A 44,297-nucleotide genomic window follows, 5' to 3' on the forward strand; every position below is an offset into this window, starting at 1 on the left:
TCGCGGTCCTGCGCGACGGCCGGCTCGTCACCGACGAGCCCGTGACCGTCCCCCACCCCCGGGACCCCGGCGACCCCGAGGTCGTCGCCCTGCGCCGCAGGCTCCTCGCGGACCTCGGCGTCCATGCCACCACACCCGCCGGCGCACCGACCCCCGCGCCCTCCACCACCCGCGCCCCGCAGAAGGAGTTCTCCGCATGACCGTCACCCTCGGCGTCCACCGCAGCAACCCGACCCTCTTCCACCTCTCCCGCCTCGGCTACGCGGAGGAGGAGCTCGCCGCCCTCGGCGAGACCGCGCGCTGGCACGCGTACACCGACGGCGTGCGCACCGGCGCCCTCCTCGCCGACGGCACCATCGACTTCGGCGGCACCGGCTCCACCCCGCCCGTCACCGCCCAGGCGGCCGGCCACGACATCGTCTACACGGCGATCTCGGCACCCCGCCCCGACCACGGCGCCCTCCTCGTCCCCGAGGACAGCCCGGTGCGCACCGTCGCCGACCTCAAGGGCGGCACCGTCCACCTCGCCATCGGCTCCTGGCAGACCCACCTCGTCGCCCAGGCCTTGGACGACGCGGGCCTCTCCTACGCCACCGACATCACCCCCGTGCGCGGCGGCGCCGACAGCGAGGCGAAGCTCCGCTCCGGTGAGATCACCGCCTGGGTCGCCCAGGGTGCCGAACTCGCCGCGGCCCGCCGCACGGGCGGGCTGCGCACCCTGGTCCGCACCGGGGACGTGATCTCCGACCGGTCCGTCTTCTTCACCCGCCGGGACCTGGCCGAGCAGCGGCCCGAGCTCGTCGAGGCGCTGGTCCGCGCGCTCCGCCGGGCCGACGCGTGGGCCGCCGAACACCCCGGGGAGGCCGCCGCCCTCGCCGCCGCCGACCAGGGCGGCGCCGCCGAGGACTGGGAGACGGCACTGCGTGCCCTGCCGTGGACGATCGAAGAGGTCACCGAGGAGTTCGTCGCCGAGCAGCAGCGGGCGGCCGACGTCTTCCACCGCACCGGATTCATCGACCGCGCGGTCACCGTCGCGGACGCGCTCCCCCGGAAGGTCTGATCCCGTGACGACCCCGGCACCGGAAGTCCTCTGGTACATCATCCCGCGCGAAGGCGCCTACCCCTGGGAGCCGGAGGGCCGCAGGCCCGTCGACCTCGGCTACCTCCAGCACCTGGCCGGCACCGTCGAACGCCTCGGCTACACGGGCGCGCTGCTCGCCACGGACCTCTACGACGTCTGGCCGCTGGGCTCGGCGCTCGCGGCCGCCACCAGCACCCGCTTCAAGCCGCTGCTCGCGGTCCACCCCGGCCTGATCTCGCCGACCCTGCTCGCCAAGACGGCGCTCACCTTCGACAACCTCTTCGGCGGCCGGCTCCGCTTCAACGTCGTCAACGGCTCGACCGCCTCCCTCCGTGAGTACGGACTGCACGTCGACCACGACGAGCGGTACGAACTGAGCGCCGAGTACTGGTCGATCGTGAAGCGGCTCACCGCGGGCGAGGTCTTCGACCACAAGGGGAAGTTCTACGACCTCAAGAACGCGGGTGCCTCCTTCCGGGACCTGCGCCCGGTCCAGGCACCGCACGTGCCGCTCTGGTTCGGCGGTTCCTCCGCCCCCGGCATCGAGATGGCCGCCGAACACGTCGACGTCTACCTGACCTGGGGCGAGCCGCCGCACCTGCTGAAGGAGAAGCTCGACCACGTACGGGCCAGGGCGGCCGCCCACGGCCGCACCCTCCGCATCGGCCTGCGGCTCCACCTCATCGTCCGCGACACGGAGGACGAGGCGTGGGCCGCCGCCGACCGGCTCCTCGACGTGACCAGCGAGGCGACGTACGCCCGTCAGCTCGGCGAACGGTCCGGGGAGGAGGGCGTCGGCTGGCAGCGCCAGTTCCGCCAGCACGGCGGCCGGGTGCCGGCCCGCGCGCGGGAGCTGGAGACGTACCCCAACCTGTGGCCGGGGATGAGCCTCTTCCGGCCCGGGCCGGGTACGGCGCTCGTGGGCTCCACGGCGCAGGTGGTGGACCGGCTCCAGGAGTTCCGGGACCTGGGCGTGGACACCTTCATCCTGTCCGGGAACCCGCTCCTGGAGGAGGCGTACCGCGTCGCCGAGACGGTGCTGCCGGCGCTCGGGGTACGACGCTGACCACTGGTGCCGGTGCCGACGCCGGTTCCGGTGTCGGTGCCGGTTCCGGTGTCGGTGCCGGTTCCGGTGTCGGTGCCGGTTCCGGTGCCGTCTCCGGCTCGGGCGGTCGTACCTGTCGGCGGACCAGGCCGACCCCGAACAGGACGACCGCCATCCCGAGGGCGATCCGAAGGCTGAAGTCCTCGTCGAGGACGACGACGCCCAGGGCCACGGAGACCACCGGCAGCAGGTAGCCGACCGTCGCCGTGTTCGTGGCGCCTTCGGCGGCGATGTTCCGGTAGGTGAGGTGGAAGGTGACTCCGGTGGAGACGACGCCCAGGATCACGACGGCGATCAGCGTGATCGGGCCGATCTCGACCGGGGTCAGACCTCCGGCCGGCAGGGTCGGCGCGGTCAGCGCGGTCGCCGCGACGAGCTGTGCCGCGGAGAGCGAGAGGGTGGGGGCGCCCCTGCCGACCAGGTAGCGGCCCATGAACACGAAGCCGACGGCGTAACTCGCCGCCGCGACGAGGATGGCCAGGGCGGCCCAGCCGCCTGATTCCGTCGCCCGCCACGGGGCGAAGATCAGCACGACCCCCGTGAAGCCGAGCACCAGCCCACCCAGCCGGGCGGGACGGAGTCCGCGCTCGGATCCGACGACGACGCCGATCACCAGCGACCACAGCGGGGTCGTCGCGCTCAGGACCCCGGCGACGCCCGAGTCGACGCTCTGCTGGCCGAAGCTGAACAGGGCGAAGGGCAAGGCGTTGCAGAAGAAGGCGGCCACGAGGACACGACCCCAGACCCGCCGGTCCCTCGGCAGGCGCAGACGCGAACTCCAGCAGGCGACCAACAGCGCGGCCGACCCGAGGACGCAGCGGCTGAACGTCACCTGCACCGGGCTCAGCGCGTCCAGCGCCAGCTCGATCCAGAGGAACGTCGATCCCCACAGCAGGGCGAGTACGCCGATCCGCGCCCATCCCGACGCCCTGCCCGCGACCCCGTTCATCCGCGCCTCCTCCGGTCGACTGGTCGGCCGGCCGGCGAGTCGGCCGGCCTGCTGCGATGAACGATCCCGTGAGGCATCAGGAAGGACAAGCAAAAGATTCTGCACTTTTGTTAAGTTGGGCTACATGCTCGATGTGAGACGTATGCAGGTGCTGCACGCGGTGACCACCACCGGATCGGTGACCGCGGCGGCGGCCCGCCTCGGGTACACGCCCTCGGCCGTCAGCCAGCAGGTGGCGGCCCTGGAGAAGGAGGCCGGGACGGCACTGCTGGAACGGGTCGGCCGCGGCGTGCGGCCGACGGCCGCGGGCCTGCTGCTCTCCCGGTACGCCGCCGACATCGGCGCACGACTGGCCGAAGCCGAGACCGCGCTGGCCGATCTGCGCGCGGGACGCACGGGCCGGCTGACCCTGCACTACTTCGCCTCGGTCGGACCGACCCTGCTGGCACCCGCGCTCGCCCGAGTCCGCCAGGCGCACCCGGGCGTCGCCATCGATCCCCGGCTGACCGAGCCGGACGACGCGCTCTCCGAGGTGGAGCACGGTCGTGCCGACCTCGCCCTCGTCGTCCGCCGGCCGACCGGCGAACAACAGCAGGGCATCCGTGTCGTCCACCTGCTCGACGACGCCTACCAGGTGGTCCTTCCGGCCGGGCATCCGCTCGCCGCCCACCGGGCGATCGACCTGGGCGACCTCGCCGACCAGCACTGGGTCGGGAGCGAACCGCCCGGACCGTGCCGCGCCCCGATCGCGGACGCCTGCGCCGCGGCCGGCTTCAGCCCGCGCTTCGTGGCGAAGTCCGAGGACTACGCCACCGCTCAGGGCTTCGTGGCCGCCGGTCTCGGCATCAGCCTGATCCCCCGACTGGGACTGGGCGCCCGCCATCCCGGCGTCGTCGTCCGCAGGGTCCGCACCCCGGAACCGTTCAGGTCGATCCACGCCGTGGTCCGGGAGAGCTCCCTCGACCAGCCCGCCCTGCGCGCCCTGCTCAAGGCCCTCAAGGCTCCGTCGGGAGCATGACGCCGGGGACCGTCGCCCCTCCGGCGCCCGGACCGGAACCGGGAGTGGAACCTGGACCTCGACCTGAACCGGGTCCAGGTCCGCTTCCGGTAGCCGTGCCCGCAGGCCGGCAAGGCTCCGCGGGGCTCACGCGAGGTCGCGCGTCGCGGGCGGGTCGCCCGCTCCGAGGGCCCAGTCGAGCTGCCAGACCCTCAAGGTTCCGTCCATGGTGCGGTCGACGGCGAGCTGGCCGTCCGGGGTCATGGCGAGGCCCACCACGGACGGGCGTCCGGCGTGGGTGTCGAGGGCCCGCAGCCGTCGGCCGGTCGGCACGTCCCAGGCCAGCACGTGCGAGCCCGTGCCGCCGGACAGGGCGAAGTCGCCGTCGGCGGTGACGGCGAGGCTCGTACAGGCGCCGGGGGCGGCGAACTCGTGGAGCGCCGTACCGGTGGTCACGTCCCACACGCGGACGACGTCGGCGCCCACGCCCATGCCCCCCGCGACGAGCAGTCGGCGCCCACCCTCCGTGAAGCACAGCCGTGCCGGGTTCTCGTGGAGGAGGGAGTCCCGGGCCCGTGGGTCGGTCAGCGTGTGCAGGACCGTGCCGTCCGCGGCGTCGAGGAGCCGGACGCCGCCCCGGCCGCCGACCGCGACGGTGCGGCCGTCGGGCGCGACCGCGAGGACCTTCTCCCCGCGATGGGCGACGGGCTCCTCCAGCGTCCGCTCGACGCCGCCGTCCCGCAGGTTCCACCACCGCATGGAGTACGACGTGGCGACGACCGCCCGCTCGCCCCCGGGCAGTGGACAGACGGCGGCGGGCCGCGGCGTGCCGGCGGGGGCACGCCGGTCGGAGGCCAGCGTGCGGAGGCAGGCACCCGTGTCCGTCCGCCAGAGGCGGACCGTTCCCGCGCTGTCGGCGGTCAGCAGCCGGTCGCCGTCCTCGCCCAGGCGGACCTCGGGCACGTGGTCCGCGTGGCCGGTGAACTCGCGCAGCAGGGCTCCGGTGTCGACGTCCCACAGCCGTGCCGTGTCGTCCCAGCTGCCGGTGGCGGCCAGCCGCCCGTCGTCGGACAGGACGACCGGACCGCTCTTCCCACCGGGATGCGTGAACTCGCGGACGGGCCAGGCCGTCCGCAGGCCGGTGCGGCGCGTGTGCCGGGCGAGGCCGCGCCAGGCGGTCATCACCCGGGGCGTCCGCTCGTAGCCAGGCGTGGCCCTGGCCGCTTCGAGCCGTTCGAGGGCGAGGTCGTACCGCTGGACCGTCCGCGCCTCCTCCGCCTCCGCCAGCAGGGCGTCCACCCGGGCCCCGGCCCCGCTCACCTCCGCGTGGTGGTGCGGCACGCTCAGTCGGGGCGCGCTGACGTAGCCGCCCGGCAGCGACCAGGCGCGGACGGTCCGGTCGGCGGCGGCCGACACCAGGGTCCGGCCGGCGTCGGTGAACGTCACCGAGGTGACGTCGCCGTCGTGCCCGCGATAGGTGCGCAGGCAGCGGCCGGTCTCCGTCTCCCACAGCCGGACGCCGGCGGACGCCGAACCGGACGAGGCGAGGAACCTGCCGTCCGGTGAGAGGACGGCGGCCCGGGCACCGTGCCCGCCGGTGAAGGTCCGCAGGCGTTGCCCGGACCGCGGGTCCCACAGCACCAGCTCGTCGAACGTGCTCGTGACGGCCCGGCGGCCGTCCGGCGAGACGTACAGGACCTGCGGCATGACGGCGTGGCCGTCCAAGGCGTGCAGGCGCCGCCCCGAGTCCACGTCCCAGACCAGGGCGGCGAAGTCCCTTCGCTCCACGGGCAGATGGACGGCGTCCTTCTCCCAGAAGGTGGCGATCACCCGGGCGCCGTCGGCGGTCACCGCCACTCCCCCGCCGTCCAGGTGGTCGGGGAGGGTGCACCGCAGCCGTCCGTCGCCGGTGTCCCAGACCCGCACCGTGCCGCGCGCGTCCACGGCCACGGCGGTACGACCGTCCGGGGTGAGCCGGACCGACCGCCGGTGCGGGGCGCTCGACACCCGCTCGACCCCGGACAGGTCCTGGAGCCGCGGCTCGCCCCGGTACAACGCGGTGCCGCCGGACAGGCGCGTCAGGAACCCGCCCGACAGGTTCCAGAAGCGCACGACCCCGTCGGCGCCCTGCGACAGCGCGTGGAGGCCGTCCGGGGTGAGGTCGACCGCCTCCACCTCGCGGCGATGCCCCCGGAGCGTCTTCACGCACCGCCCGCGCCGCACGTCCCACAGGCGCAGCGCACCGTCCGGACATCCGCTCAGCGCGAGGCGGGCCTCCTCGGCGAGTGCCACGGGCAGCGATTCGTACGCGCCGAATCCCTCCGACCGCGGGTGCCACAGGTCGTTCAGCGGCCGGGCCGGCCAGGGGACGTTCCAGACCGCGGTGAGGCGCGCGTGACCGGCCGCCGCGGATCCGGTCGACCGCAGCGCCGCCTCGACACCCTGCTCGTCGGGCAGTTCGCGGTCGACGTGCGCCAACAGCTCGCGGGCCGCGCGCAGTTCACCGCGTTCCAACTGGACCTGGGCGAGCAGTCGGCGCGCCTCCGGGGTGTCACCGGTGTCCTGCCGGGCACGTTCGACACGCGTGATCACCTCCTCGTCCGTGCGCGCGCCGCGACGCCAGCGCAGCAGTTCGTCGTTGTAGACGACGCGGATGTTCCGGGGGTCGGCGCGCAGCGCCTCCGCGAGCGCCGCGGCCGCGTCGTCCTCGCGGCCCAGGTCGAGCAGGGACAGGGCCCGGTTGTTCAGCTCGTCGGCGCGCAGTCGCGCCTCGCGCGGAACGGGACGGCGGTACGGGGAGCCGGTCGCCGTCTCGTGGATCCCGCTGATCACCTCGGCGATGTCCGCCATGGAAGCGGGCCGTCCCGCCGCGTGCGGGCGCAGGCACCGACGCAACAGGGCGCCGAGTTCCGGTGGAGCGGTGACCGGGTTCGAAGGGTCCGCCAGGAACTCGTCCAGGACGGACCCGGCGACCGATCCGTACCGCCAGCGCACACCGCCGGTGACCATCTCCAGGACCGAGACCGCGAAACTGTGGACGTCGCTGCGCCGGCCCACGGGCTCTCCGGCGAGTTGCTCCGGAGAGGCGTAGGCGAGCGTCATGCCACCCGTCGGCACCAGGACGCTGGCTTCCCGCGCCCCGTCGAGGACGGCCGACCCCGCCGGGGGCATGGCGCGTCCGGACCGGGCGAGTCCGAAGTCGGTGATCTTCGCGGTCCCCGCGCCGTCGAGCAGCACGTTGGCCGGCTTCACGTCCTGGTGCACCAGGCCCTTGTCGTGAGCGTGCTCGAGCCCCCGGGCCATCTGTGCCGCGACGTCGAGGACCCGCGCGAGGGCCTCACGGGCGTCCCCGGCGTAGAGGCGGCCGTCACGGATCCACTCGGCGAGGCTGCCGCCGTCCACGTACTCGACGAACACGCGGGGGACGCCCTCGATCACGCGCACGTAGTGACAGGCGCAGACGTTCGGATGCAGTCCGAGCGCCACCCAGGTCTCGGCCTCCCTGACGAACAGCGCTTCCTCGTCCGGGACTTGGAACAGCTCGGGCCGCGGGCTCTTGACCGCCAGGTCGATGCCCCAGGCCAGATGCCGGACCCGATGGACGACGCCCATGCCGCCGCGCCCCAGCTCCCCGATCACCCGATAGCGGCCGTCGACGGTCTGGCCGGGAGCCCAAAGGGTGGGCGACACAGGCTCCTCCACCCCGACCTCCGTCCCGTCTCCCGCGATCGAACCGACGCCGGGCCGCGCCGCCGGGCGGCGGTCCGACGCGGCACCTGCCCCGCGCTCGCCGCGCACGGCTCCGCGCTCACCGCTCTATGCTCTCTGCTCTCTGCCGCGCGCCCAAGACTCCCATGTTTCCCCGCGCCCCGCAGGGCATCCCCCGACCGGCGAGCAGCACGCTCACCGACCGCTCCGGGGGCCTGACGCACTCTTCCGGCCTTCGCCTCCAGCGCGCTGGGCTGAGCGCCGAAGAGGCCGCCCGCATGGGCGGGGCGAAGACCGCGTGCCAGAGCCAGAGGGCCCCCGGCCCCGCTACAAGGCGCGGGGCCGCACCGGGCGCCCGATGAATCAAGGCGCGTTCTTCGTCACCTCCCCGGCGGGCATGGTGCCGGCACGGCGGAGAGCGGCGAACGTCGACCGCCGGGGTCCGCATCACGCCGCCTTTCGGTGCGCGACTCTCACCAACAGGCTTTATCCGCACTGCTGTTGACACAGCCCTGCGTAGTCTTGACCTTCGCGCACGCGCCGGCCCGCCGGGCTTCGCGATCCGGTCCCCACCCAGCAAGGAGTTCGGTCACCACAGCCGGCGGCTCAACCCGCCCGTCACTCTGCCCCATCGGCACTTCCCACGATCAGGAGAGCCCGTGTCCCAGCACCCCATCCCGCCGGGCGAGCCGCCGTGGACGGAATTCGACGAGTACCTGTGGCACACCTGCGACATCATCGCCGACCTCATCCAAGGACGCATCGCCCAACGCCCCCTCGTGGCGACGCCCGCACCGCTCCCCGCGGGCGACCGCCCGCTGGTCACCGGGCCCGTGTGGCCGGCACGCTGGCGCGCCCTGGGCGACGGCAGCTATCACCACAGCCAGATGATGGCCATGGGCAGTACGTCGTTCGTGATCGGCAGCATGCTCGGCAACGCGGCCGGCAACGCCGCACGGCGCAGAGAAGCCACCCGCAACGCCCAGCCGCGCTGGGTTCCGGGTGATCCCGGCATGGTCACCGTCAGCAAGCTGGGCGCCTTCGTCATCCACCCCACCAGTCACTCCGACTCGATCATGCTGTACTGGTCCGGTCTGGACTCCGTCGACCTGGTCGCACCCGACATCTTCCAGACCCAGTACGTCAGCACCACGCAGGTCCCCGTCACGATGCGTCTCGCCACCCCCTGGGCCTCGCTGATCTTCGCCCTCGCCGCGTACCACCGCTTCCCCCACCATCCCCGCATCCTCACGCGGGGCTGGCTCCCACCCGGCTTCGAACAGCGCGCCGCCGCCGCGGGAAAGCCGTGTCAGCCCGCCGCCCAACTCCTGCTGGGCGGGGGCTCGTCGTGACGCGTACGTCCACGCCACGGGTCGTACGCACCGTCAGTTCGCCCGACCCCGGTCCCGGGAGCCGCCCCGGGCCGTCAGCTTCGGATGCCCGAGGGGGATGAGATGCGCTTCGACGAGAACGAACCGCAGTCCGTACGAGAGGAACGCTTCGCCGCGGAACGCGCCAGACGCGGGGAGTCCCGCAGGACCGCGCGCCTGGACTCCGGTGGAGCCCACATCGGAGCGGCCGTCGTGGCCGCCCTCCTCGCGCTCCTCGGCTGGAACCACCAGACGGTCGCCCTGTGCGTCCTGGGCGGAATCTTCCTGCTCTGGTTCTCCGCAGCACTGGCGTGGGCCTACGCCGACAAGGACCGCGGCCGGCACGCCCTCCAGCGCGCCTACAACCTCACCTTCGGATGGGGCAACGGATTCTGATCCAGGGCGGGGCGCCGGCGCGCAGGTAGGCGGACGCAGCTGGCCTCCTCGCTCGACGAGGCTCGTCTCTCCCTGCACGGGAGCAGTCGCGGCGTCGCGGCCGATCGGCAGTGTGGTGAACCGGCCGTCCCCGAGGGCCATCCGAACAGGCGGAGCCGACCGGATTCGAACCGGCGTCCTCGCGATTTTGGAGACCGCGCGCGACAACCTCTGCGCTACGGCCCGCCCGCCCGCGACTCTACGACACCCGCCACAGAACCGACCCCGCGGGCCGCGGACGGGCTCGCCGGGTCTGTAGCAGGATTCGCCCAGGCAGCAGGGCTCCTGTTCCGTTCCTGGCGCTCCTCCAGGCTGAAGCTGAAGGGCACCGTCCGAGGAGTGGCAGGAGCGGGCAGGGTTGCCGGTGCACGGCCGTCCCGGGGCATGGCGTGCCGGCCAGCCCTGTCCGGCCCGGTCTCGTGGCTGACCTAGCATCTCGTGCCATGAACGGCGACGAGAACGTCCTGGACTGGCTGCAGGGTTGGTACGCCGCCCAGTGCGATGAGGACTGGGAGCACGAGTGGGGCGTCAAGATCGAGACGCTCGACAACCCGGGCTGGGCGGTCCGCATCGACCTGGAGGAGACCGATCTCGAAGAGCACGCGTTCCCCCGCCTGGACATCGAGCGCGGCAAGGACGACTGGCTCATGGCCTGGACCTCCGACATGGCCTTCCGCGCCGCGTGCGGACCGGGCAACCTCACCGAGGTACTCGGCCTCTTCCGCCGCTGGGCGATGGAGAACGCCCCGCTGTAGGGAGTACGCCGCGGGGCGACACCTCCAGCCCCACTGAGCACGGGCGAAGCGGCCCGACCGCTGCGGCCGCGCTCGCTGGTTCGCGTGGTCACCGAGCCGGAGCCGAGCCCCGGAGCGGAGCTGCTGGAAGACGGCTTCACCGCTTTCGTGGCCCTCTGCCGCACGGCGAACCGGCCCACCGGAACCACCCCGGCGGGGCCGACGCACTCGCCGAGGTCACGGATGGCGGTTTCTCCCTCGTGCCGGCCGATGCGTCGCTGGGCGACTGTGCGCCGTCGTACCGGACGCGGACGGGGTGGCCAGGGGGCAGCGGGAGACGTGATCCACGGCTCGCGCTTGCGGGTGGTGGCCTTCTCCCCGCCCGCCGAGCCGTCCGCGAGCGCGGCAGAAAGCCGGTGCAGGCCGCCGTCATCCGCCGCTTTCGCCCGGTGCTGAGCTTCGCGGTCCTCGGGCCGGCGGATCGCGGGGCGGGCGCGTGTCCTCGGTTCCGGGCCGTGGGTGGGGGTGTCGCTCAGACCGCGGTGCCGTCCGGTTCCGTCTCCAGGGTCATGCGGGCGACGTGGAGCGCCAGGTAGGAGACCTCGTCCTCGCTCAGGTGGGTGCCCAGGCGGAGCTCGACGACCGTCGCCAGCTGCTGTGCGGTGCGGGTCGCCTCCGGGTAGTGGCGGCGGATGCCCTGGCCGATCGTGGACTCGTGGCCCTTCAGCTGCCGGTGCTGCTGGATCCGCACGAAGAGGTAGCGCACGTGGGTGATGAACCGCGCCGCGCTCATGGACTCCTGGGAGACCGACAGGCCGTGCCGTTCCCGGACGACGGCCAGCATCTGCTGGATGACGCCGGTCATCGTGTACGTGAAGGACAGGTCGCCCTTGGCGAAGCCCGCGTTCACCAGGTGCAGCGCCAGCGCGATCGCCTCGGGGGGCTCCAGTCGCGGGTCCACGCGCTCGTTGATGGCCGCGAGGAGGCGCTGGGCCTGGGCGTACTCGGTGGCGTACAGGGCCTGGACCTCGGCGAGCAGCGGGTACTCGACGACGATGCCCCGCGCGGCCCGGTCCAGCGCGCCGGCGACGTGGTCGGCGACGGCGATGGCGAGGGTCGGCCGGGTGGACTCGCGTCCCTCGATGCCGGTCTCGTCGAGGGCGATCACGACGGCCCTGAGGACCTGCTCGTCGATGAGGGCGAGGGCTTCGCTCAGGTGGTCGGGGTCACGCCCGTCCGCCGGGACGAAGACGCGGACGATCAGCGCCGGGTCGACCGGCTTGCCCTGGCGCGAGCTGAAGCCGATGCCGCGCCCCGTGAGGATGACCTCCTGGCCCTTGTCGTCGCGCGCGAGGACCACATTGTTGTTGAGGACACGCAGCGCCTTCAACGCCTGCTCTCCTTCTCGTCCGCGGTCCGTTTCTCCCCCAATGATCCCGCATGGTCCGCGGCTGCCGTGCCGGAGCCGTGCGGACCGGTCCGATGCGGACCGGTCCGCTGCGGGCCGTGCCCGTGCGGGTACGCGCTCCGCGGGGTGCGCGTACCCGTGTCGGGCCGGTGGCCGCTCGTCACCGGCGTACGGTCACCACGGGTGCGCCGACGGCGACGTCCTGCCCGGTGTGCGGCTCGACCGAGGCGAGCTCCGCGGTGTTGGTGACGGTCATCAGGGTGACCGTCGGGTGCTGGGCCGCGCGCACGGCGTCGAGGTCGACCTCGACGAGGAGGTCGCCGGCGCGGACCTGTCGGCCGGCCTCGGCCCGGACGTCGAAGCCCTCGCCCCGCATCTGCACCGTGTCGATGCCGACGTGGATGAGGACCTCGACGCCCTCGGCGGTGCGGATGCCGAAGGCGTGGCCGGTGTCGGCGACGACCATCAGCTCTCCGTCGACCGGCGCGACGACGCGGCCGTCGGCCGGTTCGACGCCCACGCCCTCGCCGAGCGCGCGGGAGGCGAAGACCGGGTCACCGACCTCGTCGAGGTCGACCACGCGGCCCGCGACCGGGGCGCCGAGCTCGATGCCCTTCCCGGCGGAGACGACCGGGGTGGTCTCGGCCGGCGTGGTGGGGGCGGGGGTGGGAGTGGAGGTGGTGGGCTTCGTGGCCCCGGCGGCGGTCTCGGCACTCACGGGGGCGCCGACGGTGACGAGCTCGCGGTCGTCGGCCGCGGCGGTCTCCTGGGCGACCGTCTCGGCCTCCAGGGCGTCGCGCTCGGCGTTGGCCCGGGCGCGGTCCTGCGGGGTGCGGAAGTCGGAGAAGTACACGAGGGCCATGGCGGTGAAGAAGGACGCCGTGATCGCGATGACGTACACCAGCATCGGGTCGAAGACCGGGATGGTGAGCAGCGAGGTGAAGGCGAAGGCGTTGGTGTCCACGCCGCCCAGGACGCCGACGATGACGCCGCCGACGAGGCAGCCGACCAGCATGCGCGGGTAGATCCGCTTGAAGCGCAGGTGGATGCCGTACAGCGAGGGCTCGGAGATGCCGCCGAAGAGTCCGGCGGCCAGGGCTCCGGTCGCGGTCTGGCGCATCTCCTTCTCGCGGTGGCGCAGCGAGAGCAGGAGGACACCGGCGGTGGCGCCGAAGCAGGCGAAGTTCCACGCGCCCATGGGGCCCTGGATGAAGTCGTAGCCGAGGGTGTTGATGTTCTGCAGCATGAGCGCGTTCAGCGGCCAGTGCAGGCCCAGCGGCACCAGGAACGGGTACAGCAGCGGGATCATGATCGCGAAGACGATCGGCGCGTTGTTGTTCAGCCAGGAAAGGCCCTCGCCGAGACCGTTGCCGGCCCAGATGCCCAGCGGGCCGATGAGGAAGGCGGTCACCGGGATCATGATCAGCATGCTGAAGAACGGCACGAAGACCATGTGCACGCTCTCGGGGAAGACGCGCTGGAGGCCCTTGTAGACCAGGGCGAGCAGGGCGACCATCAGCAGCGGGACGAAGACCTGGCCGCCGTAGTCGTTCAGCTGCATCGGCAGGCCGAAGACGTGCGCCACGGACTCGGTGGTGCCCAGCGTCTCGTTCGTGGTGGTCGTGACGCCGGGGATCTTGGAGTTGAGCATCCCCGTGAAGTTCGGGGTCATCACCGCGGCCATCACGGTGGCGCCCACCCACGGGTCGATCTTCAGTTTCTTGGCCGCGTTGTAGGCGACGAAGATCGGCAGGAAGTAGAGCACGGAGCGCCACATGGCGTCGACGAACACCCAGGTCGCCGACTTGTCCGCGGCGCGGAAGTCCACCACGCCGAGGGCGTCGAGGACGGAGGCGATCGCGATGATCAGCGAGGAGCCGAGCAGGACGCCCATGAGGGGGCGGAACGAGTCCGAGAGGTACTCGAAGAAGTTGTCGACCCAGACGAGGCGGCCGCGGCTCTTGGCCCGCATCTCGGCCTTGACGTCGGCGTCCGACTTCCGGGGCGCCGTGCCGCCGTTCGTCATGGCCGGCAGGTTCATGATCTCGGAGTAGACCCGTGCGACGGCTCCTCCGATCACGATCTGGAGGCGGTCGCCGGACTGCGGCACCGTGGCCATGACGCCGTCGAGGGCGTCGAGCGCGGTCACGTCGGCCTTGGCCCCGTCGTGGAGCTGGAAGCGCAGCCTCGTCGCGCAGTGCGTGAGGCTCTCGACGTTCTCGGCACCGCCGACGCCGCGGAGGATCTGCTCCGCCGGCGTGCCGTGACCGGTTGCGGGTGTGTTCATGATGCTTCCTTGCATCCTCGGGCTGTCGCCGTCCTGCGTCTGTCCGCGATCTCTCACGCCCGGATCCGGGCAACAAAAAAGGCCCGGGTCGCGCACACGGCGCTACCCAGGCCTTGCCTTCCCTCAAGCGGACACCGTCGTGGCGTCGCGTGGGCGACGAAGACGGTGTCCTCGGGAAGTAACAATCCTGCGATCGAGATCGATCCGGCAATACTGTAACACCGGATTCCACCGGCCTTGAGGACGGCGTGGAGCCGGGCGCCCGCGCGCCGGGCCGTGAGGGACCCGCAATCACCGCGCAACATGAAACACGACGGAAATGCTCGTGTACGCGTCGTGAAACGCGCCGCCGTGAGGCTCTGCGTCGAACCCGTACCGGAGGAGACCGTTGATGCCCCTCGCCGCCGTACCCCGGCTCGACACCGGCGACACCGCCTGGCTGCTCGCCGCCACCGCGCTCGTCCTGCTGATGACCCCGGGCCTGGCCCTGTTCTACGGGGGCATGGTCCGCACGAAGAGCGTCCTCAACATGCTGATGATGAGCTTCGTGTCGATCGCCCTGGTGACGGTGGTCTGGCTGGTCGCGGGCTACTCCCTCGCCTTCGGCGACGACGCCTTCGCCGGCCTGATCGGCGGCCTCGACCACCTCGGCCTGGCGGGCATCGGTCCGGACAGCCTCACCGGTACGGTTCCCACGCTCCTCTTCAGCACCTTCCAGCTGACCTTCGCGATCATCACGGCGGCGCTGATCAGCGGCGCGGTCGCGGACCGCACCAAGTTCGCGGGCTGGCTCGTCTTCGTACCGGTTTGGACGCTTCTCGTATACGTTCCCGTGGCGCACTGGGTGTGGGGTCCCGGCGGCTGGATCACGCAGTCGCTGGGCGCCCTGGACTTCGCGGGCGGACTCGTCGTCGAGATCGCGTCGGGCGCCTCGGGCCTCGCGCTCTGCCTGGTGCTCGGCCCCCGCCTCGGCTTCAAGAAGGACGCGATGCGGCCGCACAACCTGCCGATGGTGCTGCTCGGCGCGGGGCTGCTGTGGTTCGGCTGGCTCGGCTTCAACGGCGGCTCGGCCCTGGGCGCGAACGGTCTGGCCGCCGCGTCCCTCCTCAACACCCTGGTCGCCGGGTGCACGGGTCTGCTCGGCTGGCTCTTCGTCGAGCAGCGGCGCGACGGCCACCCGACCACGTTCGGCGCGGCGTCCGGCGCGGTCGCCGGGCTCGTGGCGATCACTCCGGCGTGCGGGGTCGTCGCGATGCCGGGCGCGGCGGTGGTCGGTCTCGCGGCGGGCGTCGTCTGCTCGTACGCGGTCGCCTGGAAGTTCCGCTTCGGCTACGACGACTCCCTCGACGTCGTGGGCGTGCACTTCGCCGGAGGGGTCGTCGGCACGCTGCTGATCGGCCTGTTCGCGACCTCGGCGATGACCGGCGGCACGGAGGGCCTGTTCTACGGCGGTGGGTTCGGTCAGCTCGGCCGGCAGGCCCTCGCGGTAGCGGCCGTGGCGACGTACACCTTCCTCGCCACGTACGGGATCGGCAAGGCGCTCGACCGGGTGGTGGGGCTGCGCGCCTCCGCCGATGAAGAGTTGACCGGACTCGATCAGACGGTGCACGCGGAGACCGCCTACGATCACGGCGTGCTCGGCCATGGCGGCGCGCCGCTGCACGCCGCGTCCCCCGTCGTCTCCCCCGCCAAGGACAGGAAGCCCTCCGCATGAAGCTGATCACCGCGATCATCCAGCCGTTCCGCCTCGACGAGGTGAAGACCGCGCTCCGGGAGCTCGGCATCAACGGGCTCACGGTCACCGAGGCCAGCGGCTCCGGGCGCCAGCGCGGGCACACCGAGGTCTACCGGGGCGCCGAGTACCAGGTGGACCTCGTCCCCAAGGTCCGCGTCGAGATCGTCGTCGAGGACGCCGACGCGGAACCCGTCATCGAGGCCGTCGTCCGCGCCGCCCACACGGGCCGGATCGGCGACGGAAAGGTCTGGGCGGTCCCGGTCGAGACCGTCGTGCGGGTCCGCACGGGTCAGCGCGGCCCGGACGCGCTCTGACGCACGGGCCGGGAGCGGGGGACGTCGACGGCCGTGCGGCCCGGTGAGCAGCGACGGCCTCGACGGCCGCCGGAGCGGTGGGTACCCCGCCCTCGCGCGGCCGTCCGCCCCCCGCATCCCGTGCCTCGGTCGGGTCGGGTCGCGTGCCGCCACCGTCGCGGTGCGGGTGTCGTACGGCGACCACGGCGAGTCCGAGCACGGCCGCCCGTCACCCCCCGACGGGGCGGCCGTGCCGGGAGAGGGAGGAAGCCGGGGGGCGGTGGCTTGTCGGGGCCTTCGTCCGGCGCCGCTCATGGGATAACGGAATCCATCCGTATCTCATGAAAAAGGGGCGAAATGGTCGCAGTGGACGAGATGGCTGCCCGGCGCATGGCGGACGCGTTGTTCATCGAGCGGGCGTGGGGCGGTCCCAGTTCTTCGCGGTTCTGGGTGCTGCTGGTCCTGGCGTCGGTCATCGCGAGCGCGGGAGTGGTCGGGGACTCCACCGCCACCGTCATCGGAGCGATGATCGTGGCTCCTCTCATGACGCCGATCCTCGGTACCGCCCTCGCCCTGGTCCTGGCCGACCGGTCGCACGTCGTGCGCAGTGCGCTGCTGGTGTTCGGCGGTGCGGTGGCGGTCGTGCTGATCGGGATGCTGCTGGGCTGGATCGCCGCGCCGCCCGACGCGTTCGCGAGCAACAGCCAGGTGTCCTCCCGGATCAGCCCGCGCCTGATCGACCTGCTGGCGGCGCTGGCCACCGGGACGGTCGGAGCGTTCGCCCTGGTCCGCACCGACATCTCCGACACGCTGCCGGGTGTCGCCATCGCCATCTCCCTCGTCCCGCCGCTGGCCGTCACCGGGCTGCTGATCACGGTCGGCCGCTACCACGACGCCGGTGAGTCGGCGCTTCTGTTCGCCACGAACGTCGCCGCGATCGTCGCCACCGGCACACTGGTCTTCCTCGCCTACCGCGTCCGTGACGCCGCCCGCGCGGCAGGGCTCACCGTGGGCGCCTTCCACGGCCGTACCCTCGTCGCGGTCGCCGCCGTCGTCCTCCTCATCGCCGTTCCCCTCACGACGGGAACGGTCTCCGTGGCCCGTGACCGCGCCCTGGCCGCCGACGCCCGTCCCGTCGCCGAGCGCTGGGCGACTGCCGGTGCCTGGCAGATCGCCTCCGTCGACGCCCGCAACGGCGTCGTCCTGATCGGCGTCCTCGGCCTGCCGCCCCATCCCGCACCCACCGCCCTGCGCGCCGCACTCGACCGGGCCGGGATGAGCGACGCCGACCTCCAGCTCCGCCTCGTCGGCGGCCGAACCCACTGGTGCCCCGCCGACACCGTCACCTGCACCGTGGAGGACGCCCCCGTCGGGTGACCCGGGCGCGAGGGTCGGGCTGGTGGCACCACGAGCCCGACCGGCCGTCGTCGAGGGCGTCCTCTGCTCAGCGATGAGGGCGGCGCGTGCGTCGCCCTCATCGCTGATGGGCGGTACTGCCTAGAGGTGGAGATGAGCCAGGGCCTCCTCGCGCACGGCGTAGGGGCGTTCGTCCGGCAGGAGGCGTCGGGCGGCGTCCAGTTCTCCCTCCCGTACGTGGGCGTGGATCCTGTGGGCCGGCGCGGTGACGTCGGTGACGGCGACGATCCACTCGTCGGCGTAGCGGCGGGCGGCTTCGCCGGTGAGGCCGAGCTGGAGTGACCGGTGAGGAAGCGGCTGGAGACGCAGGTCGCGTTCGGGGTCCCATTGCACACGGGCGGGTGCCCGCTCCAACTCTCTCCTCCACGCGTCGTGGTCGGTGTGGAGTCCGCGTTCGTAGTGCGACAGACAGGCGTGCCGCAGGGCCCACTCGAAGCCGTCGCGGGTGATCTCGACGGCGAGGATCCGCTCCTGGCCTTCCTTGGTGCCCCACCCGCAGCGGTACATCATCCACAGGAACGACGGCTTGATCCATGTCATCCGGTCCCGCTTCCACGCGGGCGGGAAGCGTCCGTCCCGGGCCGCCGCCAGACCGATCTCCGGCGGGTACGCCTGGTAGACGGTGACCGTGGAGTCCGTGTGGAGGGCTCGGATCTGGTGCGTGGGTCGGGGTTCTGTCACGGCACCAGGGTGATCACACCGCTCGACGTCCGCCATCGAATTTCGGCGGCGGGAGGCGCGGCGTCCGGTCCGAGACCCGATGGCGGCCGGTGAGGGCGTGGCCCGGTTTCGCGACGGTGGGCGGTCAGCCGCCCGAGGAAAGGCGCTTCTCCAGTGCCCCGGGCAGCGGGTAGAGGCGTTCCGCGGGAAACAGCCGCTGGGCCTTCGCCGCGTGCCCGGTCTGCATCAGGGAAGCGGCCTTGCGGACGTGCGGGGTGAGGTCGGTGAGGCTGACGACCCAGTCGTCGGTGAACGTGCGGATCAGATGGCGGCCGACGCCGACCTGGATGCTGTAGTGGTTGAGCGCCGCGCCACGCGGCGAGCGCTCCGGATCCCACTGGACGTGCACGGCCGCCTGGGCCACGGCTGCCGGGTCCGCGGTCGTGAGCACGGCCAGGGACAGGGCCTCCTCCCAGCCCTCGCGCGTCATCCGCACCGCGAGGACGCGCTCCTGACCGGGTTTGCGGGCCCAGTTGCTCCGGTGCATCAGCCACGTGAACGACGGCTTGATCCACGTCATCCTCTGGAAGGAGAACGGCGCGACGAAGCGGCCCGCCCGCAGTGCCGCGTCGGCGATGGCGGGCGCGTACGCCTGGTAGACCACGATCGTGCGAGCGTCGTAGTCGGCACGGATCTGATGCTGGGGGGCCATGTGCCGCACCCTGTCATCCGCCTCATCGGCCTCGCGAGCCCTTTTCCCGGAGCGGAGCGCCTCCCTCCCATGGCAGGACCGGTGCCCGAGGGGCTGGGCCGGTTCAGGGTGCCTTCCGGTCGGGGGGGTTCTTGGGCCCGGGGCTCACCCGCGCTCCTCGGACGAGCACCGGGAGCCACAGGAGGCATGCCAGCACGGGGACGGCGGCGTAGGCGGCCATGCCCGCGCTGGAGCCCAGGCCGTCCATGAGCGCGCCGAGGACGAGGTAGCCGACGCCGATGAGCGCCGACTCCACGAACGCGATCATCGACAGCAGGCTCGCCCGGTGGCGGGACGGTACGGCCTCGTTGAACGCGTTGTCGACGAGCACGGCGGCGACCTCGGGAATCCCGACCAGGAGCAGGAACGCGGCGATGGTGACCCAGACGAGGCCGAGCCCGGTCAGGCCGAGTGCCGCGGCGAGGGTCAGGAGCGCCACGGGGACGACCATCCGGTACCCGATGCGCCGGTCCGCGCGCTCCGACAGCAGCGGGGTGAGCCCGCCGGCGAGGAATCCCGCCGATATGACCACGCTGACCCATGCGGTGCCCGCGCCCTGATCGGAGAGCGTCTTCTGCGTGAAGATGATGTACGGCGTCAAGGTCGCGTGCATCAGCCCGGACACCACGACCAGCGTCACGAGCGCCGGCGTGGCGACCCGGAGCATCGCCCGCCACGCCGTGGCGTCGCCGTGTCCCTCTTCGGCTCCGTCCCGCTCGTCGACCGCGTCCGCGCCGCGGATCTCGGGCACCCCCGACCTCAGCACCACCACCGCCAGGACGAGGCAGGCGGCCGAGGCGACGTAGACGACTCCCCAGGAGATCTGCTGCAGTTGGCCGCCGAGGACGATGGCGGCTCCCGAGGTGACCGTCCCGAGCATGGTGAACCGGGACCTGATCCTGACGTAGCCGGCCGTCGCGCCACGACGCACGAGCAGGTCGTACAGCAGGGCGGTGTCCGAACCGGATACGCATGCCATGCCCACGCCCTGCCCGACGAACAGCGCCAGGAAGACCCAGTAGCGGTCCGACGCCACCTGACCGAGCAGGCATCCGGCGATCAGCAGCTGGCCGATCACGATGCTCGCACGCCGGCCGACGCGGTCGGCGATGACTCCCGTCGGCAACTCCGCGACTCCGCTGACCAGGTACAACAATGTCTGCAGGAGCGCCACTTGCGCGGCGGAGAAGCCGCGCTGGTAGAGGAAGATGACGAAGACGCCGCGCTGGAACAACGAGTTGGCGAGCACGGCGTAGACGTAGAACGGGCGCGTGACGTCGCGCACCGCGTGGTCGACGGCGACCGACCCGCCCAGGGCCTCCGTGGTGCCGGTCACGCCTCGGCCTCACTGATGACTTCGGTGCACATGGGGGACGAGCCTACGCCGCTGCCCGGTACCTCCAGCCCCCGCTTCATGCAAGGGACTTGGCCGGCTCTCCGGGAGCCGCCGCAGCCACCCGTGTCGGTGGTGCCGCGTCCTTCAGCCGGACGCCCCACCCGCTGCCACCCGATTCAGCCGCGCCGACCGACCACGTGAACGGTGAGCGCCCACAGAGCCGTCGCCACGAAGACCAGCGCTGCCGCTCTCCCGGTCCAGCGGAACAGGTCCTCACCGATGTGCGCGAGCCGGGAGGCGATCGCTTCGCCCGGCGTGTCGGAGTCCGCGCTGATGTTCCTCCCCTTGCACCGATGGCGGGAGAAGAGCACCAGGCCGACGCCGCGCAGCACCACGAGGACGAGGAGCAGAACCAGCCCGGTGATGACGGGCGGTAGGAGGAGAGGATCCGGCGCGGGTGAGGAGGCATCCATGCCGTCACGGTTCCACTGCGTCGGCTTCGCGCACCTGAGTACGCGTACTCAGGTGACGTCCCCCCGTGCCCGCCGGGCCGATCAGGGAACCCCGCTGTCCTGTCTCGCCGAGGTTTGACGGGTCTCGGTGCTGGAGTTCGACCGGTGGCGGTTTGTCTCGGCGAAGTCCGACTGTCAGAGTTCGGGGCGCGAGGCCCGCAGGGGCGTCGGGGTGTTCGTAGAGTCGCTTGGCGGGTCGAAGGGGTGGAGGAGACCATGCGCGTCACCATTGACGGGGCACACATCGGAAGCCAGGCGGACCTGCATCGGGTTCTTGCCGGGCCTCTCGACTTCGGTCCGTACTACGGACACAACCTGCCTGCCCTGTGGGACCGCCTGAGCAGGGATGTCGAGCGCCCGGTCGAGATCGTCTGGGAGAACGCCGAAGTCAGTCGTGGCCGCATGGGCGACGAAGCGTTCGAGGCCATCGCATCCGTACTGGCCCGGGCCGCCAAGGAAGACGAGTCGAACGCGCCGGACAAGAGGTTGACCGTGCGTTTCACCTGATGCGCGGTCCAGCAGACGAGTCGAACTTCGTGGAGACGGCTCACCTGCTCCGTCGCACCGCGGGGAGCAGCCCCGTCGGTCTGGTCGTCCCGCTGCGTCGACACCGCAGCCGACGGCGCCGGCCGACCGGGCACCGGGACGCCGGAGTGATGGCATGCGTCGCCTGCTCCGGCTCGCGCTGCTGCGGGGCTCGCCGTCGGCCGGTGGCTGTGGGGGCATCCGAAGGCGGGGCCATGCTCGCTGCCCAGAAGGCGACCGGGAACGCGAGCCGCCGACGCACGCTGTATGAGCAGCAGACGCGCGCGGCGGAGGAGGTCGTGCACTGAGGAGGTCGTGCGCGCCGCCTCGCTCCAGCACGGCGTGACCGTGCTGCGGGCGTCCCGCCATCCTCGCCGCGGCGATACCGGCGCCGGCCGGGGCGGCGTACTGCTGTTCCTTCCCGTCGGCGTCTGCCACGACCAGGACCGCCTCCTCGCACGCGTGGTCCCCGCACCATCGGGGGCTCGGCGCCGTCTCCCTCCCGGCGGATGCCCGGCGGGGGCGGTTGCACCGTCGAGAGCGTCCTCGGATCCGGACCGTCGCCACGCTGAGCGAGGCCGACCGTCGGCCGGGTCCCACTGCGGGGACCCGGCGTGCGCCCGGCCCGCTCACCCGGTACCCCCACGTACGCGCACGGCCGGTGCGCTCGCGTCCTGGGCGGGCCGGTACGCTGCGTTTCGGCCGTCCGTCGCATCGGCGCCGTCGGCCGATCCGTACCGCTCCTCCGTTTCGCCCCTCCGGAAGCCCGCCATGTCCGCTCCTCGCATGCCGCACGGCGCAGCGCCGTGGGCCGGTGGGCTGCGCGTGGTGCGGGCCGGGGTGTTGGCGGTGTTGTGCGTGCTGCTGCCGGTGGGCGGGCATGCGCTGCTCCAGGGGCATACGCCTCGTCTGCTCGTCCAGGCCGCGGTCGCCGCGCTCGCGGTGGTCCTGTGTCTCGTCCTCACCCGCAGGCGGCTCAGCGACACCCAGCTGCTCGCCGCGTTCCTGGGGGCGCAGGCCGCCTACCACGTCTGTTACGTGATCCCGGGCGCCTGCGCGACGCTCACCGACGCGCCGGGGGGCGGGCACCTCGCGGGGCTCGCCGAGCACGCGACGGCCGGGCCGGGGCCGTCGGTGCTGTTGGGCGGCCACGCGGTCACCCTGCTGCTCGCCGCGCGGCTGCTCGGGACGACCGAGTCCGTGCTCGCCCACGCCCGGCCCCTCGCCGAGTCCGCCCAGCGGATCCTGCACGCCCTGCTGCCTCTGCTGACGGTCGTCCCGGCCGCGCACGGCCCCCTGCGCCGACCCGCCACCGACGTGGCGCCGCTGCGGCCGGCCGCCCTCGCGTGCCCGTGTCCGGGACGCGCCCCTCCGGCGCCCGCGCTCCTCCCGCACCCGTTCCGGCCGACGGCCGTGACCGGCTTCCGCCTCGCCGTCTGACGCCTCGCCGTCCGGCACCGCGCTTTCGGGCGCCGCGACGCGGGTGGGCCGGCGCGCCCCGCGCGGCCTCCTCGACACGCCGTCCGTCCCGCATCCCGTCGGGTGCCGGGGCGGCAGAGAGCTCTCCTCACCATGCGCATCAGGCATTCCCGCGCCGCTCGTACCGCGGTGCGCTCCCTCCTCCTTCCCCTGGCCGTCGGCGGACTGCTGGCGGTCTCCGCCCCGCCGGCCGCCGCCCACACGGAGCTGAACGGATCCGACCCGGCGAACGACGCCGTCCTCGACGCCGTTCCCCGTACGGTCACGCTCACGTTCAGCGATCCCATGTCCCAGGCGTACGCCCAGCTCGCCGTCACCGGACCGGACGGCGCCGCACTCGGCGACGGGGCTCCGGCCGTGGCCGGGCGCGAGGTCACGCTGAGCCTCAAGGAGGCCAGGACCGCCGGCCGGTACACGGTCGGCTACCGGGTCGTGTCGGCCGACGGCCATCCGGTCTCGGGGACCTCGGCGTTCACCGTGCGGCCCGCGCCCACCGCCCCCTCCGCGGCTGCCACGCCCGCCACCCCCTCAGGAACGATTCCTCCCGCCACGACCCCGTCCGGTCCGGCCGGGTCGCCGCGCCCGACCGGCACGTCGGCGTCCCCCTCGCCCACCGCCTCCCTCTCCCGCACCGCCGTGGCGTCCGGGGAGCGTGCCGTGACCAGCCTCAAGGCCATCGGCATCGGCTTCGGCATCGGGCTCGTCGGGATGGCGACGGCGATGGTCGTCACCATCCGCCGTCGCAGGAGGAGCGCGGACGATGCCGGTCGCTGACCGCTCGGGCGACGGTGCCGTGCGGCTGGCGCGACGGACCTGGGCCGCCGCACCGGCCGTCGCCCTGCTCACGGCGGCGGCAGTGGCGGCCGCGACGACCGGGGCCGGCGGAGGGACCACCCCTCCGGGCGTCGTCGACGCGGGCCCGCTCACCCGCTGGGCGCTGCCCTTCTCGCGTACCGTCGCCGACGTGGCGACCGTGGCCACCGTGGGCGCGCTCGTCCTGGCCGCCGTGCTGCTCCCCGGGCCGAGGCGGCTGGCTCCGGCGCAGGGCAGGGCGATGCTCTGGGCGTCGGCCGCGGCGGGCGTGTGGGCGGTGGCCTCGGTGGCCGTCGTCGTCTTCACCCTGTCCGACCTGTCCGCCCGTCCGGCCGCCGACGTGCTCGAACCGGCCGTGCTGCTCGACTTCGTGGCCACCGACTCCCGGGGCACCGCCCACGCCCTCACCGCCACGACGGCCGCGCTCCTGGCGACCTTCGGGCCCGGGGTGACCACGGCGGGCTGGGCCAGGTTCTGGCTCCTGGCGGCGCTCGCCGGCCTGTTGCCGCCCGCCTTCACCGGTCACGCGGCCGGGTCCGCGGGTCATGACACCGCCGTGGTGTCCCTCGCCGTCCACCTGGTCGGGGTGACGTTGTGGGTCGGCGGTCTGGCCTTCCTGCTGCCGGTGGTCGCCCGGCGGCATCCGGACGCGGCCGTGACCGTCCGCCGGTTCAGCGTGCTGGCGGGGGCCGCGCTGGTCGCCGTCGGTGCGGGCGGTGTCGTGGGTGCGGTGATCCGGCTGCCGGGCTGGGACGCGCTGTTCACGAGCGCGTACGGGCGACTGGTCCTGGTGAAGACGGCCGTCCTGGTCCTGCTGGGGTTGGCGGGCGCGTGGCACCGGCGGCGGAGCCTGGCTGCGATCGCCACGAGGACCGGTGCCGGAGCGTTCGTACGCCTGGCCGCGGGCGAACTGCTGCTGATGGCGGTCGCCATGGGCCTCGCCGTCGGGCTCGCCCGCACTCCCCCGCCCTCCTCGGCGGCCGCAGCCCTCTCACCGGCCGGGGAACTGCTCGGGTTTCCGATGCCGCCGCCGCTGGGCGGGTTCCCTTGGACACCGCTGTTCACGCAGTGGCACTTCGACCCGGTCTTCGCCTTCGGTACGGCGGCGGCCGGGCTGGCGTACGCGGTCGGCGTCCGTCGGCTGCGCGCGCGGGGCGATCACTGGCCCGTGGGCCGCACGGTGTCCTGGTTCCTCGGGCTCACCGTCACGGTCCTGGCGACGATGAGCGGTCTGGCGGTCTACGGCAAGGTCATGTTCAGCGTGCACATGGGCCAGCACATGGTCCTCGCGATGACCGTCCCCATCCTGCTCGTGCTCGGCGCGCCCGCGACGCTGGCCCTGCGGGCCCTGCCCGCCGCCGGGAGGGACGCCCCGCCCGGCCCCCGTGAGCTGCTGCTCAAGCTGCTCCACAGCACGTACGTACGGGTGATCTCGCATCCGGCGGTCGCCGGCGTGCTGTTCATCGGATCCGCCTTCGCCGTCTACTACACGTCACTGTTCGAGGCGCTGATGCGCAGTCACCTCGGGCACCTGGTGATGCTGGTGCACTTCCTCGCCGTCGGACTGCTGTTCTTCTGGGTGATCATCGGGGTCGATCCGGGGCCGCGCAGACCGCCGCACCTGGGGCGGCTGTTCGTGTTGATGTTGACGATGCCGTTCCACTCCTGGTTCAGCATCTCCCTGATGAGTTCCACCGGACTGCTCGCGGAAGGGTGGTGGACCTCGCTCGCCCGCCCCTGGGGGCCGTCGCTCGCCGACGACCAGTACAACGCGGGCGCCATCGCCTGGGCCACCGGCGACATCCCCGTACTGATCACCACGATCATCCTCGCCGTCCAGTGGGTGCGGTCCGACTCCCGCGAGGCCCGTCGCGTCGACCGGCGCATCGACCGCGGCGACGCCGGCGACCCGCTCGCCGCGTACAACGCCTACCTCGCCGCCCTCCACGCCCGCGACCGGCGAGCCGTGGCCACCCGGCGCGCTCCCGCTCCTCCGAACGAAGGTCCCTCATGAAGAACGCCAAGAAGCAGCTCCTCGCCGCGCTCGTCCTGCTGGTCGCGCTCGCCGTCGCGTTCGGTTCCTTCCTCCTCTTCCGCCCCGACGCGGACGGCGGCGGCGGAAACGGCGCACGGGCCCTGCCGGAGCCGGCCACGGACGCCCGCGTGGTCCGTGCCGACAGCCACCGTCTCACCGAGCCCGCCGGGAGCCGTGTCACCGTCGTCGAGTTCCTGGACTTCGAGTGCGAGGGCTGCGGCGCGTTCCACCCGGTCATGGACCGGCTGAAGAAGGAGTACGGCGACCGCGTCACCTTCGTCGCCCGCTACTTCCCCATGCCCGGCCACCGCAACAGCGAGTCCGCCGCACGCGCCGCGGAGGCCGCCGCGCGGCAGGGCCGGTTCCGCGAGATGCACGACAAGCTGTTCACCACCCAGGCGCGGTGGGGCGAGGCGCGGGAGCCCAAGGACTCCGTGTTCCGCGCGTACGCCCGCGAACTCGGCCTGGACATGGCCCGGTACGACACCGACGTCGCCTCCGAGCGCACGGCCGAGCGCATCGCCCTCGACCAGCGCGACGGCCTGGCCCTCGGCGTCCAGGGCACGCCGACCTTCTTCGTCGACGGCGAGCGGGTGTCTCCGCGCGGTTACGAGGACTTCAAGGCGCTGATCGAGCGGAGGCTGACCAAGGGCTGAGGCGTGAGCGTGAGGGGGAGCCTGAGGGTGGGAGTGAGCTAGAGGGTTTGGGTGGGGTGTGGTGTGGTGGGTGGTCGGCGGGGGCTTGCGGGCTGCCGGTCGGGGCTGCTGCTCGGGGGCTGGTGAGCGGCACACCGGCCGCTGATCGGGGGCTGATCCTCGGCTGGTCGGCTGCCTGCTCGCACCGCGTGGTCCCGATCAGCCCCTCGCGCGGCCGTCCGTTGCTCAGGGGCTCTGCTGAGCCCGGGCCGTCCGGGGTCGTACGTGGCCGACCTGACGGGTCCGGCACCGGGACGAGGTCGTCGTGACCGGTCATCTGGCACCAGGCGGGCAGGTCCAGCGGGGTGGACCGGGCCGTGGCGACGGCCTCGGCCCGGTGCCGTCGACGACGAGCGGCGGGGCAAGGGCAAAGGGAGAGGCACGGGCGTGCGCGGGGTCGGGGAACGCGCCCACGCTGCGGCCGCCTCCTGGGTGATCGGTGCGGTGTTCGTCGTTGTGGGACCGGCCCTCGCCCTGGCCGTCCGCGAAACCGCCGCGCACGTCGCCCTTGAACGCGCCCGGCACGCCGCGCCGCCGCCCAGCGGCGAGGAGACGGCTTGAAGGCCACGTGCACGCGTACGTCCTGGCGCCGCCTGTGCCTGCTCTGCCCCGGCCAGGCCGGAGTGGTCGGCAACCTCGACGACGGTGTCACCTGGAGTGCCTGCCCGCTCCTCGGCACCAACCACGACCCACGCTTTCCCTCACGCCCGCTCTTCCCGCAGGGCGGCGCACAGTTTCTGCGCCTTCTCCGCGTCCCTCTTCACCGCCGCCCCGAGCCCGCGTCCTGGACGGCCTGATGGAGGCCGCGAAGAGTCTCGCCGCTGTCGGCCTCACCAGGGGCCCGTACTCGATCCTCTGGGGCATCGGCCGGATCACCACGGGCCACCTGGCCCACCGCGTCGACCGCAAACCGCTCATCGTCACGGGCACGCCGGGCCGGGCCGGTCTCGTCCCCGTCCTCGCCCTGATCAACCGTCCCTGGCGCGCCGGACTCCCTTCCGCGGTCATCCAGGGCCTCGACACCGCGTCGGTCCACTCGACACTCATCGCCTGCGACCACGCGCCCCCCTGTCGGGCCGACGCCGTGGGCACGTCGCCAGGAGCCCTCCTGGCCGACCGACCCGGCCTGATAGACCGCCGTGACCGTCGCGGCCGCCGTGCTCACCGCCGCCTCCGGCCCGCCCTCACCCGCTGGACCACCGGACACCGGCCCGGCGAAAGATGCCCCATGCCCGATGACGAGCGGCTGCTGACCGGCCGGGCCCACGGAAGCCGCGCCCGGGCATCACGTGAAGCGACCTCGCTCCGCCGTGCCTCCGTAGACTGGAGTGACCCCTGGCAGGGCTGCCGCAGAGGAGGCGGTCGACATGGCGCAATCGGTCAAGCCGCCGCCGTTCCGGCCGCACCCGTTCTTCGCCCGCTGCTACGCACGGCTCGCCGGTCCGGCTCTGGAGAAGGCGGGCGTGGCCGAGCACCGCGAGCGGCTTCTCGCCGGCCTGACGGGCGAGGTGATTGAGATCGGAGCGGGCAACGGTCTGAACTTCCCCCACTACCCGCCCGAAGTGACGCGTCTCGTCGCCGTCGAACCGGAGCCGAACCTCCGCGCACTGGCCAGGGACCGGGCCGCCACCTCTCCTCTCCCCCTGGAGGTGCACGAGGCCCGTGCCGAGCGGCTGCCCTTCCCCGACGCCTCCTTCGACGCGGCCGTGGCCTGCCTGACCCTCTGCTCCATCGCCGACCCGCCCGCGGCCCTCGCCGAGCTCCACAGGGTGCTCCGGCCAGGGGGACAGCTGCGGTTCTTCGAACACGTCCAGGCACGCACGAGCGGGATGCGGCGCCTCCAGCGCGTCCTCGACGCCACCGTCTGGCCACGTCTGATGGGCGGCTGCCACACCGGCCGCGACACTCTGGCGACCCTCACCGCCGCCGGCTTCACCCCGACCACGGTCGACCGCTTCGACTTCCCCGAGACCCGGCTCCCGACTCCGGCCGGCAGCCACATCCTTGGCACCGCCGTGCGCGGTGACCACGCGGGCGCCCCCTGACCCACCTGCTGACGGGGGCGTGGCGCTCACGCCCAGAGGCGCGCCAAGTGTGCGTGAAGGACGTCCTGCGCCTCGGGCGGGGTGAGGTGACCGATGAGGACGTGAGTGGTGAGCCCGTCCACGAGGGCGAGGAGGGTGCGGGCCTCGCGCCGCGGGTCGACGAGCGCGGCACGGTCAGCGCCTGCGTCGCCATCGCCATCGGCGCCCGCGTCGGATCCGGAGCCTGCTTCGGCATCGGCGGCTTCCGCGATCAGGCGGGTGAACGTCTCCTGCAGGGGCGCGTAGCTCGCGCGGAGGGTCGTGGCGAGCGTCTCGTTGACCGCCGCCTGCGCGACGAAGGCGAGCCAGACCCTGGCCTCGGCGCGGTGTTCCTCCCGGAGCAGCGAGATCTCGGTGGCCGCGTGCCCCAGCGCGGTGCCGGCCGACTGGGCCGGACTCCTGACGAGACGGGCCCGCACGCGCTCGCCGATCCTCTCGCCGATGTGCCCGAGGGTGAACACGAGCATCTCTTCCTTGGTGCGGAAGCACCGCTGTACGGCACCCATCGACACCTGCGCACGGGCGGCGACGTCGCGGAGGGTCACACCCTCCAGGCCGTGTTCGTCGGCGAGATGACACACGGCCTCGGCGATGAGGCGGCGGCGGCTCACGTGATCCACCTGCTTGGGCATCCCTGGTGCCTCTCTTTCACGGCTCGCTGTTCACGACTCACACGCTTTCCGCTTCGCGGACTTCCGCGTCGCAGCGCGCGGCCCGACTTTATCCGATGCGAGCGCATCGATTCCAGGCTACGGTTGCCGTTCCGATGCGAGCGCATCGGAACGTAGGGGAGGATGGTGCAGTCATGCGGGACGCCCTGTGGAAGCTGTCGGCCGCCGAGCAGGCGGAGGCCGTGCGCAACGCGGAGGTCTCGGCCGTCGAACTGGTCGACAGCCACCTGGAGCGCATCGCCGAGGTCAACCCGCGGGCGAACGCGGTCACGCAGCTGCTCGCGGAGCGCGCCCGCGAGGACGCGGCGCGGACGGACCGCCGGCGGGCCGCCGGCGAAACGTTGGGACCGCTCGCGGGCGTGCCCTTCACGGTGAAGGAGTCCATCGCCGTCGAAGGCGTGCCGACGACGTTCGGGGTGGAACGCTTCCGCGATCTGGTGGCGTCGGCCGACGCGCCCCCGGTGGCACGGCTGCGCGCGGCGGGAGCCGTCCCGATCGGGCACAGCAACATCCCCACCCTGATCCTGGCGGGGATGCACACGCGCAGCGAGCTGTTCGGCGACACGGTCAATCCGTGGGACGGCGGCCGGACCCCGGGCGGCAGCAGCGGAGGTGACGCGGTGGCCGTCGCCACGGGCATGGCTGCGATCGGGCTCGGCAACGACTCCGGCGGATCAGTGCGCGTCCCGGCCCAGTTCTGCGGCGTGGCCGGGCTGAAGCCGTCCACGGGCAGGTTCCCCGCCGACCACCGCTTCCTCGGCCCGGACGACCCGGGCCCGGCGTCCCAGCTGCTGGTCACCGACGGCCCGCTGGCCCGGACCGTGGGCGACCTCCGCCTCGCGTACGAGGTGCTGACCGGGACCGATCCGCGGGACCCGCGGGCCGTACCGGTGCCCGCGTACGGCGAGCCCCTCCCGGGGCCCGTGAAGGTCGCGGTCGTGACGGACCCCGGCGGGCACGGCGTCCACCCCACGGTCCGAGGAGCCGTCGCCGCCGCGGCCGACGCGCTGCGCGACGCCGGGTACGAGGTGCGCGAGGTGCGGGACGTACCGCGCATGGACGAGGCCCTTGAGGCGTACGGCCGGATCACCGCGACCGAGTTCGCCCCGTCGTGGCCGGCCGTGCGCGGACTACTCGGCGAGGGCGGCGACCGCTACCTCGAGATGGCGATGGAGCGGACCCCTCCCGCGAGCGCGGCCGAGTTCATGCACCTGATGGGCCTCTGGATGAACATCCGCCGCTCCTGGGCCGAATTCCTCGACGCCTACCCGCTGTTGCTCGGCCCGGTCTTCACCGAACCGCCGGTCGAGCCGGGGCTGGAGTCACGGGACCGGTCGGGCCGGGACCGCGTCGCGTCGGGAATGCGCCTGTGCACCGTGAGCAGTTTCGTCGGCGTACCAGGCGTGGCCGTGCCGACCGGGACGGCCGACGGACTCCCCACGGGAGTGCAGATCATCGGCCGCGCCTTCCGGGAAGACCTGTGCCTGGACGCGGCCCAGGCGATCGAGGACCGACTCGGGGTCCTCACGCCGATCGACCCCATCGGCCGATCGACCCCATCGGCTTGATCGGCTTGATCGGCTTGATGGTCCGATCGACGCCCCTCGGATGACGCGCCCACCCGGCTTCGGCGGGTGGGCGCGTCATCCGAGGCCGGCGACGCCCGGCCGCCCTCAGTCCGAGAACTGCGCCAGGTGCCGAAGGACTTCACGCGCGGACTCGCCCTCCTCCGCGGTGAGCGGAACCGCGGCGGGCCGCGGAAAGCGCTCCGGATGTCTTCACACTGTGAGGGCGGGCCCCCATCAGTGGACGGTGAAGCCGCCGTCGGCGGGGAGAGCTGTTCCGATGACGAAGCCGGCGCCGGGGCCGCACAGCCACAGGGCGGCGTCGGCGATCTCGTCGGCGGCGCCCAGGCGGCCGATGGGCTGCTGCTCCACGATGTCGACCATGGCGGCGGCCTGTTCCTCGGCGGCCACGTCGCAGCCGAGGCCGAGGGCCCGGTGGCCGGCGTCGGTCAGGTCCTCGGACGCTCGCTCGGCGGCCCTCCGGTCGAGGTCGGCGAGGACGACGGCAGCGCCGGCCCGGGCGAAGGCGCGGGCGGTGGCCAGGCCCATGCCGGAGGCTGCGCCGGTGACCAGGGCGACCTGCCCGGTGAAGTCGCAGGTGGGTTCATCAGGGGAGAGTCCTGTTTCGGGGTGGGATGCGTGACTGGGTTGCGCGACGCCGGTCGCGGCGCCGCGCGGGATGGTTCAGGGGCGCAGGAGCACCTTGGTGGCGCGGCGTTCGTCCATGGCCTTGTAGCCCTCGGCGGCCTGATCGAGCGGGAGTTCGAGGTCGAAAACCTTGCCGGGGTCGATCTCGCGGTCCCAGATGAGCTGGATCAGGTCGGGCAGGAACCGGCGGACGGGGGCCGGGCCGCCTTCCATGTGGATGCCGGCGAGGAACAGGTCGAAGCCGGGAATGTGGACGTCGTAGTTGACGCCGACGAAGCCCATGTGGCCGCCGGGCCGGGTGGCCCCGATCGCCTGCATGGTGGATTCGCGGGTGCCGACGGCCTCGACGACCGAGTGCGCGCCGAGTCCGCCCGTGAGCTCCTTGATCTTCGCCACTCCCTCGTCGCCGCGTTCCTCGACGATGTCGGTGGCGCCGTAGAAGCGGGCCAGCTTCTGTCGTTCGGGGTGGCGGGACATCGCGATGACGCGCTCCGCGCCCAGCTGCCGGGCGGCCAGGACCGCCATCAGGCCGACGGCGCCGTCGCCGACGACGGCGACGGTCCTGCCGGGGCCGGCCTCGGCGGCGACCGCGCCGTACCAGCCGGTGCCCAGCACGTCGGAGGCGGCCAGCAGGGAAGGGATCAGGTCCTCGTCGGGCTGTCCCGGGGTGGCGACGAGGGTTCCGTCCGCGTAGGGGATGCGGGCCTTCTCGGCCTGGGTGCCGATCGTCCCGGCCACGAACTGGCGGTGCACGCAGCCGGACTGGTAGCCCGCCCGGCAGATCTCGCAGGTGTTGTCGGAGATGACGAACGAACCGACGACGAAGTCACCGACCTTCACGGTCCTCACCTCGGAGCCGACCTCTTCCACGACGCCGACGTACTCATGGCCCATGGCCGTGTGGTCGGCGGGCTCGATCCCTCGGTACGGCCACAGGTCGGAACCGCAGATGCACGTCGCGGTCAGCTTCACGATCGCGTCGGTGGGCTCGATGATCCGCGGGTCCTCGCGTTCCTCGACCCGGACGTCTCCGGCGGTGTGCATGACCACTCCACGCATGGTGGCTCTCCTTGCTTCGTGTTTCCGGCGCCTCGGGCGCCTGTGTGAGACCAGGAAGGCATGACTTCCTGATGAATGAGGGGAAATGTTCCGGTGTGGCGTTGCCGGTGGTGGCGACGTCCCGCGGTCTCGCGGTCGGCGTCCTAGCCGGCGGCGGGCTGGGCGCGACGCCCCTGGACGAGCGCGAGGGTGAGGGTGGGGATGAGGGCCACCGCGGCCATGGCGGCGCCGATCACGGCCGGCCCGGCGGTGTGGAAAGGCGAGTCGAGGGCGAGTCCGGCGATCCAGGAGCCGGCCGCGGTGCCCAGGTTGAACGCCGACACGGTCAGGGCCGAGCCCAGCGTGGGGGCCCTGCCCGCGAAGCGGACGCCGAGGGCGATCAGGACCGGGGTGCCGAGGAAGCCGACCAGCCCGAGCAGGGCGACCAGCGCCACCGTCGGGGCGGCGAAGCCTGACAGCAGGCCGAGCGCCGCCAGGACCACCGCGGCCGACGCCGCAGCCTTGATCGTGGTCGCGTACGGGCGGACATCGCCGAGACGACCGCCCACGAGGAAGCCGGCCAGGGCGCCGGCACCGAATCCGACGAGGACGAGCGGCACGAGACCCGCGGCGATTCCCGCCCGGTCGGTGAGCAGCGGGGCGATGTAGGTGTACGTGCCGAGCACGCCGGCACTCGTGGCGGCGCAGGCCGCCAGCACCAGCCAGAGTCGGCCCGAGCGCAGCGCGGACAGCTCCGAGAGGATCGACACCGTCTGCCCGCCGCGGGGCTCGTGCGGGACCCGGCGCGCGATCAGCGCCACCGCGGCCACCGCCAGGACGGCCAGTATCCAGAAGGGGCCGCGCCAGCCCATCAGCTGCCCGGCGAACGCGCCGAGCGGCACGCCGACGACATTGGCGAGCATGGCCCCGGAACCGACCACGCCCACGGCGCGCGAGCTCGCGGCCGGGCCGGCCGCCCGGGTGGCCACGACGTTCGCCACCGCCCAGAACGCTCCGGTCGCCAGCGCGGTCAGGAACCGCGCGGCGAGCAGCAGGCCGAACCCGTCACCGACAGCGGCGATGACATGACCCGCGGCGAAGACGCCCAGGGCCAGCATCAGCGTCATGCGGGCGGGCAGCCGCAGCGTCAGCATCGACATCAGCGGCGCGCCGATGATCATTCCGACCGCGAAGACGGTGATCGCGAGGCCGGCACGGGCCACGCTCACCCGTAGGTCGTCCGCGATCTCCGGCAGCAGACCCGCCACCACGAATTCGGTCGTGCCCATCAGGAAGGTCCCCAGGGCCAGCACGTAGATCACGGCGGGAAGCCGACGGGAGGCGGATGGCCGTTCCGCGGCACGATCGTCGACGGAGGCGGGGAGGGTCGCTCCTTGCACGGTGGGGCTCCAAGAGGTGTCGCTGCGGGGTCGTCCATCCCAGGGAACCGGTATCCACGCAGGTCAGAAAGGTCGCGCTTATAGGGGGTACAAGCTCCACCTCCCTTCCCGGCGGAACGCGCCTACCGTGAAAGACATGGACAAGCGACCCGACAACCGCTCCGACATCCGCGACTTCCTCGCCAGTCGGCGCGCCAGGATCACACCGGAGCAGGCCGGGCTGCCCACCAGCGGCCGGCGCCGCGTCCCCGGCCTGCGGCGGGAGGAGGTCGCCGTTCTCGCCGGTGTCAGCACCGAGTGGTACACACGCCTGGAGAAGGGCCACATCAACGGCGTGTCCGAAGACGTCCTCGACGCGGTCGCCCGCGCGCTCCACCTCGACGACGACGAGCGCACCTACCTCTTCGACCTCGCCCGCGCCGCCCAGCCGGCCGGCCGCGCACCCCGGCGCCGCAAGGCCGTCGACCTCCCGCCCCGCGTCCAGTGGCTGCTCGACTCCATGACCCTGTCCGCGGCCTTCGTCACCAACGGTCGCCTCGACATCGTCGCCACCAACGCACTCGCCCGGGCGGTCCTGTCACCGATGTTCCACAGCGACACGGCCGACGAGCAGGGCCGCCCCAACTGCGCTCGCTACTACTTCCTCGACCCGGGCGCGCGGCACTTCGTCGCCGACTGGGACCAGGCCGTCACCATCACCACCGCTCTGCTGCGCGCCGAGGCCGGCCGTTACCCGAACGACAGGGCACTGCGGGAACTCATCGGAGAGCTGTCCACTCTGAGCACCGAGTTCCGCACCCTCTGGGCCGCCCACGACGTCCGCATCCACCACGGCGGCGTCAAATCCTTCCACCATCCCGACGCCGGACCGCTGGAACTCACCTACCAGCCGCTGGACCTGCCCCTCTCCACCCGCGAGGCGCACTCCCTGACCATCTACACCGCCGAGCCCGGCACCCCTGACGAAGACCGGCTCAAACTCCTCGCCAGCCTGGCGGCCACCCCGAACGGCCCCCGGGCACGGCTTTCCCCTTCCGCCGCGGACCCCCGGGACAGGGCGACCGACACCGGCGACGCACCTGAGTAGCGGCGCTGGGGGCCGCCGACCGCACGCCCGCGGTGCGATGCCCGTGCCTCCACGACTCGCTCGGCCCACGTGCCGGTGCGACACCGGGCGCCGGCCTGCAGCCCCGACGGTCACCGGCTCGCCGTGGCCGGCCAGGCGCATCAGGTCGAGCTGGTGCGATGGACCTGGCCCGCTCCCGGAGCGCGGCCGGGCTCAGAGGTCGTACGCCGCTCCGCCCCGTCGCGGCTCCTGGCCCCTGCGGGTGACGGGACAGGCGCCGTTTCCGTCTCCGCCCGGTGGGACGTACGCCGGCGCGCCCGGTTCCGGGGTGCCCAGCTGGTCCAGGATCTCGTCGGCGAGGAGGTCCTGGGGGCCCTTGAGGGCGTCTGCGGCCGCACGGTCCGAAGGGAACACCAGCTCGGCCGCGATGTTGTCCTGGACGATCCGGGCGAGGTTGTCCAGGGCCACGAAGACCGGGTCCGAGGGCGGCTCGGCGGTCGGCAGGTCGATCAGGTGGGTGGCCACCTTCGCGGGGTTCATGCACGGCCCGATGATGATCGAGTTCTGGTTGAGTTCGGACGTGGCCCACTGGGACAGGACCACCGTGTACAGGTCCCGCCACGCCTCCTCGCCGATCCGGGCGCGCCACCTCCGCAGGACGCCCTGGACGCCCGTGATCTGAGCCTCGGCCGCGTACCGCATGGTGGTGCGGATGCCCGCGTACACGCTCCGGGAGAAGTCCTCGAAGGACCTGATGTCGAAGGAGCGGGCCTCGGTGGAGACCTTGACGAACGCCAGCGCGCCGTCGAGCACCTGCGCGCAGGAGGCCGCCGCCTCCGGCGGGATGCCGGCCCGGTCGAGGTGCCGCCGCGCCGCGGCCAGGGTGTCGGCGTACTGCCGCAGGGGGGCGATCCAGTCGGTGGACGTCGTGTCCCTGAACGCGAGCATGGCGAGGTCGTGCGGATCGATGCGGTCGGCGCCGGGGATGTTCGGGACCCGGCCGCTCAGGTGGGGCGCGATGATCGCGAAGACGCCGAGCGGCGCGTGGGCGACGGACTTCGCCAGCTCGAACACCTCCCCGACGGGGTGCAGCGACTCCTGCGTGCCGTCGTGGACGAGGGTGAACCTCCCGCCCTTGGCGTCGTTCTGGACCACGAGGACGGGACTGAGCCGGGCGATCAGATCCGCCTTGAGCGCGGCGTAGTGCGACCGCATCCCGCTGTTGACGGCCACGATCGCGTCACGCGCCCGCGCCCGGCGCACGTCCGGTGCGCCGACGGCGGGTGACCCGCGCCCGTCCTCGGCCGCCGCCGGTGAGGCCGTGAGGCCCGCCAGGACGCCGGCCGCGGTGGTACGGCCGAGAAAGCTCCTGCGTGTGGTCATGCTCCGCCTTTCGTCTGGGCCCCCGCGCGAGACGAGGCGGGGGCGGGCACCGACGCGCCGGTGTTCCCGGCAGACGGAGAACGACCCCGGGCACCCGCACGCATCGGCTCGGCGCGGATCGGGTGAGCGGCCGCCCGGTCACAGCTGGCCGTGCTGGGCGAGGTTGAGGGCCAGCGTGGCCGCGGGAAGGCAGAAGAAGAGGAGCCACCCGCCCAACTCGTGGTCCCGTACCCGCAGATGGGTCCAGAGGGCGCCGAGGAAGTACAGCACGAGGCCTGCGGCGGCGAGCGCGCCCAGCGCGGGCACGGCCAGGCCGGCCAGCAGGCCCAGGGCGCCCGAGCCCAGGAGGATGCCGAGCGGCCGCATCCAGGAGCGGGGGACGCCCAGCTTGTCCGCCTGGCTCTTCGGATAGTCGTGTCCGATGAGGTTGGCGACGGCGGCCAGGCCGTTCACGGCCGAGGTGAGGAGGGTGGCGACGAGATAGGCGGCGAACACGTGAGTCTCCTTGGTCCTGTGCTGGGAACACCTGCTGGTGGTTCACCCCATGGACCGGTCAGGGCCCTGATGTGTGACGGCCGGATCGATGCCACCGTCACTCCCCCGTTCCTGTCCGGCCCCGCCGGGTCACACCGCCCGCACCGTGCGGCGCATGGCGCACGGATTGCGCTTGAACTCACTGAGCAAGCAACACACATGACGACCTATCAGATGCTGCGAGTCGAACCCCACGGCTTCGCCCCCGCTCCGGCACTTCCTCCCTCCCGGAGGCTTGACGCCCGATGAAACAAGTCAATAGTTTCCGTATCATCGACTCTTCGGGGGTGACCCCCGTGGAACCCGGAATCCAGTCGCACCGCGCGCCGGTGGCCGTGGTGCCGTGCAGGAGGGATCGCGCATGGGGCGGTACAGCCGGCTTCGGCTCATCCGGCGGATGGATCCGGAGCGGGACTTCGAGCAGATCTTCCGGTGGATCACGCAGTACGAGTTCCCCCGCGACTACCTCCACGGCACGTCGATCGCCTTCCTGCGGGACTACGGCGTGCCGCGCATCTCGCAACTACTTGATCGCACGCAGGAGTTCGAGCGGGCGGGGCAGAAGCGGTACGACGACACGGTGCTGATCGCGTACGAGATGGTGCGCGCGGGGATGGACTCGGAGGAGGGGCGGACGGCGGCACGGCATCTGAACCGCATCCACGGGCGGTACCGGATCCCGAACGAGGACTTCCTCTACGTGCTGGCCACGACGGTGGTCGGGCCGAAGCGGTGGATCGACCGGTTCGGGTGGCGCCGGCTGTCCGCGCAGGAGACCGAGAGCCTGGCGCTGGTGGGGCGGCGCATGGGCGAGATGATGGGGATCTCCGGCGTGCCCGGCACGTACGCCGGGTTCGAGCGGCTCCATGACGCGTACGAGCGGGAGATGTTCGCGTACGACCCCGCCAACCGCAGGGTCGCCGCGGCGACCCTGCGGGTCATGGGCTCCTGGTACCCGGCGCCGCTGCGCCGGGTGGCGACCCGCGTCGTGCTCGCCGTGCTGGACGAGCCCCTGCTCCGCGCCCTGGGGTTCCGGCCGCAGCCCGCGTGGCTGCGGGGAGCGGTGCGACGTGGGTTCCGCGTCCGGGCCGGGCTGATCCGGCTGCTTCCCGCCCGGCCGGAGTGGTTACCCCGCAAGCCCGAGGCGCGCAGCTACCCCTTCGGCTGGACCCTCGACGACCTGGGCCCCCACTGGGCCCACTCCCGCCCCCTCCTGCCTCTCCACGACGAGGCGCCCGAGGAGCGGCCGGACGAGCGGCCGGGCGACACGTCGAACGCACCGCCGCCGCCGGCGGCGGGATCCGCCCCCGCCACGCCCTCCCCCGCCCGCGCCATCCGTCAGGAGCCCCGATGACCGACACCACCACCTCCGCCGCCGCACCGGGCGCCGCGGTCTTCACCACCCGCTCCCCCGCCGCCGGAGAGCCGCTCGCCGAGCATCCGGTGGACGGGCCGGAAGCGGTCGCGCGGGCCGTGGAGCGGGGGCGGGCCGCGCAGGCCGGGTGGGCGGCGCTGCCCGCGTCCCGGCGGCGCGGCCACCTGCTGGCCTGGAAGAAGGCGCTCGCCACCGAGCTGGACGCCGTGGCCCGCAGCATCGCGGAGGAGACCGGCAAGCCGGCCGGCGACGCGGCCCTGGAGGTGGTGCTCACGCTGGAGCACCTGGCCTGGGCCGCGCGTCACGCCGATCGCGTGCTGCGGCGGCGCAGGGTGGGTTCGGGGCTGTTCACCGTCCATCAGCGGGCCTCGCTGGTGCACCGGCCGCTGGGGGTCGTCGGGGTGATCGGGCCCTGGAACTATCCCTTGTACACCCCGATGGGTTCCGTCGGGTACGCCCTGGCGGCGGGCAACGCGGTGGTCTTCAAGCCGTCCGAGCTGACCCCGGGCACCGGCGTGCTGATGGCGCGGCTGTTCGACAGCGCGGTGCCCGAGCACGCCGGACTGCTGGGGGTCGTCACCGGACCGGCGTCCACGGGGGACGCCCTCGCCCGGTCGGGGGTCGACAAGCTGGCCTTCACGGGTTCGCCGGGGACCGCCCGGAAGGTGATGGCCGTCTGCGCGGAGACGCTGACGCCGTTCCTCGCCGAATGCGGCGGGAAGGACGCCGTGATCGTCACCGCGGACGCCGACCTGGACGCGGCCGCCGACGCGATCGTGTGGGGCGCGCTGAGCAACGCCGGGCAGACCTGCGCGGGGGTGGAGCGCGTCTACGCGGTACGGGAGGTCCACGCGGCGCTGTGCGAGCGCGTCGTCGAGCGGGCCGGGGCGCTGCGCACGGGAGCGGGTCAGGAGGCCGCCTACGGTCCGATGACGCTTCCGGGGCAGGTCGGGATCGTCGAGCGGCACGTGAGCGGTGCGGTCGCGGAGGGGGCCCGGGCGCTCCTCGGCGGGCCGGAGTCGGTGCGCGCGCCGTTCGTCTCGCCGGTGGTGCTGGCCGGGGTGCCGGAGGGGGCGGCGGCGATGACCGAGGAGACCTTCGGTCCGGTGGTGGCGATCAACGAGGTGGCCGACGTGGACGAGGCGGTGGAGCGGGCGAACGCCTCCCGCTACTCCCTGGGTGCCGCCGTGTTCTGTGGCGGCGGGCGGGCCGGAGCGGCGATCGCGGCGCGGCTGCGCGCCGGGGCGGTGTCGGTGAACTCGGTGCTGGGGTTCGCGGCCGTGCCGGCGCTGCCGTTCGGGGGCGCGCAGGAGTCCGGCTTCGGGCGGATCCACGGCGAGGAGGGGCTGCGCGCCTTCACCGCCGTGCAGTCGACGACGGTGCAGCGGTTCGCCCCGCCGATCGCGCTGACCTCGTTCGCGGTTCCGGCGGCGATGCGGGACCGGGCGGTGCGGCTCGCCCGGTCGCTGCACCGGCGCCGCTGAGCGGCCCCGCGGCGGTCCAGGCCGCCGCGCGGGTCGGTCGGTCGTCCACCGCCGTGCGTCACTGCCCGCCGGCCGCAGGGGGAGCCCTGTCGGCGGGTGCGGGAGTCCTCGCGGCCGTACGGCGGTTCCGCGGGGCCGGGCGGGAGCCGCCCGGCCCGTCAGGCGTCCAGGAGCGGGGCGAGGTAGCGGCGGGCGAAGGCCCGGGCCTGCTCCTCGTCCTCCATCTCGATGCAGCTGGCGGGGTTGAGCAGGAAGGAGACGGCGACCCGCACCATCAGCTCGGCGAGCGGGCGCGGGTCCTCGTCGGCACGGCCCTCGACCTGCTGCGCGCGGCGCAGATGGGCCGTCAGGTACTCGACCGTGGCCGAGAGCGAGAAGCCGCCCTGCACGGTCAGATACGGCAGCACCAGCTCGGGTTCGAGGCGCAGCAGGCCGCCGAAGAGCGGATGGGCGCGGGTGTGCCGCAGGGCGACCACGAAGCCCTCGACGACCCTCTCCTCCATGGTCGGCAGCGGGGCCACCCGCGCGTCGAGGTGCTGGAAGAAGCGGTTGAGCTCGCGCAGCAGGGTGGCTTCGACGAGCTTGTCCTTGGACTGGAACCGCCGGAAGACGGTGACGCGCGAGACCCCGGCGCGCTTGGCCACGTCGTCCACCGAGGAGCGGCGCAGCCCCAGCAGGCTGAACTGCTCCAGTGCGGCGTCGAGGATCCTGCGCGCGGTCGGGTCCTCGACCTCCGGCCGGGCGACGGCCGTGGTGGGGCCCGAGTGGTCGGTGTCGGTACTCATGGCGCTCACGATACCGGCGAACCCCTGCCGTAGAGACGATGAAACGCTTATCGTAAATCCGTCACATCACTGAGCGCGGGAGGATCTGATGGGCAGTCGCCTCACCGAGGAGCAGGCCGACTTCGTCGCGGCCGTGCGTGATTTCGCCAAGCGGGAGTGCGGCACGCGGGAGCAGCGCGACGCGCTGACCTCGGGCGGCCGCGAGGCCCACGACCCCGCGCTGTACGGCAGGCTCGCCGAGCTCGGCTGGCTGGGGGTGTGCCTGCCGGAGGAGTACGGGGGCGCAGGCGGCGGACTGGCCGACGCCTGCCTCTTCCTGGAGGAGACCTCGTACGGCATGGTCCCCGCCGGGGGCTTCATCACCACGGTCATCGCGGCGAAGGCGTACGAGAGGTTCGGCTCCGAGCGGCAGCGCGCCGAGGTGCTGTCCGGTGCGGTGCGCGGCGACGTCCTGGCCATCGCCATGTCGGAGCCGGGGGGCCGGCTCGGACGTGGGGGCGCTGCGCTGCCGGGCGCGGCGGCAGGACGACGGCACCTGGCTGGTGGACGGCCAGAAGACCTGGATCTCCAACGCGCACTGCGCGCGGCACATCCTGCTGGTGGCGCGCACCGGCGAGGACAAGCACGGCGGACTGACGATGTTCCACCTGCCCGCCGGCACCCCGGGCGTGGAGACCCGGCGCATCGACACCATGGGCGGCCGGGAGGTCAACGACGTCTTCCTCACCGGCGTGCGGCTGCCGGCGGACGCGGTCGTCGGCGAGGTGGACCACGGCTGGCGGCAGCTGATGGCCGGGCTCAACCACGAGCGGCTGTTCCTGGCCGCGAACATGCTGGGCCTGGCCCGCCGCGCCTTCGACGACACGGTCGCCTATGTCCGGGAGCGCGAGCAGTTCGGGCGCCCGGTCGGCTCCTTCCAGGCCCTGCGGCACCGGATCGCCGACCTCGCCACCGAGATCGAGTGCACCCGGCTGCTGGTGCGGGAGACCGCCCTGGACTGCGACGCGCAGCCGGACCGGCTCTTCCCGCGCGAGGCGTCCATGGCCAAGCTGAAGGCGACCGAGGTCGCCAAGCGGGCGGCGCTGGAGGGCATGCAGATGATGGGCGGCTACGGCTACACCACGGAGTTCGGCATGGAACGGCACCTGCGGGCGGCCGTGGTGTCGACGGTCTACGGCGGGACCAGCGAGATCCAGCGGGACGTCATCGGGAAGACCTACGGCCTCTGAGGAGTCGTGGGCGCACACCGTCGAGGCCGCCCCGGGAGGGGACGGCCTCGACGGCTGCCGGGTGCGCGGCGAGTTCCCCGGACCCGGCCGATCCCGGCCCGGGCGCCGGGCCTTCCGCCCCGCCGGCCCGGCCTCCTCAGCTTTCGTACAGTCCGGAGAGCGAGTCGGCGTACCTCTCCCGGATGATCCGGCGCCGCATCTTCAGCGACGGGGTCAGCTCGCCGGTCGCCGGCCCCCACTCCTCGGTGAGCAGCTCGTACCGCTTGACCTGCTCGCTGCGGCTGAGCCGGGCGTTGGCCGCGGCGACCCCGCGCTCGACCTCCGCCCTGATCCCGGGGTGCGCGGCCAGGGCGGCCAGTCCCCCGTCCGTCCTGATGCCGTGGGCGGTGGCCCAGGCGGGGGCGGCCTCCGCGTCGAGCACCAGCAGGGCGACGAGGTAGGAGCGGTTGTCGCCGTGCACCAGGGCCTGGCCGATCAGCGGGTGCGTCTTCAGCGCGTTCTCCACCAGGGCCGGGGAGACGTTCTTGCCGGTGGAGGTGATGATCATCTCCTTCTTCCGGTCGGTGAGCCAGAGATAGCCGTCGTCGTCCATCCTGCCGATGTCGCCGGTGGCCAGCCAGCCGTCGGCGTCCAGGACCGAACGCACCGAGCCGTCGGGCTGCAGGTAGCCGGAACAGACGGACGCGCCGCGGACGAGGATCTCGCCGTCCTCGGCGACGCGGACCTCCACGGACTCCACCGGGCGTCCCACCGAGCCGAGCCGGAATCCGGCCCGGGGGCTGTTGCTGGTGGCCACCCCGGTGGTCTCCGTCATCCCCCAGGCGTCCATGATGACGATCCCGAAACCCGCCCAGAACCTGACCACGTCGACGGACATGGGCGCCGACGCGCTGGCCGACCAGGTGACGCGGTCCAGGCCGGCGGCGGCGAGCATGGGGAGCAGCACGTCCTCGCGGACCCGGGCGTACCGCTCCTCCAGCTTCGCGGACGGGGTCTCGCCGCGCTCCCGGTGGGCGACGTGTTCCCGGGCGACCTCGAAGGCGTCGTCGATGACCGCCCGCTGGTCGTCGGGCATCAGCGAGAGCAGGCCCCGCACGGCGGCGGACAGCTTCTCCCAGATCCTCGGGACGCCGAAGAACTGTGCCGGGCGCACCTTGCGCACCACGGCGGCGACACCCGTCGGATCGGCGCAGAGATAGACGTGGGAGGCCCGGTGGCAGGGCAGGTAGATGCCCAGCATGCGCTCCGCGATGTGGGCGAAGGGCAGGTAGCAGATGTGCTCGACGTGCGGCGGCAGCTCCACCACGGCGTCCAGGGCCAGCGCGTTGGACATCACCTGACGGTGGGTGAGGACGACGCCCTTGGGCTCCCCGCTGGTGCCGGAGGTGTAGACGACGGTCAGCGGGTCCTCGGGGCGGGCGGTGTCCAGTGCCGTGTCGAACCCCTCCGGGACGGGCTCGCGGAGCAGAGCGGCGTACGGGACGTGGTCGCCCTCCTCGCCCGGCTCGGCCACCACCAAGTGCTCCAGGGGGGTGTCGGGGTCCGTCAGCAGCCGCTCCCACACGGCTGTCCGGTCCGCGCCCTCGACGACGGCCAGGCGGGCCCGGCAGTTGCGGGCGATGTGGGTGATCTGCTCGGGGGCGGCGGTGCCGTAGACGCTGACCGGGACCGCGCCCAGGCGGACCAGCGCCAGATCGGTCAGCCAGTGCTCGGACCGGTTGGACATCATCAGCAGGACGTGGTCGCCGCGGCCGACGCCGAGGGCGCGGTAGCCCGCGGCGAGGCTCCGGGTGTGCTCGTGGATGCCGGCCCAGCTGAAGGTGGTCCAGTTGCCGTCCGGGCCGTTCGCCTGCCAGGACAGCCCGGGGAGTCCGGGGTAGTCGCGTGCGTTGCGCGCGAGCAGCTGCGGCAGGGTGCGGTCGCCCGGGTCACCGGGCAGATCGTCCGGCCGGCCGGCTCTGGTGCGGGGCGCTGATGTCATCGGGGCCTCCTTGCGGGGAGCGGAAGGGAAGGGCGGGCGTGCGGACGACGCGGCGCGGCCGGCCCCGGCCCCCGACCCCCGGTCACAGTCGGGAGTCGGGAGTCGGGATTCGGGAGTCGGGAGTCGGGAGTCGGGAGGGACCGGTCGGCGGTGGAGGGGATGCGGGAACGGCGGAGGTCAGGCGTCGGTGAAGGTCTCGGCCCGTTCGGCCTTGCGGAGCAGCAGCTCCGGCGGGAGGAAGCGCTCGCCGTGCCGGTCGGCCAGTTCGCGGGCGCGGGCCACGAAGCCGGGGAGGCCGCCCTCGTACCCGTTGACGTACTGGAGCACGCCGCCCGTCCACGGCGGGAAGCCGATGCCGAGGAGGGAGCCCACGTTGGCGTCCGCCACCGAGGCGAGCACGCCCTCCTCCAGGCACCGGACCGCGTCCAGCGCCTCCGCGAAGAGCATCCGCTCGGAGAGTTCCGTCAGGTCCGCGGGCTGCTTCGCCGGGTCCGTGAAGTGTTCGCGCAGCCCCGGCCAGAGCCGGGTGCGGCGCCCGTCGGCGTACTCGTAGAAGCCCGCGCCGCCGGAGCGCCCGGGGCGGCCGAAGTCGTCGATCATGCGGTCCACCACCGCGTCCGCCGGGTGTGGCACCCAGCGGGCGCCGGTCGCCTCCGCGGCGCGACGGTTCTCCTCGCGGATCTTGCGCGGGAGGGTGAGGGTCAGCTCGTCCATGAGGGAGAGGACCTTC

Annotated in this window: 37 protein-coding genes, 1 tRNA gene and 2 pseudogenes (1 of these 40 running past the window's edge); 22 read left to right on the top strand and 18 right to left on the bottom strand. The window is 73.0% G+C overall.

Going from position 1 to position 44,297, the window contains the following annotated elements; genetic code table 11:
- The 3 genes in view from IE321_RS04130 to IE321_RS04140 are tightly spaced (at most 4 nt apart) and all read left to right on the top strand, a layout consistent with a single transcriptional unit that may run on beyond the window.
- Positions 1-200, top strand: partial view of an ABC transporter ATP-binding protein gene (locus IE321_RS04130; protein ID WP_190221822.1) — the 3' portion only. 565 nt of this gene lie to the left of the window's left edge; only the last 200 of its 765 coding nucleotides appear in the window; the start codon falls outside the window, past its left edge; its stop codon occupies positions 198-200.
- The gene (locus IE321_RS04135; protein ID WP_043220878.1) at positions 197-1,060 is read left to right on the top strand and encodes an ABC transporter substrate-binding protein; all 864 of its coding nucleotides are present in this window, start codon (positions 197-199) and stop codon (positions 1,058-1,060) included. Before IE321_RS04130 ends, IE321_RS04135 begins: the two co-directional genes overlap by 4 nt.
- Before the next feature lie 4 nt (positions 1,061-1,064).
- Entirely contained in the window at positions 1,065-2,147 is a 1,083-nt protein-coding gene (locus IE321_RS04140; RefSeq protein WP_043220880.1) for an LLM class flavin-dependent oxidoreductase, read from the top strand.
- Here the strand turns inward: IE321_RS04140 and IE321_RS04145 are convergent.
- The gene (locus tag IE321_RS04145; protein WP_190221823.1) at positions 2,065-3,135 is read right to left on the bottom strand and encodes a DMT family transporter; all 1,071 of its coding nucleotides are present in this window, start codon (positions 3,133-3,135) and stop codon (positions 2,065-2,067) included. The two genes, IE321_RS04140 and IE321_RS04145, sit on opposite strands and share 83 nt — an antisense overlap.
- Before the next feature lie 124 nt (positions 3,136-3,259).
- On the opposite strand from IE321_RS04145, the gene IE321_RS04150 reads away from it, so the two are divergent.
- Positions 3,260-4,153 carry a LysR family transcriptional regulator gene (locus tag IE321_RS04150; RefSeq protein ID WP_190221824.1) on the top strand — a complete coding sequence of 298 codons (894 nt, stop codon included), beginning with the start codon at positions 3,260-3,262 and terminating at the stop codon, positions 4,151-4,153.
- 126 nt (positions 4,154-4,279) lie between these two features.
- On the opposite strand, the gene IE321_RS04155 is transcribed toward IE321_RS04150, so the two are convergent.
- Positions 4,280-7,822, bottom strand: coding sequence for a WD40 repeat domain-containing serine/threonine protein kinase (locus tag IE321_RS04155; RefSeq protein WP_190221825.1), 3,543 nt, complete (start codon positions 7,820-7,822; stop codon positions 4,280-4,282).
- A 677-nt stretch (positions 7,823-8,499) separates the two neighbouring features.
- Here IE321_RS04155 and IE321_RS04160 point away from each other — a divergent pair.
- Both IE321_RS04160 and IE321_RS04165 read left to right on the top strand, forming a co-directional pair.
- Positions 8,500-9,192, top strand: a complete 693-nt coding sequence (locus IE321_RS04160; RefSeq protein ID WP_190221826.1) for a hypothetical protein — start codon at positions 8,500-8,502, stop codon at positions 9,190-9,192.
- A 102-nt stretch (positions 9,193-9,294) separates the two neighbouring features.
- Positions 9,295-9,606, top strand: coding sequence for a hypothetical protein (locus IE321_RS04165; RefSeq protein WP_190221827.1), 312 nt, complete (start codon positions 9,295-9,297; stop codon positions 9,604-9,606).
- A gap of 150 nt (positions 9,607-9,756) precedes the next feature.
- On the opposite strand, the gene IE321_RS04170 is transcribed toward IE321_RS04165, so the two are convergent.
- Positions 9,757-9,830: transfer RNA gene (locus IE321_RS04170), tRNA-Trp, on the bottom strand.
- A 258-nt stretch (positions 9,831-10,088) separates the two neighbouring features.
- Between IE321_RS04170 and IE321_RS04175 the strand changes: the two genes are divergently transcribed.
- The gene (locus IE321_RS04175) at positions 10,089-10,400 is read left to right on the top strand and encodes an immunity 53 family protein (RefSeq protein WP_190221828.1); all 312 of its coding nucleotides are present in this window, start codon (positions 10,089-10,091) and stop codon (positions 10,398-10,400) included.
- A gap of 511 nt (positions 10,401-10,911) precedes the next feature.
- On the opposite strand, the gene IE321_RS04180 is transcribed toward IE321_RS04175, so the two are convergent.
- Both IE321_RS04180 and IE321_RS04185 read right to left on the bottom strand, forming a co-directional pair.
- Positions 10,912-11,769: a PRD domain-containing protein gene (locus IE321_RS04180; protein ID WP_190221829.1), complete on the bottom strand. Its 858-nt coding sequence runs from the start codon at positions 11,767-11,769 to the stop codon at positions 10,912-10,914.
- A 178-nt stretch (positions 11,770-11,947) separates the two neighbouring features.
- The gene (locus IE321_RS04185; RefSeq protein ID WP_190221830.1) at positions 11,948-14,074 is read right to left on the bottom strand and encodes a glucose PTS transporter subunit IIA; all 2,127 of its coding nucleotides are present in this window, start codon (positions 14,072-14,074) and stop codon (positions 11,948-11,950) included.
- A 391-nt stretch (positions 14,075-14,465) separates the two neighbouring features.
- Here IE321_RS04185 and IE321_RS04190 point away from each other — a divergent pair, with 391 nt between their 5' ends.
- From IE321_RS04190 to IE321_RS04200, 3 genes are all read left to right on the top strand, one after another.
- Positions 14,466-15,788, top strand: coding sequence for an ammonium transporter (locus IE321_RS04190; RefSeq protein ID WP_190221831.1), 1,323 nt, complete (start codon positions 14,466-14,468; stop codon positions 15,786-15,788).
- Entirely contained in the window at positions 15,785-16,123 is a 339-nt protein-coding gene (locus IE321_RS04195) for a P-II family nitrogen regulator (protein WP_043220892.1), read from the top strand. Before IE321_RS04190 ends, IE321_RS04195 begins: the two co-directional genes overlap by 4 nt.
- A 336-nt stretch (positions 16,124-16,459) precedes the next feature.
- Positions 16,460-17,479, top strand: a complete 1,020-nt coding sequence (locus IE321_RS04200) for a DUF389 domain-containing protein (protein ID WP_190221832.1) — start codon at positions 16,460-16,462, stop codon at positions 17,477-17,479.
- 120 nt (positions 17,480-17,599) lie between these two features.
- On the opposite strand, the gene IE321_RS04205 is transcribed toward IE321_RS04200, so the two are convergent.
- The 4 genes from IE321_RS04205 to IE321_RS04220 all read right to left on the bottom strand — a co-directional run bounded on the left by IE321_RS04205 (position 17,600) and on the right by IE321_RS04220 (position 20,738).
- Positions 17,600-18,235: a DUF4291 domain-containing protein gene (locus tag IE321_RS04205; RefSeq protein ID WP_190221833.1), complete on the bottom strand. Its 636-nt coding sequence runs from the start codon at positions 18,233-18,235 to the stop codon at positions 17,600-17,602.
- 88 nt (positions 18,236-18,323) lie between these two features.
- Positions 18,324-18,890: a DUF4291 domain-containing protein gene (locus IE321_RS04210; protein ID WP_190221834.1), complete on the bottom strand. Its 567-nt coding sequence runs from the start codon at positions 18,888-18,890 to the stop codon at positions 18,324-18,326.
- 103 nt (positions 18,891-18,993) lie between these two features.
- Complete coding sequence (locus IE321_RS04215) at positions 18,994-20,265, bottom strand: MFS transporter (protein WP_190221835.1); 1,272 nt, start codon at positions 20,263-20,265, stop codon at positions 18,994-18,996.
- A 176-nt stretch (positions 20,266-20,441) separates the two neighbouring features.
- Complete coding sequence (locus tag IE321_RS04220) at positions 20,442-20,738, bottom strand: hypothetical protein (RefSeq protein WP_190221836.1); 297 nt, start codon at positions 20,736-20,738, stop codon at positions 20,442-20,444.
- A gap of 255 nt (positions 20,739-20,993) precedes the next feature.
- On the opposite strand from IE321_RS04220, the gene IE321_RS04225 reads away from it, so the two are divergent.
- The 7 genes from IE321_RS04225 (at position 20,994) to IE321_RS04255 (ending at position 28,369) form a co-directional block, all read left to right on the top strand.
- Entirely contained in the window at positions 20,994-21,284 is a 291-nt protein-coding gene (locus tag IE321_RS04225; RefSeq protein ID WP_190221837.1) for a barstar family protein, read from the top strand.
- An 804-nt stretch (positions 21,285-22,088) separates the two neighbouring features.
- Complete coding sequence (locus IE321_RS04230) at positions 22,089-22,742, top strand: hypothetical protein (protein ID WP_226652912.1); 654 nt, start codon at positions 22,089-22,091, stop codon at positions 22,740-22,742.
- A gap of 132 nt (positions 22,743-22,874) precedes the next feature.
- Entirely contained in the window at positions 22,875-23,555 is a 681-nt protein-coding gene (locus IE321_RS04235) for a copper resistance CopC family protein (RefSeq protein WP_190221839.1), read from the top strand.
- Entirely contained in the window at positions 23,542-25,608 is a 2,067-nt protein-coding gene (locus tag IE321_RS04240; RefSeq protein ID WP_190221840.1) for a bifunctional copper resistance protein CopD/cytochrome c oxidase assembly protein, read from the top strand. Before IE321_RS04235 ends, IE321_RS04240 begins: the two co-directional genes overlap by 14 nt.
- The gene (locus IE321_RS04245; protein ID WP_190221841.1) at positions 25,605-26,285 is read left to right on the top strand and encodes a DsbA family protein; all 681 of its coding nucleotides are present in this window, start codon (positions 25,605-25,607) and stop codon (positions 26,283-26,285) included. The genes IE321_RS04240 and IE321_RS04245 overlap by 4 nt, the downstream gene beginning before the upstream one ends.
- A 426-nt stretch (positions 26,286-26,711) precedes the next feature.
- On the top strand, positions 26,712-26,885 hold the full coding sequence (locus tag IE321_RS04250) for a hypothetical protein (RefSeq protein WP_190221842.1): 174 nt from the start codon (positions 26,712-26,714) through the stop codon (positions 26,883-26,885).
- An 806-nt stretch (positions 26,886-27,691) separates the two neighbouring features.
- Positions 27,692-28,369 (top strand): class I SAM-dependent methyltransferase, encoded by a 678-nt coding sequence (locus tag IE321_RS04255; protein ID WP_190221843.1) that lies wholly within the window; start codon positions 27,692-27,694, stop codon positions 28,367-28,369.
- Positions 28,370-28,395: 26 nt separating this feature from the next.
- Here the strand turns inward: IE321_RS04255 and IE321_RS04260 are convergent, their stop codons facing one another.
- On the bottom strand, positions 28,396-29,040 hold the full coding sequence (locus IE321_RS04260; protein ID WP_190221844.1) for a TetR/AcrR family transcriptional regulator: 645 nt from the start codon (positions 29,038-29,040) through the stop codon (positions 28,396-28,398).
- 173 nt (positions 29,041-29,213) lie between these two features.
- On the opposite strand from IE321_RS04260, the gene IE321_RS04265 reads away from it, so the two are divergent.
- A complete protein-coding gene (locus IE321_RS04265; protein WP_190221845.1) occupies positions 29,214-30,647 on the top strand; it encodes an amidase in 1,434 nt (477 codons plus the stop codon).
- Between the two features lie 234 nt (positions 30,648-30,881).
- Here IE321_RS04265 and IE321_RS04270 read toward each other — a convergent pair whose 3' ends face one another.
- The 3 genes from IE321_RS04270 to IE321_RS04280 form a co-directional block, all read right to left on the bottom strand.
- Positions 30,882-31,217, bottom strand: a complete 336-nt coding sequence (locus tag IE321_RS04270; RefSeq protein WP_226652991.1) for an SDR family oxidoreductase — start codon at positions 31,215-31,217, stop codon at positions 30,882-30,884.
- A gap of 111 nt (positions 31,218-31,328) precedes the next feature.
- A complete protein-coding gene (locus tag IE321_RS04275; protein ID WP_226652913.1) occupies positions 31,329-32,351 on the bottom strand; it encodes a zinc-dependent alcohol dehydrogenase family protein in 1,023 nt (340 codons plus the stop codon).
- A 143-nt stretch (positions 32,352-32,494) separates the two neighbouring features.
- Complete coding sequence (locus IE321_RS04280; protein ID WP_226652914.1) at positions 32,495-33,652, bottom strand: MFS transporter; 1,158 nt, start codon at positions 33,650-33,652, stop codon at positions 32,495-32,497.
- Positions 33,653-33,866: 214 nt separating this feature from the next.
- On the opposite strand from IE321_RS04280, the gene IE321_RS04285 reads away from it, so the two are divergent.
- Entirely contained in the window at positions 33,867-34,817 is a 951-nt protein-coding gene (locus tag IE321_RS04285) for a helix-turn-helix domain-containing protein (RefSeq protein WP_190221846.1), read from the top strand.
- Between the two features lie 192 nt (positions 34,818-35,009).
- Here IE321_RS04285 and IE321_RS04290 read toward each other — a convergent pair whose 3' ends face one another.
- Both IE321_RS04290 and IE321_RS04295 read right to left on the bottom strand, forming a co-directional pair.
- Complete coding sequence (locus IE321_RS04290; protein WP_190221847.1) at positions 35,010-36,179, bottom strand: twin-arginine translocation signal domain-containing protein; 1,170 nt, start codon at positions 36,177-36,179, stop codon at positions 35,010-35,012.
- Between the two features lie 138 nt (positions 36,180-36,317).
- Positions 36,318-36,674, bottom strand: a complete 357-nt coding sequence (locus IE321_RS04295) for a DoxX family protein (RefSeq protein ID WP_190221848.1) — start codon at positions 36,672-36,674, stop codon at positions 36,318-36,320.
- A 400-nt stretch (positions 36,675-37,074) separates the two neighbouring features.
- Between IE321_RS04295 and IE321_RS04300 the strand changes: the two genes are divergently transcribed.
- Both IE321_RS04300 and IE321_RS04305 read left to right on the top strand, forming a co-directional pair.
- Positions 37,075-38,067 (top strand): oxygenase MpaB family protein, encoded by a 993-nt coding sequence (locus IE321_RS04300; protein WP_190221849.1) that lies wholly within the window; start codon positions 37,075-37,077, stop codon positions 38,065-38,067.
- Positions 38,064-39,572: an aldehyde dehydrogenase family protein gene (locus IE321_RS04305; RefSeq protein ID WP_190221850.1), complete on the top strand. Its 1,509-nt coding sequence runs from the start codon at positions 38,064-38,066 to the stop codon at positions 39,570-39,572. The genes IE321_RS04300 and IE321_RS04305 overlap by 4 nt, the downstream gene beginning before the upstream one ends.
- A gap of 158 nt (positions 39,573-39,730) precedes the next feature.
- On the opposite strand, the gene IE321_RS04310 is transcribed toward IE321_RS04305, so the two are convergent.
- The gene (locus tag IE321_RS04310) at positions 39,731-40,357 is read right to left on the bottom strand and encodes a TetR/AcrR family transcriptional regulator (protein WP_043220917.1); all 627 of its coding nucleotides are present in this window, start codon (positions 40,355-40,357) and stop codon (positions 39,731-39,733) included.
- A gap of 88 nt (positions 40,358-40,445) precedes the next feature.
- Here IE321_RS04310 and IE321_RS04315 point away from each other — a divergent pair.
- Positions 40,446-41,586: pseudogene (locus tag IE321_RS04315) on the top strand (acyl-CoA dehydrogenase family protein).
- 136 nt (positions 41,587-41,722) lie between these two features.
- Here IE321_RS04315 and IE321_RS04320 read toward each other — a convergent pair.
- Positions 41,723-43,567 (bottom strand): AMP-dependent synthetase/ligase, encoded by a 1,845-nt coding sequence (locus IE321_RS04320; RefSeq protein ID WP_190221851.1) that lies wholly within the window; start codon positions 43,565-43,567, stop codon positions 41,723-41,725.
- A 177-nt stretch (positions 43,568-43,744) separates the two neighbouring features.
- A pseudogene (locus IE321_RS04325) lies at positions 43,745-44,297 on the bottom strand (3-hydroxyacyl-CoA dehydrogenase); the annotation flags it as partial.

This window comes from Streptomyces hydrogenans, assembly GCF_014656075.1.
In the GTDB taxonomy this organism is placed as follows: Bacteria; Actinomycetota; Actinomycetes; order Streptomycetales; family Streptomycetaceae; genus Streptomyces; species Streptomyces hydrogenans.

Bases quoted from the DNA above. Each gene is read 5' to 3' on its own strand.
- IE321_RS04135 (WP_043220878.1), top strand. From the start codon at position 197: ATGACCGTCACCCTCGGCGTCCACCGCAGCAACCCGACCCTCTTCCAC.
- IE321_RS04145 (WP_190221823.1), bottom strand. From the start codon at position 3,135: ATGAACGGGGTCGCGGGCAGGGCGTCGGGATGGGCGCGGATCGGCGTA.
- IE321_RS04150 (WP_190221824.1), top strand. From the start codon at position 3,260: ATGCTCGATGTGAGACGTATGCAGGTGCTGCACGCGGTGACCACCACC.
- IE321_RS04165 (WP_190221827.1), top strand. From the start codon at position 9,295: ATGCGCTTCGACGAGAACGAACCGCAGTCCGTACGAGAGGAACGCTTC.
- IE321_RS04175 (WP_190221828.1), top strand. From the start codon at position 10,089: ATGAACGGCGACGAGAACGTCCTGGACTGGCTGCAGGGTTGGTACGCC.
- IE321_RS04185 (WP_190221830.1), bottom strand. From the start codon at position 14,074: ATGAACACACCCGCAACCGGTCACGGCACGCCGGCGGAGCAGATCCTC.
- IE321_RS04190 (WP_190221831.1), top strand. From the start codon at position 14,466: ATGCCCCTCGCCGCCGTACCCCGGCTCGACACCGGCGACACCGCCTGG.
- IE321_RS04195 (WP_043220892.1), top strand. From the start codon at position 15,785: ATGAAGCTGATCACCGCGATCATCCAGCCGTTCCGCCTCGACGAGGTG.
- IE321_RS04200 (WP_190221832.1), top strand. From the start codon at position 16,460: ATGGTCGCAGTGGACGAGATGGCTGCCCGGCGCATGGCGGACGCGTTG.
- IE321_RS04205 (WP_190221833.1), bottom strand. From the start codon at position 18,235: ATGGCGGACGTCGAGCGGTGTGATCACCCTGGTGCCGTGACAGAACCC.
- IE321_RS04210 (WP_190221834.1), bottom strand. From the start codon at position 18,890: ATGGCCCCCCAGCATCAGATCCGTGCCGACTACGACGCTCGCACGATC.
- IE321_RS04220 (WP_190221836.1), bottom strand. From the start codon at position 20,738: ATGGATGCCTCCTCACCCGCGCCGGATCCTCTCCTCCTACCGCCCGTC.
- IE321_RS04225 (WP_190221837.1), top strand. From the start codon at position 20,994: ATGCGCGTCACCATTGACGGGGCACACATCGGAAGCCAGGCGGACCTG.
- IE321_RS04230 (WP_226652912.1), top strand. From the start codon at position 22,089: ATGCCGCACGGCGCAGCGCCGTGGGCCGGTGGGCTGCGCGTGGTGCGG.
- IE321_RS04235 (WP_190221839.1), top strand. From the start codon at position 22,875: ATGCGCATCAGGCATTCCCGCGCCGCTCGTACCGCGGTGCGCTCCCTC.
- IE321_RS04240 (WP_190221840.1), top strand. From the start codon at position 23,542: ATGCCGGTCGCTGACCGCTCGGGCGACGGTGCCGTGCGGCTGGCGCGA.
- IE321_RS04245 (WP_190221841.1), top strand. From the start codon at position 25,605: ATGAAGAACGCCAAGAAGCAGCTCCTCGCCGCGCTCGTCCTGCTGGTC.
- IE321_RS04255 (WP_190221843.1), top strand. From the start codon at position 27,692: ATGGCGCAATCGGTCAAGCCGCCGCCGTTCCGGCCGCACCCGTTCTTC.
- IE321_RS04260 (WP_190221844.1), bottom strand. From the start codon at position 29,040: ATGCCCAAGCAGGTGGATCACGTGAGCCGCCGCCGCCTCATCGCCGAG.
- IE321_RS04265 (WP_190221845.1), top strand. From the start codon at position 29,214: ATGCGGGACGCCCTGTGGAAGCTGTCGGCCGCCGAGCAGGCGGAGGCC.
- IE321_RS04275 (WP_226652913.1), bottom strand. From the start codon at position 32,351: ATGCGTGGAGTGGTCATGCACACCGCCGGAGACGTCCGGGTCGAGGAA.
- IE321_RS04285 (WP_190221846.1), top strand. From the start codon at position 33,867: ATGGACAAGCGACCCGACAACCGCTCCGACATCCGCGACTTCCTCGCC.
- IE321_RS04290 (WP_190221847.1), bottom strand. From the start codon at position 36,179: ATGACCACACGCAGGAGCTTTCTCGGCCGTACCACCGCGGCCGGCGTC.
- IE321_RS04300 (WP_190221849.1), top strand. From the start codon at position 37,075: ATGGGGCGGTACAGCCGGCTTCGGCTCATCCGGCGGATGGATCCGGAG.
- IE321_RS04305 (WP_190221850.1), top strand. From the start codon at position 38,064: ATGACCGACACCACCACCTCCGCCGCCGCACCGGGCGCCGCGGTCTTC.
- IE321_RS04310 (WP_043220917.1), bottom strand. From the start codon at position 40,357: ATGAGTACCGACACCGACCACTCGGGCCCCACCACGGCCGTCGCCCGG.
- IE321_RS04320 (WP_190221851.1), bottom strand. From the start codon at position 43,567: ATGACATCAGCGCCCCGCACCAGAGCCGGCCGGCCGGACGATCTGCCC.